The 52,522-nt window shown below is 64.7% G+C and carries 64 protein-coding genes and 3 pseudogenes (2 of these 67 cut by a window edge); 37 read left to right on the top strand and 30 right to left on the bottom strand.

Annotated features, from left to right (window positions below; all coding sequences use genetic code 11):
* On the bottom strand, window positions 1-199 hold the 5' end (the start) of the coding sequence (locus tag EN869_RS28905; RefSeq protein ID WP_127230755.1) for an XRE family transcriptional regulator. It extends 434 nt beyond the left edge of the window; the window shows 199 of its 633 coding nt (coding positions 1-199); it begins with the start codon at window positions 197-199; the stop codon falls past the left edge of the window.
* Between the two features lie 169 nt (window positions 200-368).
* On the opposite strand from EN869_RS28905, the gene EN869_RS28900 reads away from it, so the two are divergent.
* From EN869_RS28900 to EN869_RS28855, 8 genes are all read left to right on the top strand, one after another.
* Window positions 369-608, top strand: a complete 240-nt coding sequence (locus EN869_RS28900; protein ID WP_245489606.1) for a hypothetical protein — start codon at window positions 369-371, stop codon at window positions 606-608.
* Window positions 605-910, top strand: a complete 306-nt coding sequence (locus tag EN869_RS28895; RefSeq protein ID WP_127230756.1) for a hypothetical protein — start codon at window positions 605-607, stop codon at window positions 908-910. The genes EN869_RS28900 and EN869_RS28895 overlap by 4 nt, the downstream gene beginning before the upstream one ends.
* Before the next feature lie 109 nt (window positions 911-1,019).
* Window positions 1,020-1,820 carry a GcrA cell cycle regulator gene (locus EN869_RS28890; protein WP_127230757.1) on the top strand — a complete coding sequence of 267 codons (801 nt, stop codon included), beginning with the start codon at window positions 1,020-1,022 and terminating at the stop codon, window positions 1,818-1,820.
* A gap of 238 nt (window positions 1,821-2,058) precedes the next feature.
* Window positions 2,059-2,739: a hypothetical protein gene (locus EN869_RS28880; RefSeq protein WP_127230758.1), complete on the top strand. Its 681-nt coding sequence runs from the start codon at window positions 2,059-2,061 to the stop codon at window positions 2,737-2,739.
* Window positions 2,660-2,965, top strand: a complete 306-nt coding sequence (locus EN869_RS28875; RefSeq protein ID WP_127230759.1) for a hypothetical protein — start codon at window positions 2,660-2,662, stop codon at window positions 2,963-2,965. The genes EN869_RS28880 and EN869_RS28875 overlap by 80 nt, the downstream gene beginning before the upstream one ends.
* 241 nt (window positions 2,966-3,206) lie before the next feature.
* Window positions 3,207-3,803: a DUF6456 domain-containing protein gene (locus EN869_RS28865; RefSeq protein ID WP_127230760.1), complete on the top strand. Its 597-nt coding sequence runs from the start codon at window positions 3,207-3,209 to the stop codon at window positions 3,801-3,803.
* An 84-nt stretch (window positions 3,804-3,887) separates the two neighbouring features.
* On the top strand, window positions 3,888-4,760 hold the full coding sequence (locus EN869_RS28860; RefSeq protein WP_127230761.1) for an NmrA family NAD(P)-binding protein: 873 nt from the start codon (window positions 3,888-3,890) through the stop codon (window positions 4,758-4,760).
* A gap of 342 nt (window positions 4,761-5,102) precedes the next feature.
* A complete protein-coding gene (locus EN869_RS28855; protein WP_127230762.1) occupies window positions 5,103-5,591 on the top strand; it encodes a hypothetical protein in 489 nt (162 codons plus the stop codon).
* A gap of 305 nt (window positions 5,592-5,896) precedes the next feature.
* Here EN869_RS28855 and EN869_RS28850 read toward each other — a convergent pair whose 3' ends face one another.
* The 4 genes from EN869_RS28850 to EN869_RS28835 form a co-directional block, all read right to left on the bottom strand.
* The gene (locus EN869_RS28850) at window positions 5,897-7,180 is read right to left on the bottom strand and encodes a DUF763 domain-containing protein (RefSeq protein ID WP_127230763.1); all 1,284 of its coding nucleotides are present in this window, start codon (window positions 7,178-7,180) and stop codon (window positions 5,897-5,899) included.
* A gap of 117 nt (window positions 7,181-7,297) precedes the next feature.
* Window positions 7,298-7,630, bottom strand: a complete 333-nt coding sequence (locus EN869_RS28845; protein ID WP_127230764.1) for a hypothetical protein — start codon at window positions 7,628-7,630, stop codon at window positions 7,298-7,300.
* Window positions 7,631-8,028: 398 nt separating this feature from the next.
* Complete coding sequence (locus EN869_RS28840) at window positions 8,029-8,208, bottom strand: hypothetical protein (protein WP_127230765.1); 180 nt, start codon at window positions 8,206-8,208, stop codon at window positions 8,029-8,031.
* A 170-nt stretch (window positions 8,209-8,378) separates the two neighbouring features.
* Entirely contained in the window at window positions 8,379-8,705 is a 327-nt protein-coding gene (locus EN869_RS28835) for a hypothetical protein (RefSeq protein ID WP_127230766.1), read from the bottom strand.
* A 245-nt stretch (window positions 8,706-8,950) separates the two neighbouring features.
* Here EN869_RS28835 and EN869_RS28830 point away from each other — a divergent pair, with 245 nt between their 5' ends.
* A complete protein-coding gene (locus EN869_RS28830; RefSeq protein WP_127230767.1) occupies window positions 8,951-10,972 on the top strand; it encodes an AI-2E family transporter in 2,022 nt (673 codons plus the stop codon).
* 399 nt (window positions 10,973-11,371) lie between these two features.
* Here EN869_RS28830 and EN869_RS34650 read toward each other — a convergent pair whose 3' ends face one another.
* Window positions 11,372-11,566: a hypothetical protein gene (locus tag EN869_RS34650; RefSeq protein WP_167507112.1), complete on the bottom strand. Its 195-nt coding sequence runs from the start codon at window positions 11,564-11,566 to the stop codon at window positions 11,372-11,374.
* A gap of 47 nt (window positions 11,567-11,613) precedes the next feature.
* On the opposite strand from EN869_RS34650, the gene EN869_RS28825 reads away from it, so the two are divergent.
* The 4 genes and pseudogenes from EN869_RS28825 to EN869_RS28810 all read left to right on the top strand — a co-directional run bounded on the left by EN869_RS28825 (window position 11,614) and on the right by EN869_RS28810 (window position 14,351).
* A complete protein-coding gene (locus EN869_RS28825; RefSeq protein WP_127230768.1) occupies window positions 11,614-11,967 on the top strand; it encodes a cupin domain-containing protein in 354 nt (117 codons plus the stop codon).
* A 357-nt stretch (window positions 11,968-12,324) separates the two neighbouring features.
* Window positions 12,325-13,533, top strand: coding sequence for an amidohydrolase family protein (locus EN869_RS28820; protein WP_127230769.1), 1,209 nt, complete (start codon window positions 12,325-12,327; stop codon window positions 13,531-13,533).
* Window positions 13,534-13,662: 129 nt separating this feature from the next.
* Window positions 13,663-13,905, top strand: a pseudogene (locus EN869_RS28815) (mechanosensitive ion channel family protein); the annotation flags it as partial.
* A 287-nt stretch (window positions 13,906-14,192) separates the two neighbouring features.
* A complete protein-coding gene (locus EN869_RS28810; RefSeq protein ID WP_245489607.1) occupies window positions 14,193-14,351 on the top strand; it encodes a hypothetical protein in 159 nt (52 codons plus the stop codon).
* Window positions 14,352-14,360: 9 nt separating this feature from the next.
* Here the strand turns inward: EN869_RS28810 and EN869_RS28805 are convergent, their stop codons facing one another.
* The 3 genes from EN869_RS28805 to EN869_RS28795 form a co-directional block, all read right to left on the bottom strand.
* A complete protein-coding gene (locus EN869_RS28805) occupies window positions 14,361-15,584 on the bottom strand; it encodes an alpha/beta fold hydrolase (protein ID WP_127230770.1) in 1,224 nt (407 codons plus the stop codon).
* 164 nt (window positions 15,585-15,748) lie between these two features.
* Entirely contained in the window at window positions 15,749-16,045 is a 297-nt protein-coding gene (locus tag EN869_RS28800; RefSeq protein WP_127230771.1) for an antibiotic biosynthesis monooxygenase, read from the bottom strand.
* A 23-nt stretch (window positions 16,046-16,068) separates the two neighbouring features.
* The gene (locus tag EN869_RS28795) at window positions 16,069-16,383 is read right to left on the bottom strand and encodes a GYD domain-containing protein (RefSeq protein WP_127230772.1); all 315 of its coding nucleotides are present in this window, start codon (window positions 16,381-16,383) and stop codon (window positions 16,069-16,071) included.
* A 355-nt stretch (window positions 16,384-16,738) separates the two neighbouring features.
* On the opposite strand from EN869_RS28795, the gene EN869_RS28790 reads away from it, so the two are divergent.
* Window positions 16,739-17,908: a PLP-dependent aminotransferase family protein gene (locus EN869_RS28790; protein WP_189341271.1), complete on the top strand. Its 1,170-nt coding sequence runs from the start codon at window positions 16,739-16,741 to the stop codon at window positions 17,906-17,908.
* A gap of 254 nt (window positions 17,909-18,162) precedes the next feature.
* Here EN869_RS28790 and EN869_RS34645 read toward each other — a convergent pair whose 3' ends face one another.
* Window positions 18,163-18,711 carry a hypothetical protein gene (locus EN869_RS34645; RefSeq protein WP_167498638.1) on the bottom strand — a complete coding sequence of 183 codons (549 nt, stop codon included), beginning with the start codon at window positions 18,709-18,711 and terminating at the stop codon, window positions 18,163-18,165.
* 261 nt (window positions 18,712-18,972) lie between these two features.
* Between EN869_RS34645 and EN869_RS28780 the strand changes: the two genes are divergently transcribed.
* The gene (locus EN869_RS28780) at window positions 18,973-19,518 is read left to right on the top strand and encodes a YbhB/YbcL family Raf kinase inhibitor-like protein (protein ID WP_127230775.1); all 546 of its coding nucleotides are present in this window, start codon (window positions 18,973-18,975) and stop codon (window positions 19,516-19,518) included.
* A gap of 207 nt (window positions 19,519-19,725) precedes the next feature.
* Here the strand turns inward: EN869_RS28780 and yghU are convergent, their stop codons facing one another.
* The gene (yghU, locus tag EN869_RS28775; RefSeq protein ID WP_127230776.1) at window positions 19,726-20,595 is read right to left on the bottom strand and encodes a glutathione-dependent disulfide-bond oxidoreductase; all 870 of its coding nucleotides are present in this window, start codon (window positions 20,593-20,595) and stop codon (window positions 19,726-19,728) included.
* Window positions 20,596-20,794: 199 nt separating this feature from the next.
* On the opposite strand from yghU, the gene EN869_RS28770 reads away from it, so the two are divergent.
* The gene (locus EN869_RS28770; RefSeq protein ID WP_127230777.1) at window positions 20,795-21,697 is read left to right on the top strand and encodes a S1C family serine protease; all 903 of its coding nucleotides are present in this window, start codon (window positions 20,795-20,797) and stop codon (window positions 21,695-21,697) included.
* Between the two features lie 13 nt (window positions 21,698-21,710).
* A complete protein-coding gene (locus EN869_RS28765; protein WP_127230778.1) occupies window positions 21,711-22,649 on the top strand; it encodes a LysR family transcriptional regulator in 939 nt (312 codons plus the stop codon).
* 27 nt (window positions 22,650-22,676) lie between these two features.
* On the opposite strand, the gene EN869_RS28760 is transcribed toward EN869_RS28765, so the two are convergent.
* From EN869_RS28760 to EN869_RS35690, 3 genes are all read right to left on the bottom strand, one after another.
* Entirely contained in the window at window positions 22,677-23,414 is a 738-nt protein-coding gene (locus EN869_RS28760) for an SDR family oxidoreductase (RefSeq protein ID WP_127230779.1), read from the bottom strand.
* 106 nt (window positions 23,415-23,520) lie between these two features.
* Complete coding sequence (locus EN869_RS28755) at window positions 23,521-23,955, bottom strand: type II toxin-antitoxin system HicB family antitoxin (RefSeq protein ID WP_127230780.1); 435 nt, start codon at window positions 23,953-23,955, stop codon at window positions 23,521-23,523.
* Between the two features lie 12 nt (window positions 23,956-23,967).
* The gene (locus EN869_RS35690) at window positions 23,968-24,342 is read right to left on the bottom strand and encodes a type II toxin-antitoxin system HicA family toxin (protein WP_348630871.1); all 375 of its coding nucleotides are present in this window, start codon (window positions 24,340-24,342) and stop codon (window positions 23,968-23,970) included.
* A gap of 29 nt (window positions 24,343-24,371) precedes the next feature.
* On the opposite strand from EN869_RS35690, the gene EN869_RS28745 reads away from it, so the two are divergent.
* Window positions 24,372-24,971 carry a YdeI/OmpD-associated family protein gene (locus tag EN869_RS28745; RefSeq protein WP_127230781.1) on the top strand — a complete coding sequence of 200 codons (600 nt, stop codon included), beginning with the start codon at window positions 24,372-24,374 and terminating at the stop codon, window positions 24,969-24,971.
* Window positions 24,972-25,110: 139 nt separating this feature from the next.
* On the opposite strand, the gene EN869_RS28740 is transcribed toward EN869_RS28745, so the two are convergent.
* Window positions 25,111-25,425, bottom strand: coding sequence for a hypothetical protein (locus EN869_RS28740; protein ID WP_127230782.1), 315 nt, complete (start codon window positions 25,423-25,425; stop codon window positions 25,111-25,113).
* 352 nt (window positions 25,426-25,777) lie between these two features.
* Here EN869_RS28740 and EN869_RS28735 point away from each other — a divergent pair, with 352 nt between their 5' ends.
* The 8 genes and pseudogenes from EN869_RS28735 (at window position 25,778) to EN869_RS28700 (ending at window position 34,172) form a co-directional block, all read left to right on the top strand.
* Window positions 25,778-27,151 (top strand): adenylate/guanylate cyclase domain-containing protein, encoded by a 1,374-nt coding sequence (locus EN869_RS28735; protein WP_127230783.1) that lies wholly within the window; start codon window positions 25,778-25,780, stop codon window positions 27,149-27,151.
* Window positions 27,152-27,404: 253 nt separating this feature from the next.
* Complete coding sequence (locus EN869_RS28730; protein ID WP_127230784.1) at window positions 27,405-28,112, top strand: SDR family NAD(P)-dependent oxidoreductase; 708 nt, start codon at window positions 27,405-27,407, stop codon at window positions 28,110-28,112.
* A gap of 170 nt (window positions 28,113-28,282) precedes the next feature.
* The gene (locus tag EN869_RS28725) at window positions 28,283-29,341 is read left to right on the top strand and encodes a nucleotidyltransferase domain-containing protein (protein ID WP_167507117.1); all 1,059 of its coding nucleotides are present in this window, start codon (window positions 28,283-28,285) and stop codon (window positions 29,339-29,341) included.
* Window positions 29,342-29,617: 276 nt separating this feature from the next.
* Window positions 29,618-30,777 (top strand): annotated as a pseudogene (locus EN869_RS28720) (ABC transporter substrate-binding protein).
* Complete coding sequence (locus EN869_RS28715) at window positions 30,774-31,604, top strand: ABC transporter ATP-binding protein (RefSeq protein ID WP_245489608.1); 831 nt, start codon at window positions 30,774-30,776, stop codon at window positions 31,602-31,604. Before EN869_RS28720 ends, EN869_RS28715 begins: the two are co-directional and overlap by 4 nt.
* The gene (locus tag EN869_RS28710; RefSeq protein ID WP_127230516.1) at window positions 31,597-32,301 is read left to right on the top strand and encodes an ABC transporter ATP-binding protein; all 705 of its coding nucleotides are present in this window, start codon (window positions 31,597-31,599) and stop codon (window positions 32,299-32,301) included. The genes EN869_RS28715 and EN869_RS28710 overlap by 8 nt, the downstream gene beginning before the upstream one ends.
* A gap of 7 nt (window positions 32,302-32,308) precedes the next feature.
* Window positions 32,309-33,196, top strand: coding sequence for a branched-chain amino acid ABC transporter permease (locus tag EN869_RS28705; protein WP_127230517.1), 888 nt, complete (start codon window positions 32,309-32,311; stop codon window positions 33,194-33,196).
* Complete coding sequence (locus tag EN869_RS28700) at window positions 33,189-34,172, top strand: branched-chain amino acid ABC transporter permease (protein ID WP_167507116.1); 984 nt, start codon at window positions 33,189-33,191, stop codon at window positions 34,170-34,172. Before EN869_RS28705 ends, EN869_RS28700 begins: the two co-directional genes overlap by 8 nt.
* A 99-nt stretch (window positions 34,173-34,271) precedes the next feature.
* Here EN869_RS28700 and EN869_RS28695 read toward each other — a convergent pair whose 3' ends face one another.
* The 3 genes from EN869_RS28695 to EN869_RS28685 all read right to left on the bottom strand — a co-directional run bounded on the left by EN869_RS28695 (window position 34,272) and on the right by EN869_RS28685 (window position 35,462).
* Entirely contained in the window at window positions 34,272-34,571 is a 300-nt protein-coding gene (locus EN869_RS28695) for a HigA family addiction module antitoxin (protein WP_127230519.1), read from the bottom strand.
* Between the two features lie 45 nt (window positions 34,572-34,616).
* The gene (locus EN869_RS28690; RefSeq protein WP_127230520.1) at window positions 34,617-34,898 is read right to left on the bottom strand and encodes a type II toxin-antitoxin system RelE/ParE family toxin; all 282 of its coding nucleotides are present in this window, start codon (window positions 34,896-34,898) and stop codon (window positions 34,617-34,619) included.
* An 81-nt stretch (window positions 34,899-34,979) separates the two neighbouring features.
* Window positions 34,980-35,462 carry an Lrp/AsnC family transcriptional regulator gene (locus tag EN869_RS28685; RefSeq protein ID WP_127230521.1) on the bottom strand — a complete coding sequence of 161 codons (483 nt, stop codon included), beginning with the start codon at window positions 35,460-35,462 and terminating at the stop codon, window positions 34,980-34,982.
* 107 nt (window positions 35,463-35,569) lie between these two features.
* Here EN869_RS28685 and EN869_RS28680 point away from each other — a divergent pair, with 107 nt between their 5' ends.
* The 7 genes from EN869_RS28680 (at window position 35,570) to EN869_RS28650 (ending at window position 44,308) form a co-directional block, all read left to right on the top strand.
* On the top strand, window positions 35,570-36,772 hold the full coding sequence (locus tag EN869_RS28680) for a diaminopropionate ammonia-lyase (protein WP_127230522.1): 1,203 nt from the start codon (window positions 35,570-35,572) through the stop codon (window positions 36,770-36,772).
* Entirely contained in the window at window positions 36,769-38,004 is a 1,236-nt protein-coding gene (locus EN869_RS28675) for a Zn-dependent hydrolase (protein WP_127230523.1), read from the top strand. The genes EN869_RS28680 and EN869_RS28675 overlap by 4 nt, the downstream gene beginning before the upstream one ends.
* A 208-nt stretch (window positions 38,005-38,212) precedes the next feature.
* Window positions 38,213-39,409, top strand: coding sequence for a diaminopropionate ammonia-lyase (locus tag EN869_RS28670; RefSeq protein ID WP_127230524.1), 1,197 nt, complete (start codon window positions 38,213-38,215; stop codon window positions 39,407-39,409).
* A 67-nt stretch (window positions 39,410-39,476) separates the two neighbouring features.
* Entirely contained in the window at window positions 39,477-40,637 is a 1,161-nt protein-coding gene (locus tag EN869_RS28665; protein ID WP_127230525.1) for a M20 aminoacylase family protein, read from the top strand.
* 255 nt (window positions 40,638-40,892) lie between these two features.
* The gene (locus tag EN869_RS28660) at window positions 40,893-43,013 is read left to right on the top strand and encodes an EAL domain-containing protein (protein WP_127230526.1); all 2,121 of its coding nucleotides are present in this window, start codon (window positions 40,893-40,895) and stop codon (window positions 43,011-43,013) included.
* 89 nt (window positions 43,014-43,102) lie between these two features.
* Window positions 43,103-43,492 (top strand): hypothetical protein, encoded by a 390-nt coding sequence (locus tag EN869_RS28655; RefSeq protein ID WP_127230527.1) that lies wholly within the window; start codon window positions 43,103-43,105, stop codon window positions 43,490-43,492.
* Window positions 43,493-43,810: 318 nt separating this feature from the next.
* Window positions 43,811-44,308 carry a hypothetical protein gene (locus EN869_RS28650; RefSeq protein ID WP_127230528.1) on the top strand — a complete coding sequence of 166 codons (498 nt, stop codon included), beginning with the start codon at window positions 43,811-43,813 and terminating at the stop codon, window positions 44,306-44,308.
* A 4-nt stretch (window positions 44,309-44,312) separates the two neighbouring features.
* Here the strand turns inward: EN869_RS28650 and EN869_RS28645 are convergent, their stop codons facing one another.
* Both EN869_RS28645 and EN869_RS28640 read right to left on the bottom strand, forming a co-directional pair.
* Window positions 44,313-44,612 carry an AzlD family protein gene (locus EN869_RS28645; protein ID WP_127230529.1) on the bottom strand — a complete coding sequence of 100 codons (300 nt, stop codon included), beginning with the start codon at window positions 44,610-44,612 and terminating at the stop codon, window positions 44,313-44,315.
* Entirely contained in the window at window positions 44,609-45,352 is a 744-nt protein-coding gene (locus tag EN869_RS28640; protein WP_127230530.1) for an AzlC family ABC transporter permease, read from the bottom strand. The genes EN869_RS28645 and EN869_RS28640 overlap by 4 nt, the downstream gene beginning before the upstream one ends.
* Before the next feature lie 168 nt (window positions 45,353-45,520).
* On the opposite strand from EN869_RS28640, the gene EN869_RS28635 reads away from it, so the two are divergent.
* A complete protein-coding gene (locus EN869_RS28635; protein ID WP_127230531.1) occupies window positions 45,521-45,979 on the top strand; it encodes an Lrp/AsnC family transcriptional regulator in 459 nt (152 codons plus the stop codon).
* A 200-nt stretch (window positions 45,980-46,179) separates the two neighbouring features.
* On the opposite strand, the gene EN869_RS28630 is transcribed toward EN869_RS28635, so the two are convergent.
* The 6 genes and pseudogenes from EN869_RS28630 to EN869_RS28605 all read right to left on the bottom strand — a co-directional run.
* Window positions 46,180-46,497 carry a plasmid stabilization protein gene (locus tag EN869_RS28630; RefSeq protein ID WP_127230532.1) on the bottom strand — a complete coding sequence of 106 codons (318 nt, stop codon included), beginning with the start codon at window positions 46,495-46,497 and terminating at the stop codon, window positions 46,180-46,182.
* A gap of 37 nt (window positions 46,498-46,534) precedes the next feature.
* The gene (locus tag EN869_RS28625) at window positions 46,535-46,732 is read right to left on the bottom strand and encodes a hypothetical protein (RefSeq protein WP_127230533.1); all 198 of its coding nucleotides are present in this window, start codon (window positions 46,730-46,732) and stop codon (window positions 46,535-46,537) included.
* A 25-nt stretch (window positions 46,733-46,757) separates the two neighbouring features.
* A complete protein-coding gene (locus tag EN869_RS28620; RefSeq protein WP_127230534.1) occupies window positions 46,758-46,964 on the bottom strand; it encodes a hypothetical protein in 207 nt (68 codons plus the stop codon).
* Between the two features lie 69 nt (window positions 46,965-47,033).
* Window positions 47,034-47,522: a hypothetical protein gene (locus tag EN869_RS28615; RefSeq protein WP_127230535.1), complete on the bottom strand. Its 489-nt coding sequence runs from the start codon at window positions 47,520-47,522 to the stop codon at window positions 47,034-47,036.
* Window positions 47,523-47,682: 160 nt separating this feature from the next.
* A complete protein-coding gene (locus tag EN869_RS28610; protein ID WP_127230536.1) occupies window positions 47,683-48,126 on the bottom strand; it encodes a GFA family protein in 444 nt (147 codons plus the stop codon).
* 69 nt (window positions 48,127-48,195) lie between these two features.
* Window positions 48,196-48,291: pseudogene (locus EN869_RS28605) on the bottom strand (KGG domain-containing protein); the annotation flags it as partial.
* A 267-nt stretch (window positions 48,292-48,558) separates the two neighbouring features.
* Here EN869_RS28605 and EN869_RS28600 point away from each other — a divergent pair.
* Complete coding sequence (locus EN869_RS28600) at window positions 48,559-48,963, top strand: hypothetical protein (RefSeq protein WP_127230537.1); 405 nt, start codon at window positions 48,559-48,561, stop codon at window positions 48,961-48,963.
* 201 nt (window positions 48,964-49,164) lie between these two features.
* On the opposite strand, the gene EN869_RS28595 is transcribed toward EN869_RS28600, so the two are convergent.
* Together EN869_RS28595 and EN869_RS28590 are read right to left on the bottom strand one after the other, a co-directional pair.
* The gene (locus tag EN869_RS28595; protein WP_127230538.1) at window positions 49,165-50,058 is read right to left on the bottom strand and encodes an alpha/beta hydrolase; all 894 of its coding nucleotides are present in this window, start codon (window positions 50,056-50,058) and stop codon (window positions 49,165-49,167) included.
* A gap of 30 nt (window positions 50,059-50,088) precedes the next feature.
* Entirely contained in the window at window positions 50,089-50,349 is a 261-nt protein-coding gene (locus EN869_RS28590) for a hypothetical protein (RefSeq protein WP_245489609.1), read from the bottom strand.
* A 138-nt stretch (window positions 50,350-50,487) separates the two neighbouring features.
* On the opposite strand from EN869_RS28590, the gene EN869_RS28585 reads away from it, so the two are divergent.
* Window positions 50,488-51,207: a Crp/Fnr family transcriptional regulator gene (locus EN869_RS28585; protein ID WP_127230539.1), complete on the top strand. Its 720-nt coding sequence runs from the start codon at window positions 50,488-50,490 to the stop codon at window positions 51,205-51,207.
* Between the two features lie 30 nt (window positions 51,208-51,237).
* Here EN869_RS28585 and EN869_RS28580 read toward each other — a convergent pair whose 3' ends face one another.
* Both EN869_RS28580 and EN869_RS34640 read right to left on the bottom strand, forming a co-directional pair.
* Window positions 51,238-51,534: a DUF982 domain-containing protein gene (locus tag EN869_RS28580; RefSeq protein WP_127230540.1), complete on the bottom strand. Its 297-nt coding sequence runs from the start codon at window positions 51,532-51,534 to the stop codon at window positions 51,238-51,240.
* Between the two features lie 224 nt (window positions 51,535-51,758).
* The gene (locus tag EN869_RS34640) at window positions 51,759-51,935 is read right to left on the bottom strand and encodes a hypothetical protein (protein ID WP_167507115.1); all 177 of its coding nucleotides are present in this window, start codon (window positions 51,933-51,935) and stop codon (window positions 51,759-51,761) included.
* A 174-nt stretch (window positions 51,936-52,109) separates the two neighbouring features.
* Between EN869_RS34640 and EN869_RS28575 the strand changes: the two genes are divergently transcribed.
* Window positions 52,110-52,522, top strand: the start of a protein-coding gene (locus EN869_RS28575; protein ID WP_127230541.1) for an SDR family oxidoreductase. 610 nt of this gene lie beyond the right edge of the window; only the first 413 of its 1,023 coding nucleotides appear in the window; its start codon is at window positions 52,110-52,112; its stop codon lies off the right edge, out of view.

Genomic DNA, 52,522 nt, shown 5'->3' with positions numbered 1-52,522 from the left:
TGAACAGCAGCCAGCCGGGGTCGACGCCGAACAGCCGACCGTATTTCTCGGCGGCTTTTCGCGACAGCGGCCGGTTGCCGTTCTCATGGCTGATCAGCGTGTTCTTGTTGATCTCGCGCAGCGCTCGCGCGGCATCGCTGGGCGAGGCATAGCCGGCCTGGGCGCGCGCCTGCTGCAATCTGTGCCGGGAATCCATCATCGTACAAAATGCCTGAAAATTTCGTCCAAAGTGTACGATTTCGCTTGCGCGTCATTCGTACATAACGTACGCTTAGCGCATGAATGAGCATCCCGCAAGCATTTCCGCACTGCCAGTGATTCCGCCGCAGCCTATGCCGGGGCTGCCCACGAGTATCTTGGGGCTGCCCATGAGTATCTCAGGGCTTATCGACCGCTGGGGCAGCATCGGCGCTTTCGCCACCGATGTCGGTTGCGGCTACGAGGCGGCGCGCCAGATGCGCCGGCGCGGCCGCATCGCGCCGCAGCACTGGCCGCTCGTGGTGGCGGCAAGCCGCAGGCTGGGCATTGCCGGCGTCAGCTACGAATGGCTGGCCGGCCGCGCTGCCGCCACGCAACGGGCGGGCGCCATGCAAGGGGAGGCGGCATGAACGCGCTCCCGTCACATCTCGAACTCCAATCGTCCGGACTGTCCTCCTCCCCGGTCCGGGCGCATCCCGGGGCGCTTGCCCCGGATCCGGTCGAACCGCCCGCACCCCGGTTCACCGGAACGGCCGGAGCCGCTCCTCCCCCGGCTCCGGCCGCCAATTCGGCCACAAGCTGCATTCGCACCGAGGACGGCACCGTCATCCTGTTCGACCGCGCATCGGGCCGGGCGGTGTCGGGCCAGACGCGGGCCGCCGCCGAGGCGGCGCTTGATCGACTGAACGGCGCCGCGCCCGGCGCCGCCTGAACCCACCACTTTCCCCACCTGACCTGACCGACGGCCGCGCGGCCGAACCATGGCGCCTGGCCGAAGCCTGGCCCTTCGCACACCCCTTGGCAATCAACGGAACGAGAAGATGGCAGCCGCCTATACTGAAAAGGAAATCGACGAGATCGCCGCCTGGCTGAAGGAGGGGCTTTCGGCCTCGCGCATCGCCGGCCGCTTCAGCGCGCTGCGCGGCAGCCCGGTCACGCGCAACGCCATCATCGGCATCGTCCACCGCAATGCCGGCTTGAGAGCCATCGGCTTCGCCAACCCCAAGGGCGGCCGCGCCGGCGGCCGGCCGAGGAAGCAGGCGCGGCCGGATCGTCCGGGCCGGCGAGGCAGGACGGTGGTTGGAGGGATGGCGCTCTCCGAGCCGGCCGCGCTTTCCAGATATGCCGAGCTGGTGGAAGGCGCCGGCGGCGCAACCGCCGATCTCCCCCCTTGCGGGGGAGATGTCCGGCAGGACAGAGGGGGGTGCTGTCCCGCCGACGTATCGGTCGTAGGCAACCCCACGCAGGCGCAAACCACCGCCCGCACCTCCAAGTCGAAAAGACCCAAACCCCGCAAGCCGGCGCGCACTTTGCCGCCGGCCTGGCTTGCGCCTGGCGAGCGCCAGAAATCCGAAGCGCAGCTCTACAAGCTCCCCGCGCCGCCGCCTGCGGTAAACCCCGGCCGCCAGCCGCATGTCGCGGCCATGCGCTTCCTCGACTGCCTGTTCGGCCGCTGCCGCGCCCCGCTCGACCTCGCGCTGCGCGAAGAGCCGGAGACCGACCCGCTGGGCGCGCGTCCCGGGCCCGACATGCTGTGCTGCGGTTTGCCGACATCCGCCACGCGGTCCTACTGCGCGCACCATCACGCAAGGTTCCACGGCCATCGCGGGAGGGGGATGTGAGGGTGAAGCTGCTGATCTCCCCCCAGGTGGGGGAGATGCCCGGCAGGGCAGAGGGGGGCGCGAAGGAACGCGACGTCTCAGAACTGTCTTTCGCTTCAGTCTGTTGTGACTGGGTAGGGATTCCAAACACTGATATGCTGGCGGGACAGCGCCCCCCTCTGTCCTGCCGGCCATCTCCCCCTCAAGGGGGGAGATTAGACAATCGCCGCTGCCCCGCCGCTCACCCGGACTCCTCCCCATGAGCGGAACGATCTGGTCGAAATTCTTCTGGTCGGACTGGGAGTCCGATCCGAACCTGCGCCTGTGCTCGCTGGCAGCGCAGGGCCTATGGATGCGCATGCTGTGCATTGCCGCGGCGCACGAGCCCATCGGCTATGTCGCCATCGCCGGCAAGGGGCTGGACGAGGCGGCGCTCGCGCGCCTTTCCGGCTGTCCGGAGGCGGAGCTTGGCGCGCTGCTTGCCGAACTGGAGCAGAACCGTGTCTTCTCGCGCGACCGCCGCGGCCGCGTCTATTCCCGGCGCATGATCGCGGATGCCCGCAAGGCGCGCGTGGCGCGCCGCAACGGCTTGAAGGGCGGCAACCCAAGCCTTTCGAGGGAAAGCGCTTTTTCGGCGTCGGATAAGCGGCGGGCAAGGGCAGGGGATAAACCCCAGAGTCCAGACTCCCAGAATCCACAAGCCATCGATCCATCGGGAGAAAAAGCCCCGGCTTTTTCTCCCCCGACTGTCACTTCGCGGGACAGACATGGGAAAGCGGTTTCGGATCGCCCAGCCGGACAAAAATGGCATCGCCGCAACACCCATGTCGATGCCGCCAACAAGATCATCGAGGAGATCAATGACCGCAGCCGAATTGCAGCAGGCGGCGAAAGCGCTGGCCGCGATGTTTTCTTGCTTCCCGCAATCCGCGCTCGCTGACGCCGAGATGCAGCTGCGCGGCTATCTCGCCGCCGTGCAGGATGCCGAACTTCAAGACGTCGAGGCCGCCATCCGGCGCTTCATCCGCGGCGAGGCCAAGGCCGGCAACGCCCAGTTCTGCCCGTCGAGCGCGCAGCTTTCGATCGAGGTGCGGGAGCGGCGGCTGATGCGGGAGCTGACGGCGAAGCGGAGAGGGGATTTACCTGTGAAGCTGGTGAAAACATAGGCGCCAGCCAATCTCGAGATTGTCGGTGCCAGGCACCCCCCCTCTGGCCTGCCGGCCATCTCCCCCGCAAGGGGGGAGATCAGCTCTCATCACGGCTTTCGCCAATCGCCAGCGTTGCAGGAAGGGCGCCTGCGCCAGAGCTGCCAATCTCCCCCCTTGCGGGGGAGATGTCCGGCAGGACAGAGGGGGGTGCTGTCCCGCCAACCTCTCCAGTTTCCACCACCCACAAAGGACCGCACCCATGCCCCGCAAAGCTGCCAAAAAACCGCAACCCCCAAAACTCCCCAAGGGCGAGGCCGAGCAGGTGCGCATCCGCCGCGAGGTCGGCCACGATTTCGCGCTGAAGCAGGACGCCTTCGGCCGCCAGCGCCTCACCGCCGGCACGGCCGAGGCGCGGCGCGTCTACGAAGTCTCGAACGGCGGCTACACCTCCACCGGCGGCATCGTGCGCCTGCGCAATGTCGATCCGCTTGTCGGGATCACCTCGCTGATGCGCCAACAGCGCGAGGCCGGCCAGCGGTTTCGCGACGATTTCGAACGCAGCCAGCGCGATGGCCTGCAGCCGCAATCCTGGAGCGAGCGCGTCGACGGTGGCCGCGTCGGCGGCGGCGTCCCCGACCGCGTCCTCTCAGCCGGCCGGGCGCATGCCCACGCCACGGCGGCCCTCGCCCACTGGGAGGTGGCGGAGGTGGTGCGCAAGACCTGCCTCGAAGGCCAGTCGGTGAAGGCTATCGCCGAACGCAGCGGCGAGGGACGGGATGTGGTGGTGAAGCTGCTGAAGGTCGGGCTGGATCTGTTGGCGGTGCACTATGGGATGATGGGGAGGCGGGCGGGGTGAGCGGCAGTACCTGTCAGTATCGGTTGAACCCATCGCTCGCTCGCCCATTGACCGGGCATGCAACGATCAAGGAAGGACAAAGCCATGCACATCATCCTGGGTGGCACCGGCCATGTCGGTTCGGGCGCGGCGGCGGCGCTGTTGCGGCGCGGCGAGGCGGTCACGGTGGTGACGCGCGATAAGGCCAATGCGGCACATTTGGCCGAGCAGGGCGCTGAGGTCGCGGAGGCGGATGTTCGCGACCCCGAGGCGCTGCGCAAGGTGTTGCGACAAGGCCGCCGCGCCTTTCTTCTCAACCCGCCTGCCGATCCGGCGACCGATACCGACGCCGAAGAGCAGAAGACAGTTGCCGCCATCGTCACAGCGCTTGCAGGCTCAGGTCTTGAAAAGGTGGTGGCGGAATCGACCTATGGCGCGCAGCCGGGCGAAGGCATCGGCGATCTTTCCGTGCTCTACGGCTTCGAGCAGAAGCTGAAGGCGCAGACCATTCCGGCCAGTATTATCCGCGCCGCCTACTACATGAGCAATTGGGATCAGGCACTGGAGACGGCGCGGCGTGACGGTATCATCAATTCCTTCTTCCCGGCCGATTTCAGACTGCCGATGGTGGCGCCGCAGGATCTCGGCGAGGCCGCCGCGCGGCTTTTGCTGGAGCCTGTAGCCCAAACACGCGTGCATTATGTCGAAGGGCCAAAGCGCTATTCGCCGGCCGATGTCGCGCGCGCCTTTGCCGAGGCACTGGGCAAGGAGGTGCGAGTGGTGACCACGCCGCAAGAGCTCTGGCTGGAGACCTATCAGCAACTCGGCTTTTCAAAAGCGGCAGCGCGATCCTATGCGCGCATGACGGCTGCTACGCTCGATGGTCCCATGCAGCCGGAGGATCCGGAGCGCGGCAAGATCACCCTGGAAAACTACGTCGCTGCGCTGGTCGAGAAGAAAGGCGCACTTGCGATGTGAATCAGGCAGTTGGCGGGTTACGACGAATCAAAATGTTAGGTGCATTGTCGGCATGGACTTACGCCACGGCCTGCAGCCGCAATCCTGGAGCGAGCGCGTCGGCGACCGCCGCGTCGGCGGCGGCCTCCGACCGCGTGCTCTCAGCCGGCCGCGCGCACGCCCACGCCGCGGCCGTGCTTGGCGGTGCACTATGGGACGATGATGGGGAGCGGGGTGGGGTGAATATAAAACGCTGGTTGATCGCGGAATAACCATGAGTTGAAATCGCTCAGGTCAAATCGGCGCAGCCGATGTATTCGTCTGATGGTCTGGAATTTTAAACGAAGTGATATTGAGTCATCAATGAAATATCCCGATGGAACCCTTGCTAGGATTGGCGACAAGATCGTTGTCTGGGAGGGCAATGAAGGCGTCGTGGTCTGCTCCATGGATACCGACGAATATTCCGAGGAATACCCGAAGAAAAACTTCGGCTATCTCGGGCGAGGGATCATGGTTCTGTCTGAAAAAGCAGGGCTGATCCATTATGTGACGCCTGAGGAGGAGATGCGGCTCTTGGAGAGAAGGGCCGGTGAACGTCAGGCCGTTTGGCATCTGGAATGGTACGATCGCCAGACCGAACGTCTTGCGGGCGACGAGGAGCTTCGGGGCCTCGCTGACGCGAATGTCAGGCGCGTTCTTGACAGGCCGACTTCGGACGATCTGGCCGGAATGTTTGAATTGAACGCCGGCCTTTCAGAAAGGCTCATCGGCGTCGTTGAAATCAAAACCAGCTTCGACTTCGATCGCTATGACTATTTCCTAGGTAAGGTGTCGAAGGTGTTGCCATGAGCAGGCAGTCCTTGGCCTATCTTACTGTTGTCCTTGTATCGGTCGTCATCGTGCTGCTCGCCTTCTTACAGGCGATCATGCTTGCCTGGCTGTCTCAGTCCCGGAGCGGCAGCCGGAACTCGCATCGCCGCAATTCCGCTTTTGGCTGTTCTTTTCGGTGGGGCTGATCGCGCTAGTGGTTGGGATCGCGGCTGTTGTGCGTTGGGTTCGCCAGCAGAATCGTGAGTATCGCTGAGCCGGGCAACTGTCGCCAGATCACAGACGCCTGGCGGCGCTGACCTTCGATGTTATTATCGGAGAGCGCCTCAAGTGCCCTTCTTTCTAGACGTCGGACCTTCATTGCTGTGAGGAGCTGGCTCCCACCCGAACACGCTCCTTCCCCCCAGCAAATGCGACTGGTCCATCTCGCCGGCCACGATCTCCTTCAGACTCGGCCCCGTCACATAGCGCTCCATCCGGCGTGACTCCCCGTCCAGTCGCCTCAGCGCCTCCAGCTCCTCGCTCCGCCCGAGCTTCGCCTTTCCCACCGCCGATTTCAGCACGGTGATCGTCTCGTCATAGACCTTCAGCGGCACGGGGAAGGGGTGGCGGTCCTTGCCGCCGTGGGCGAGCGAGAAGCGGGCCGGGTCGGAGAAGCGATAGGGCGCGCCATGCACCACCTCCGAGACCATGGCCAAGGCCCGCACCGTGCGCGGGCCGACGCCGGGGACGAGCAGCAGCTCCGGAAAATCCTTGGGGCCGCTTTCGATGGCCGACGCGATGTTGCCGTGCAGGCGGCGCATGACGATGTCGCTTTCGCGCACGTCGTGGTGCGCGGGCATGATGAGGTTGGGGAGCAGCGGCTGCGCGGCCGGTTCCGGCTCGGCCCTCACGATTTCCGGGGGCTCCAGCACGGCAAGCTCGGTCAGGATCTTTTCCGGGCTCATGGTCTTGAGCAGTTCGACCTGGCCGCCGCGCGCTTTCTCGGCGCGATGGTCGGTGAGATTGACGATCTCGCCCTGGCGCTCGCCCTCGATCGCCGCATGCGGCTGGTCGACGAAGCTGGTCAAGCCCTCCGAGAGCCAGTGATAGCGGCGCGCCTGGCGGGCGTCACCGTTCATGCCTTGCTGCACCACCACCCAGCGCCCGTCATCGGTGACGAAGAAGGCGTGCAGATAGAGGTCGTAGCCGTCCTGCACGGCGGCGCTGTCCACCTTGGCCACCAGCCGGCTGGCGGTGGCCAACGCATCGCCGTCGAGCCCGACGCGCTCGCCGATGGCGATCAGCTCGCCCGGCGTCTTGCGCGAATGCGCGCCGCGGCCGCCGCAGACATGGATGCCGAGCTCGCCGGCCATCGGGTTCAGTCCGCGCTTCAGTGCGCCGATGACCGAGGTGGTGATGCCGGAAGAATGCCAGTCCATGCCCATCACGGCGCCGAAGGACTGGAACCAGAAGGGATGCGCCAGGCGTCGCAAGAGCTCGTCGCGGCCGTAATGGTGGATGATCGCCTCGCACAGCACCGCGCCGAGCCTGGTCATGCGCTCGCCCAGCCATTTCGGGACCCGCCCGCCATGCAGCGGCAGGTCGGCGCTGCCGCCTCGCTGCGTCACGTCGATTTCTCCGCGGATGCCGGTGAGTTAGATGGCATTTTAGCGGAGATTTGCAAGGCGCAGAAACTGCGATCTCCCCCCACAAGCGGGAGGAGATCAGCTATTCGCCGGCGTCACCTAGTACCTGTAATAGTGCCGGTGGTGGTGGTGTCTATGGTGGTACCACCAGTAGTGGTGATGGTGGTGCCGGTGGTGATAGACGTAATAGTACCTGTGGTGCCGGTAGTACCGATAGTGCGGATAGCGGACCACATAGCTCGGGTAGTAACCGCCGTAATAGTCGCGGTAGCCGTAGTACGGGCGGTAGTATGGGCGGTAGAATGGCCCCGGCCCGTAGTCGTAATAGGAAGGGCCTATGCCGAAGCCGAAGAACACGCGCGCATCCGCCGGCGCGACCGTGGCGGCCGCCGACGCGACGGCGATCACCGAGGCAAGTAGAAGCTTTTTCATGGCAACCTCCTCCTGAAGGTTCGCATTGACAACGCTTTACAAGCCGAAAAGCTGCCAGTGGGCTCTGGGCTTTGTGCGAAAATCACCGGATTTGAAGCCGTGCCTGGTTCCTGGCGGCGAATAAGCTAATGCATGTCGCCCAGAAGTGCGCAGCGGTTCTGGGACAACGACATGCATCAAAACAAAGACTTAAAGCGCGTCGCCTGAATCCGGTTCAGCGCGACGCGCTTTAGCCGCAGACGCGCACCTGCCGCGTGAACCGGTGCTCACCGCTGCGGGTTCTCACCATTTCGATCCGGCAATGGCGGCCGCGGCTTACGACATGATGGCGGGACGGCGCGGCGACATAGCCGCCGTCATAGTCGTTGCCGTAGGTTGGGCCGTAGCCGGGCCCGTCATCAAGATAGGAGCCGCCCCAATAGGAAGACCGGAGCGTGGTTGTAATTGTCGTAAAAATCGCCGAAGGGGCCGTAGTCGAAATAGCTGCCGCCGAGGAATACATTGCCTGCATACGCAGGCGCGACGATGGCAACCGCGGCGGCGAGGCCGATCATTGAGGCAAACAGGAGCTCTTTCATGGCAACCTCCTCCTGAAGGTTCACCCATGACAACGTCCGGCGCGCCGAAAAATTGCCCCGCCACGGTCAATCAGCAACATTTGAAGGCTTCGTGACCGCTCGAAGCGGTCAACACCGGACGATAGCGCGGAGCGGGCGAAAGCCGTTCCGCGCTATCCAACCCGGGCAACTTAGTAGTCGTTGTAGCCGTTGCCGTAGCCGTTACCGCAAACTCGCACTTCTTCCACCACGCGGTGGTGGTGACGCCAGTGGCTCACCAGTTCGGTGCGACAGTTATGGCGGTGATGATAGCGGATCACGTAACGCTCGCGATAGGGCGTGTAGTAATCGTCATCATACACGTGCCGGTAGTAGCGGTGCGGGTAGTAGCCACCGTAATAGTCGTCATTATAGCCCGGACCGACGCCGATACCGAGCTGCACGCTGGCCGCACTGGCCGGCGCGATCGCGAACGCCGAGGCGATGGCGATCATCGAAGCAAGCAGAAGCTTTTTCATCGCTGCCTCCTGTGTTTCGAGGATGCCCCTTCGACGAGATAACGGTTTGGCGCGGTTCATGTTCCCGGGAAGCCCTTTAGGCAAGACACGGGCCGGGGGCGCCGGGGCCTCATCCGGCGCATTGCTTCCGCCCCGCAAGGTCATGTCCGCAGGTATTTATTAGCGTATTTGCAACCGACCGGGCTCCGGCGCGTTGCACGCCGGCGAAATATCTCGGATCATTGCCCAGGCAGCAGGGAGTCTCGATGGTGGCGGCCAATCGTCGTAATGGGGTGCCGGAGCCGCGGCTGGAAAGCCTGCTTGCCGCCTCCAGGGGCCACCCGCGCACGGTGCTGCCGACCGTGGCGAGCGTCGTTGTCACGGTCGCCGCGCTCTATTTCGGGCGCGAGGTGTTCCTGCCTATCGCGGTCGCATTGCTTTTGACCTTCGCCATTGCGCCGGTCGTGTCCTGGCTGAAGCGCGCCGGCGTCCCGCGCATCGCGGCCGTCATCGCCAGCGTCGCCGGCGCCTTCGCGGCACTTTCGCTGTTCTCCTTCGTCGTCGCCACCCAGGTCAGCGACCTCGCGCAGAACATCCCCGTCTACCAGATCAACATCCTGACCAAGGTCCGCGCGCTTAAGGAAAACGGCCTTGGCGGCGGCATTGTCTCGCGCCTCAGCGGCGTCATCGAACGGGTCGGCCAGGAGATCGACCGCCAGGAGCCGCAACTGCCCTCGGCCGCCCAGGCGCCGAAGCGCGAGCCGATCCCGGTCGAGGTCGTCTCGCATGAAAAGCCGCTCGAGGTGCTGCAGAATCTGATCGGTCCGCTGCTCAGCCCGCTGGGCTCGGCCGGCCTCGTCATCATCGTCGTCATCTTCATGCTGATGGAGCGCGAGGACCTGCGCGACCGCTTCATCCGGCTTGTCGGCTATGGCGACCTCCATCGCACCACGCAGGCGCTCCAGGATGCCGGCAAGCGCGTCGGCCAGTATCTGCTGATGCAATTGGTGGTCAACATCATCTACGCCGTGCCCATCACCATCGGGCTCTGGGTGCTAGGCATTCCAAACGCGCTGCTTTGGGGCCTGCTGGCGCTGGCGCTGCGCTTCGTGCCCTATATCGGGCCGATCGTCGGCGCGCTGCTGCCGCTGTTCCTGGCGCTGGCGGTGGCGCCGGGCTGGTCGCTGCTGTTGTGGACCGTCGCGCTGTTCGTCGTCGTCGAGCTCGTCATCGGCAATGTCATAGAACCCTGGCTCTACGGCTCGCACACCGGACTCTCGCCTTTGGCCATCATCGTCGCGGCGATCTTCTGGACCTGGCTGTGGGGGCCGATCGGCCTTGTGCTGTCGACGCCGCTCACCGTCTGCCTCGTCGTTCTCGGCCGGCATGTGCCGCAATTCGAGTTCCTCGACGTCCTGTTCGGCAATGAGCCGGTGCTGGAGCCGCATGCCAGGCTCTACCAGCGCCTGTTGGCCGGCGATCCGGACGAGGCGACCGACCATGCCGAGGAGATTCTGGAGGAAAAATACCTGTTCCAGTTCTACGACCAGGTCGCGATCCCCGCGCTGCTGCTCGGCGAGCAGGACCGCGGGCGCGGCGTCATGGATGACGAGCAGCGCCGGCAGGTCGCCGACAGCGCCATGACGCTGGTGGCCAATCTCGACGACAGCGCCCAGCAGGAGGCCGAGGAGGAAGAGGCCGAGCAGACCGCCGAGGCGGAGGAAAAGGCGGCCGACAAGAAGGGATCCGAAAAGAAGGCTGACGATGGCAAGCCGGCTGAGCAGGGCGCCGACGAGGAAGAGGTCGACCTGCCCGACGGCTCCGGCATCACCGTACTCTGCGCCGGCGGGCGCGGCGAGCTCGACGATGCGGCCGCCGCCATGCTGGCACAAGTGCTGGAAGTGCAGGGCGCGGAGGCGACGCGCGCGAGTTTCGCCGACCTCGAACCGTCAGCCGTCCGCCGCCTCGAGCTGGAAGCGGCCGACGCCGTCGTCATCGGCTTCCTCAACCGCCAGTCCACCCAGCACGCGCGCTTCATGGTGCGGCGGCTGAAGCGCATCAAGGCCAAGCTGCGCGTCGGCATCGTCTTCTGGTCGGAGGTCGGCAATGGCGATGGCGAAGCGGCGGCCGAACTGGCCGGCACCCTCAATGCCGACTTCGTCGCCTTCGGCATGGTCGATGCGGTGACCGGCGCGCTTTCCAACAAGCCCGCCGTCATGCTGAAGCCCGCCCACCGCCGCCGTCGCCAGCCGGCGCGCAGGAAGCAATTGCAGGCGGCGGCAGAGTGAAGGCGAGGACGGTCGCTGTCGGCTTGGCAGTTGAGGAAAAACTCGCCGGGCCTAACCCTATTACCCAAGCCCAGAGGCCCGGCGAGAACCAAAACCTGATCCCCCGATCAGGAACCGGCGGGAGGACGCCGGCAATCTCTTATGTGCAAGACAGATGCCAGCACTCGGTCCCGAAACGAGACAATCATGCTCCATGCCGGCGCCTTCGTCACCTCAAAGCCGACAAACGACAGGCTCGATGGGGCCAACCAGTCATTAACTGTTGCTAATGTGCTACAGCCTGTGGGCTCCGGCAGCTATAAGGTTCCACAAGCGGACCCACGAATCCTTGAAAGGGGGGTACTTTGAAGAAGACCTATGAGAAGCCTGTTCTGGCCAGGCGCGAAAAGCTGAGCGTCATCACCGCAAGGCCGCCATCTTCCATTCTGACCTGATCTGGCCGGAAACTGAAAAAGCCCGCCATCCGGCGGGCTTTTTGATTCCAACGCGGCGGATGTGAACCCGCTCGATCTTCAGCCGCCCGGCTATGGCCGCGAGCATCCATCGCCACATCGCCTCCCGCTGTCGCATCGCCGCGTGCAGCGCATGCCGCAATCGGCTATGCCGTCACCAGCCAATTCCGGCGAAACCAGGAGCATCCGATGACCAGACCCACCATCCTCAAATTCGGCGCCATCGAGCATGCGGAAGCGGGCGACCTGCCGGGCTGGATCGTCGTCGAGGGCAGGCCGACCATGCAGACCGCCGTGCAGCACACCACCGAGGACGGCAAGGTGATGTCCGGCACCTGGCGCGCCTCGCCCGGCACCTACCACGCCACCTACACCGACTATGAATTCGTCCACATGATCGCCGGCCGCATCATCATCACGCCGGACGGCGGCGAGCCGGTCGAGGTCGGCCCCGGCGACGCCTTCGTGGTTGAAGCGGACTTCAAGGGCACGTGGAAGATCCTCGAACCGGTGATCAAGCATTTTGTCGTCGTAACTGGGTAAGGCTGCCGATCTTCCTTAAGGAGTGATCCGCGTAGCGGTTGCAAAAGCGGACCGATCGAAAAAAACGGCGACCTGGGGCAGGCCGCCGCTGGCAATTCCGTCAATGGTCGACGCGTCCGTTGGGGGCGCATTGTTGGGGATGTGCTTGGGCGTCCGCGTCGACCACGGCGGCCTCATACCGCAGACTTCACAATGCCACATTTGCGGCCCGCTGAAACTTCCGCGAAAGCGGAATATGAACTGCATGAACTTGCCTCGTCCCACCAAGGAGAAGACGGCAAGCGCGAAACAGTTTCTATCCCTGGCCGCATTGACCTTGGCCCGCCAAGCGACGACCACTGATGCCGTTCACTTTCAATGGATTGCATCTTGAACCAGACTCATTTTCTCAACGCCAGGCTGGCCGACGGCACGCTTGCCGACCTCACCGTCGCCGGCGGCCGCTTCAGCGCCATCGCGGCGGCCACGAATGCGACCACGCCGCCGGCCGGCGCCATCGACCTCGCCGGCCGGCTCGTGCTCCCGGCTTTCGTCGAGGGCCATATCCATCTCGACACGTCCTTTTATGGCGATGCCTGGCGTCCGTACATTCCGTGCACCAACGGTTTCGACGTGCGCGAGCGGGTGGCCTTCCAGATGCGCAACCTCGAGCAGGCCGCGCCGATGGCGGAGCGCGCGAAGAACCAGCTCGAACTCTGTGTCGGCCATGGCAGCCTCGCCATGCGCAGCCACGTCATGGTCGATGCCGCGGTCGGGCTGAAGCATGTCGAGACGATTCTTGGCGTGCGGGAGAAATACCGTGACTTGATCGACATCCAGCTCGTCGCCTTCCCGCAGAGCGGCATCCTGTCCTCGCCCGGCACGGCGGAACTGCTCGACGAGGCGCTGAAGCTCGGCTGCGACCTGGTCGGCGGGCTCGACCCGGCAAGCTTCGACCGCGACGTGAAGGGCCATCTCGATGTGGTTTTCGGCCTTGCCGAAGAACGCGGCGCCGGTGTCGACATCCATCTGCATGACCGCGGCACGCTCGGCCTGTTCGAGATCGAGGAGATATGCGCACGGACCACGGCATCGGGCATGCAGGGAAAGGTCGCCGTCAGCCACGCCTATGCGCTGGGCGACATTTCCGCCGACGCGCTGGCCGGCGCCGGCGAGCGGATCGCCGCTGCCGGCGTCGCCATCATGACCAACGCGCCCGGCGACCACGCTTTCCCGCCGGTGGCGGCGCTGCGCAAGGCGGGTGCGACGGTCTTCGCCGGCTCCGATAACATCCGCGATTCCTGGTGGCCCTATGGCGATGGCGACATGCTGAACCGCGCCAACATGATCGGCTACCGCTCCGGCTTCTACGAGGATTGGGAGCTGGAAGCCGCCTATGACGTGGTGAGCCAGGCCGGCGCGAACGCGCTGGGGCTGGAGGGTTACGGCGTTGCCGTCGGCGCCAAAGCCGACTTTGTCGCGCTGAAGGCCGAACATGTCCCGGAAGCGGTGGTGGCGGTGCCGAAGGAGCGCACGGTCTATCGCGCGGGCGGGGCGATCGCCAAGGATGGCGCAATGATCGGCTGAAGGCGGCGCGAAAACCGGCCGCGCGTCGTTCCGGCATGGATCGTTTCGCCGTCACCGACGTTCGCCCGATGGATCGAGATCGGGAGGTACCGATGGCAGATGAGACCAGAGAAGAGCGCATCCGCATGCGTCGAAGCCGACCTCCGGCCGGTCTGCTGGCTGACAGGGTTCGGTGAGTCCTCGCTCAACTTCGTCCTGCGCTTCTGGATCCACGATCCGCAGCAGGGCCTGACCAATGTGCGCGGCAAGGTGCTGCTGGCGCTGTGGGACACGTTCAAACAGAACGGCATAGGCATCCCCTATCCGCACCGCGAGGTCATAGTGAGGGAGGCCGGGCCGACCAGGCTGAAAGGCAATTGGGCGGCGCGTTGAGGCGGCGAGGGGATCGCCGCAACTCCATTAAGTCAAAGCATGTCTCCCGAAAGTGGGAACCGGTTTCGGGATAAAGACATGCGTAAAATCAAAGACCTAAAGCGCATGGAGCGAATCCGAAGGATCCCGACGCGCTTTAGTTTGCATGCATATGTTTCAGGCCGCTCCGGCTTCGTGAAGCATTTCACCGTTTCCGCGCAATCGGCTGGTTACAGACGCATCGCAAAAGCGGCGCCGGGTGAATGGGGCGGCATCGGTTTTGCGCCGCTGATTTATGGGAGCTGTCCATGTTCAAAAGTCTCAACCGGATCCGCGCCGCCTTCGCACAGGCCAGCAAGCGCCGCCGCACGACGCGCGAGCTGAACGAGCTGCCGGCGGAAATCAAGAAGGATATCGGCTGGCCGCATCAGTCCGACCAAGCGGACGAAATCCGTCTGCCCTTTTAGCGGGGATTCCTATCGGGCGCAGTTCGGCGTCGCGGGGGCGCCGTTGAACCTGTCCCGCGTCCAGGCGATCAAGGCGGCCTCGAGCGGCGAGCCGCCGGCCACCAGCGAAAGATGGTCGCGGCCATCGAACTGCCTGTAGTCGATCTTCTGTCCCGCCGAGCATCGCTGCGCGACATATGCCCGCTGGATGCGGGCGGGCACCAGGTCGTCTTCGGCACCCTGCGCAATCAGGACCGGAGCATTGATCTGGGCGTTTGGCATATTCTCGTCGAGCCTGGCGCCCAACGGACCCGAAGCCGGGTCCCGGCGGAAGATGCCGCCCGGCAGCAGCGAGGCCTCGGCGATCGAGAACAGGGTGGCCCTGCCGCCGACGCATCGCCCCGCCATGTCGCGGGCGAGCACCGTCGACACAGCACCGAGATAGCCGCCGGACCGGACGTCGGGGTAGGCCTTGGCATAGGCCTCGGCAAGATAGGCAGACACGATCTTGCCGAACATGGTGCGCCGCACGGCTGCGAAGAGGGCGCGCAGGTCGGTTGCCGGCGCAAGCGCCGCCACCCCGGCCACGTTGACGTCCGGCGCATAGCCCATTGCGCGAATGCCAGCCCACAGCGCGCTGTTGCCGCCCTGCGAATGCCCCCAGACCACAATCTTGCCGTCGGCGTTCAGGCCAGGCATCTGGCGCACGGCGCGCGCCGAGTCGAGCACGGCGCGCGCCGCATCCTCGCCGATCAGATAGGCGTGGCCACCCGAAGTGCCGAGGCCGACATAGTCGGTCGCGACGTAGACCCAGCCCTGCTTGAGCAGGGCCCCGAGCGCCGGCACGTTATCGAATGGGTGTTTCAGCAAAGATGGCGCGCAGCCTGGCTCTATCCCGGTCGTGCCATGCGCCCACAAGACCACAGGCCTGCCCGCGGCGCTCGCACCCGTTGCGGCCATGACAATCGCGCTCGCCACCGCCGGCGTCTCGTCGCCGCGTGTTGTGGCATAGAGCACCCGCCACGCCCGGGCGCCTTCCGGAACGTCACGCGTGAACGGCTCGCCGCCTATCAGAGTTCCAGGCGGTGGAACCGTTTCGTGACGGCTGGTGTAGAAGCCATCCGGCACTGCCGGCCGTGCCAGATGCCACAGCACGCCAAGCAGCGCTGAGCCTGCCAGAACGATTGCCGCTACAAAACGGCCAAGCGACGCCAGCAGGCCACGTTTCTTTTTCGAACGCACGCTCTTGCTCATCGCCGGTGTCTCGGCCCCCTTGGCCTATTGTGCCACGAGGCCTCCACCAGCCAAAGAGCGTGAGCCGGTCGGCCAGCCGGCGCTTGCAGCCGGCCAACCAGTCGACATCCTCGACGCGATTGGCCAGCCGCATCTCGCTGGCCGGCCATCATCCAACGGCTTCGTCAGCCTATTTCCGCAACGACTGTGCCGGACACCGGATCCGTCACGCCGAGATCGCCGCCCAGGTCTTCGAGCATGTCGCGGAACGTGTCGAGTATGCCGATCATCATCGGGCGCGCCGCGGCGAGGCTCTCCATGTTGTTCCATTCGCCGACCATGCAGAAGGTGCGATCCCCGGTCTTGATCAGGGCGCCCTTGCGAAAGCCCTTGGCGTTCAGAGCAACCTTCTGATGCGCGTCGACGAAGGCCTTCTCCTTGCCCGGCTTGGTGCGAAAGCGAACCACATTGTAGGCGGTCATGGTTTCCTCCCTTCGGTTTGGCGTCAGCCGGCCGGCTTGTAGGCGCCGGCGGCCTTGTTGGCGGCCGCGATCACCGCCTTCATGTCGAGCTCTTCGAGGACGACGAGATCGCGCACCGAACCACTTGCCCGCACGGCAAGCGTCATGCCCATCCCGGCAATCTGGTCGGGCACCTCGCCATTGACGATGACGTCGTAGATGCCGCGCGTGAACATCAGGCTGTTCATCCGCCCGCCAACGCTTTCAAACAGCGCCGCGATGGCAACCTCCCGGTTCGATCCTTGCATCAGCCCCTTGGCGGCGTGGGGTTCATAACTCGCCAATATGGTAACTTTCATGGGATTCTCCTCCAGATATCGTGCCTCGGGCTGCACAATCCTGCAGGCAGCACCGACCTCTTTTTTCGACATTTGACGTGGTCCGTGGACCGCCTGGGCAACAGGGCAAACGGGCGGTTCGACCGGAGCAAGGCTTCGGCTTCCAATAATATGCGCCTATTCTAATATGACGACAATCCCGACCTGCGCAGCGGGCCGGTGCGGCCGGGATTGGCCTGCGCCCGATGCGCGGCTGGGCTATTCAACTCGGCGGAAAAGCCTGATAATAGGTCAGCTAAGTTGACCTAAATAGAACACGCCCCGTGGGAGGTGCGCCTTGACCCTGTTGAACCTTCTGGCCTCGCGCTCCACGCGCATGAAGGCTTCGGAAATCCGCGAGCTGCTGAAGCTGCTCGACCAGCCGGACATCATCTCCTTTGCCGGCGGCATCCCCGACCCGTCGCTGTTTCCCGCCCAGGCCATCGGCGATGCCTATCAGGCGGTGCTCGGCGGCGCCGAAGCCGGCACGGCGCTGCAATACCAGGTCAGCGAAGGATTTCTGCCGCTGCGCAAATGGCTGGCCGGCCAGATGGGCAAGCTCGGCGTTCAATGCGACGAGGGCAACATCTTCATTACCTCCGGTTCGCAGCAGGCCCTCGATTATCTCGGCAAGCTGTTCCTGTCGCCAGGCGACACGGCCCTGGTCACCTGGCCGACCTATCTCGGCGCGCTGCAGGCCTTCAACGCCTATGAGCCGCGCTACGACCGGCTGAACACCGCCGGCGGCAATATGACGCCGGAAGCCTACCGAGCCGCCGCGGCGGCGAATGGCGGCAAGGTGAAGTTTGCCTATCTGGTGCCCGACTTCGCCAACCCGACCGGCAACACGCTGGATGCCAGGCAGCGCGAGGCGGTGCTCGACCTTGCCGGCGAGCTCGACATCGCCGTCATCGAGGATGCCGCTTATCGGGCGCTGCGCTATGACGGGGAGGGCGTGCCGCCGATCCTGGCGCTCGACTGCGCCCGCTCGGGCAGTATCGACAAGGCCCGCACCCTCTATTGCGGCTCCTTCTCGAAAATCCTGTCGCCCGGCATGCGGGTCGGCTGGGTCTGCGCGCCGCGCCATGTCGTGGAGAAGCTGGTGCTGATGAAGCAGGCCTCCGACCTGCACAGCCCCTCGATCAACCAGATGGTCATGCACCGCGTCGCCGAAACCATTTTCGACGCCCAGGTCGAAAAGCTGATCGGCGCCTATCGCAAGCGCCGCGACGCGCTGCTTGGCGCGCTCGAAGCCAACATGCCCGACGGCATTTCCTGGAGCCGTCCGGACGGCGGCATGTTCGTCTGGCTGACGTTGCCGGAAGGCGTCGACGCGACCGAATTGCTGGCGCGTTCGGTCAAGGAGGCGCGCGTCGCCTTCGTGCCCGGCAACGCCTTCCATGCCGACGGCACCGGCCGCAACACGCTGCGCATGTCGTTCACGCTTGCCGACGACCGCGCTGTAGGCGAGGGCGTGCCGAGGCTGGCGAAACTGCTGCGGGGATAATCCCTCTCGAGGTGGAAGATCAACAGCCTTCTATCACCCTGTTCTCGCGCAGGCGTGATTGGTAGTGCGCAGGCGTGATTGTCGGCGCGGCCCATTCCTCGGCTAGGGTCGCGGCCGATCCAACACCCCCTGGATCGACCCGACCGTGGGGTCCCACCTCCATGGTCCGTACGAAAGAGCCCCGACGGCCTCCACCGGCGGGGCTTTTTTCCTTGGCTCCGCGCCGGGAAGCCGACGCGGAGATAGAGCGGCACCTACTTGTTGCAGTTCTGCATATCGGAGGTGATCACGCCGCTGGGAGTGTTGTTGTCGGTGTCGTTACCGACGACGTCCTTGCAGCGGTCCTCCATGCCGTTTGTCGGCGCCTGGATCGTTGAGCCTGTGGTAGTGGTATCCGTTGTGCCCGACGTGGTGCCGGTCACCGTTCCACCACCCGAGGCACTCCCGGCAGCTCCGCCCGAACCCGTGGCGCTGCCTGTCGCGCCGCTCGTGGCACTCCCGCCGCCCGTGGCGCTGCCTGTCGCGTCGCCAGAGGCACTGCCTGTCCCGCCGCCCGTGGCGCTGCCTGTCGCACCACCCGAAGCGCTACCAGCCGCGCTACCTGTCGCGCTGCCCGTGACGCCGCCTGTCGCTCCACCTGAAACGCTGCCTGTGGCACCGCCGGATACACCGCCAGTGCCGACGGAGGCACCGCCGGATACGCTGCCCCCGGCAGTCGCGCCGCCGCCGACGGATTGCGCCATCGCGCCCGATGCGGCGAGCGCGATGGTCAGCATGGAGGCTGCGAAGATTTTCTTCATCATGGCGAATTCTCCTTTGGTTCAATCATTGATTAATTTTCCAACGGAGGGTCGCAGGGGATGTTCCGGCTGAAAGAATTCGTGAAAGGGGGCGCATGGCCCTGCCTTTCGACGGTTGTCGGGTACGTGCCGCAGAGGGCCTGATGGCGCCGCCCCTGGGGAAGCGCAACGCGGCGGAGGCACTGGCCGTCACACAAAGTTGCGCGAATACCACCGGACGCTAGCTATACTCTTGCACACCTTGGCCAGAAGGGGAGAAGTGCCATGACCTTGCGTCTGGGGTTCACCATGCTTGCCCTCGTCGCCTTCGCCGCGCAGGTGCAGGCGTTTGAAATCTCCAGCCCGTCGGTCTCCGACGGCAAATGGAATGCGAAATATCTCGGCGACAAGGCCGGCTGCGGCGGAACGAGCGTCTCGATCGCGCTTGCCTGGAAGGATCCGCCGGCCGGCACCAAAAGCTATGCGCTGACCATGTTCGACCCCGATGCCAATGGCGGCAAGGGTTTCTGGCACTGGCTGGCCTGGAACATCCCGGCCAGCGCCAAGGGGTTGGGTGAAGGCGCCGGCGCCGAGGGTGGCAAGCGCATGCCGAAGGGCTCGGTGCTGGGCAAGGGCGGCGTCGGCCGCGCCGGCTATTTCGGCCCATGCCCGCCGCCCGGCAGCGGCGAGCATCACTATGTCTTCACGCTCTATGCGTTGGGCGAAAAGACGCTGCGCATACCGGAGAACCCGTTGCCGGAGATGGTCTCGGTCGCCGCCAAGAGCTCCGCGCTGGGCGAGGCGACGGTGACGTATACTTACGGGAGATAGCAGGGCGCCGGTGACAGCCAATCTCACCCCTTGTGGGGGAGATGCCCGGCAGGGCAGAGGGGGGCGCTGTCCCGCCAGCCTTTCCAGCGCTAGAGTCAGCTCGACAGTGCTTGGCCGATGCAAACACAGAGGCCCCGATCCTTCGCGCCCCCCTCTGGCCTGCCGGCCATCTCCCCCACGAAGGGGGAGATCAGCAGCTTCAACGCCTCACTCCGCCGCTTCGAGCTTGTCCTGCGTCTTCGTCTCGAAGTCGCTGGCGTCGTGGCGTTCGCGAAGTTGGAAGGCCGGATCGCCGGACATGCGGTTGACCATGCGGCCGCGCTTCACCGCCGGCCGCGCGTCGATCGCGTCGGCCCAGCGCTGCACGTTCTTGTATTCATGCACCGAGAGGAACTGATGGGCGTCGTTGTAGCTGCGGCCCTTGGCGAGCCCGCCATACCAGGGCCACACCGCGATGTCGGCGATCGTGTAGTCGGGGCCCGCGAGATATTCGCTCTCCCCCAGCCTGCGGTCGAGCACGTCCATCTGCCGCTTGGTCTCCATGGCGAAGCGGTCGATGGCGTATTCGATCTTCTCCGGCGCGTAGGCGTAGAAATGGCCGAAGCCGCCGCCGAGATAGGGTGCCGAGCCCATCTGCCAGAACAGCCAGGAGAAGGTTTCGGCGCGGGCCGCGCGCTCGGTCGGCAGGAATTCGCCGAATTTTTCGGCGAGATAGGTGAGGATCGAGCCAGACTCGAACACCCGCACCGGCTTTGGCTCGCTGTGGTCCATCAGCGCCGGGATCTTCGAATTCGGGTTGACCTTGACGAAACCCGAGCCGAACTGGTCTCCATTGCCGATCTTGATCAGCCAGGCATCGTATTCCGCGCCCTTGTGGCCGAGCGCCAGAAGCTCTTCCAGCATGATCGTCACCTTCTGGCCATTGGGCGTGGCCAGCGAATAGAGCTGCAGCGGGTGCTTGCCGACCGGCAGCTCCTTCTCATGCGTCGGGCCGGCGATCGGCCGGTTGATCGAGGCGAACTCGCCGCCATTCGGCTTGTTCCAGGTCCAGACTTTCGGCGGGATATATTGGTTCATGTGCAGGGCCTTGCGGGTTTGGGAGGACAGCGCGTCCGCTGATGGCGATAAATTTAGGTGCGGGTTTGCCGGCGTCAAAGAAAAAAGTTCAATCTTCGTTGAACTAGCGCTTGTGCCAGCCCGGCAAGGGGAAGATCGCCCTTGCACCGCGGCCCTTTGGCCATACTTATAGAAAAAACCCGCAATGCAGGATGGATCGATGACCATCGAAAAAATTTCGCGCTCCGTCGTTGCCGTGCGCGCCACGGTTCCGGACGACGCTTTCACCGCCAATGCGCTGGGCACGCGCCGCGAGGGCAGCGGCGTGGTGATCCGCAACAATGGCCTGGTGCTCACGATAGGCTACCTCATCACCGAGGCCGAGGAAGTGTGGCTGACCGACCAGGACGGCCGCGTGGTCGCCGCGCACGCGCTGGCCTATGACCAGGAGACCGGCTTCGGCCTCGTGCAGGCGCTGTCGCCGCTCAATCTGCCGGCTGTCCAGTTCGGCAACGCCAGGAAGGCCAATATCGGCGATGCCGTCACGCTCGCCGACGGCATCGGCCAGCAGGTCGACGCCCACATCGTCACCAAGCAGGAGTTCGCCGGCTACTGGGAATATCTGATCGACGAAGCGATCTTCATCACGCCCGCGCATCCGTCCTGGGGCGGGGCGGCGCTGTTCGACCGCGACGGCAAGCTGCTCGGCATCGGCTCGCTGCGCCTGCAGATGAGCCGCGCCGGCGAGGTGGCCGACATCAACATGGTCGTGCCCATCGACCTCTTGACGCCGATCCTCGACGATCTCATCAAGCGCGGCCAGGCGGCCAAGGCGCCGCGCCCGTGGCTCGGCGCCTTCTCGGCCGAGTCGAACAGCATGGTGGTGGTGATGAGCGTGGCCGAAGGCGGCCCGGCCGCAAAGGCGGGCCTGCGCCAGGGCGACATCATCTCCGACGTGCGCGACGGCGAGGTCGACGGTCTGGCCGACTTCTACAGAAAACTCTGGCAGAACCCGGCCGGCGCGGAAATTCCGCTGCGCGTCGTGCGCGACGGCCGCGAGACCTGGCTGCGCGTCAAATCCGCGGACCGCAATTCCTTCCTGAAGAAGCCGCAACTGCAGTAGCGCCGCCCGCCAGATGCATCCAAGGCTGCTGAAGACCTTTCTCGCGGTCGCGCGCACGCGCAACGTCACGCGCGCGGCGCAGGAGGTCAATCTCGCCCAGTCGAGCGTCAGCGACCAGATCCAGGCGCTGGAAACCGAACTCGGCACCAGCCTCTTCACCCGCTCGCGGCAGGGGCTCGACCTGACGCCGGCGGGCGAGGCGCTGAAACCCTACGCCGAGGACCTGCTGGCGCTCGCCGACGACGCGCGCGCCGCCATCGATGCCACCAGGGCAGGGACGGCCGGCAGCCTGTCGATCGGCGCTCTGGAGACAATCGCCTCGGCAAGGCTGGCTCCATGGCTCGCCAGTTTCCGCGCGGATCACGCCGGCATCGACATCAAGCTCAGGATCGCCGGCAGCGGCGACTTGCTGCGCCGGCTGGGCGAGGGCGAGATCGACGTCGCCTTCTGCTTCGAGCGGCCCACTCAGCTTGATGGCAATACCGACGCGCCGGACCAGCGCTTTGCCAGGCGTGTCGTGGCGCACGAGCCGCTGGCGCTGATCGCGCCGCCCGGCGACAACCGTGCGGATGTCGATCTGACGGCGCTGGCGGAAAAGCACTTCGTCGCCACCGAGACCGGCTGCGTCTATCGCGCCATGGTCGACAAGGCGTTCGCCGAGGCAGGGCTAGGCAAGCCCAGCCTCGCCGCCGAAGCCGGCAGCATCGACGCCATCGCCGGACTGGTGGCGGCCGGCGCCGGCTTTGGCCTGGTGCCGCGGCTGGCGGTCGCCGCCGCGATCGATCGCGCGGAGGTGGCCGAGCTCGCCTGGCCGGGACCGGTCCGCTCGACCGACATCGTGATGATCTGGCGTCGCCGCCGCGTCCTGCCGCCGGCGCTGAAGGCGCTGCTGGAGCAATTTCAGGAAAAGTGTGCAACGGTTTTCCGTCCGGAATTGCGGAAAAACAAATAGCCGCTGCAGGGGAAGGCTTTGCGCCGGTCACACCAGCCGGTGCCCGCCCTCGACATGCAGCGTCGTCCCCGTCGTAAAGCCGTTGCCGATCAGGAAGCGGATCGCGTCGGCGATGTCCTCGGGCCGTCCGACGCGTCCCGCCGGCAGGCGCTTCGCCATCGCGGCCAACGTCTCGTCCTTTTTGTCGCCGGCGACGAACTCCCAGATCGGCGTGTCGACCCAGCCGGGCGACACGGCATTGACACGGATCGGCGCCAACTCGACCGCCAAGGCCCGCACCAGCCCCTCAAGTCCTGCGTTGACCGCGGCGACCACCGCGCCGCGCGCCGCCGGCCGGTAGGCGGCAATGCCGGAGACGAATGTCAGCGAGCCGCTCGGCGGCAGTTTCGGCGCGCCATGCTTGGCAAGCAGAAGCGGCCCGTAGAGCTTGCTCTCCACCACAAGCTGCGCGGCTGAGAGTTCGATGTCGGGCAACAGCCGGTAGGCGCCTTCGATCGCCGCGGCCGTGCTGACGATATGGTCGAGCCGGCCGATGCGCGCGAACAGCGTCGCGACCTCATCCTCGCGGCTGATGTCGACCACCGCCGTTTCGAGCGTTCCCGGCCGGCCGAGCCTATCCCGCGCCGCGCTGAGCTTCGCTTCGCCACGCCCAGCGATGATGACACCGGCGCCTTCCTCGAGACAGCGCCTGGCAAGCGCCAGGCCCATGCCCGAACTGCCGCCGACGATCAGGATCTTTTCCATGTCCATGCCTTTCCTTTGCATGGACGGTCATGTGGCACCCGGCGCGCGAAGTGGAAACGGAAGAAACCGATAGTGGTATCGGAAGGTCCGATGAGACCGGGCGGCTGCCCTAGCTTTCGCCGGGAAGTCAGGCGGCCTTGTGGAAGTCCATGTCAAAGCGCAGCGGATGGCCGAGCGCTTTGAACGCCTCCTCGAGCGAGTCGAGCCGTGAATTGTGGTCGAGCCGGAACAGCCGATCGACATGCTCTCGTTGGCATTTCAGCTCGCGCATCAGATCAGCCCGACTCCAGCCCTTTTCCCTCAGGGCCATGTAGAGAGCCGATTTCAGGAAGACTAGCGCCGGGACTTCCACAAACCATCCCTTGCCCTTGGTTTCCTTGAGCGGGAAGGGGATATCATCCCCGTGCGCAATTCGGGCGGCGATGGCTTCCTCGATGGCATTTCGCCCATTGCGGCAGGCTTCCTCTTTTGTGCCGCCATACGAAACCACCTCGTCGAATTGAGGTGCCATAACCAGCCAGGTGTCGTTGTCGTCGGGCGTGAGAGCGAGTTCATACCACATACACAGTCTCCTCTATTTCAGGCCCAGATCCTTCTTGATCTTCTCGACCAGACGCGTTCCAAGCTCCTTACCACCGCCATGCATCGGCAGTTGCGAGACCTTGTCTTTGAGACGGACAGTCAGGTGACCGCTCCCACCGCGGTGGGTTTCAAAGGTACATCCCTGCTTGGCGAGCCAGCGCCGGAATTCGCTTGCGTTCATAAAAGATAGCGTATTCCACACATCTGTGGAAGTCAACAGAAGTGTGGAGTTCTTTAAGTCATTGAAAAAGAGAAGTTTTTCTTGGCGCTGCAATTCGTAAATCAGGAATCCATCGGGCCAGGCTATCTCACGCTTTGCTGACAAACTGGCACCAGCTCTCGCTACAATCGCCGAGGAATCGTCCACACTGCTTGCGGACGAAAAGGGAGGTGATGATGGCCCCGGTCAAGGTCGATCCTGACAAGGTTCGGGAATTCCCCGATGCCGACAGTTTTTATGCCTGGCTGGCCGACAACCACGCCTCCGAAAGCGAGGTCTGGATCAAGATCCACAAGGTCGGCTCGGGGCTCGCCTCGATCACGCCGAAGCAGGCGATCGACGTCGCGCTCTGCTTCGGCTGGATCGACGCGGTGCGCAAGTCGCTCGACGACAAGAGCTTCCTGCAGCGCTACACGCCGCGCGGCAGGAAGAGCCTCTGGAGCAAGATCAACATCGACAATGTCGCGCGCCTGGTCGAGGAGGGCCGCATGACCGAGCATGGCCTGCGCGAGGCCGAGGCAGCCAAGGCCGACGGCCGCTGGGACCGCGCCTATGCCGGCTCGAAGGAGATGACCATCCCGCCCGATCTGCAGGCCGCGATCGATGCCGAGCCGAAGGCGAAGAAGATGCTGGAAACGCTTTCCGCCCAGAACCGTTTCGCGCTCGCCTTCCGCACCCACAACATGAAGACCGAGGCGGGGCGCAAGAAGAAGATCGCCGATCTGGTGGCGATGCTGAAGCGTGGCGAGACGATCCACCCGCAGAAGAAAAAGTAAGCCGGCCTTGAAGCGAAAACGCCGTCCCTTGCAGGACGGCGTTTCCGGGAAGCGATGATCCCGAACCCGTTGAAGCGGCGCGGGATCATCCGGTCATGAAGTCTTGCAATGGCTTAAAAAAATCCGGCGGGAGGGGGTCTTACGCGGCCTGCTTCTTGGCGTGCTTCTTGTGGGCGTACTTGCGCGCGCGCTTCACGTAATGCTTGCGCACATGATGCCTGTGATGCTTGCGCAGGTGATGCTTGCGGGCGTGATGACGGCGGTGATGCTTCTTGTGCTTCTTGTGATGCGCGACCTTGGCGGTCTCGGCGGCTGCCGGAGCCGCGGTCGTCGTGGCCGGAGCCGTGGTCGTCGTCGCCGGAGCGGTCGTCGTCGTGGTCTGGGCGTTGGCCGCCGGCACCGCGAAAGCGAGCGCGACGGCCAGGCCGAGCGCGGAAAGAAGGGTCTTTTTCATATCGGCATTCCTTTTCGAAGATCGATATCGGGTTGTCGCTCGCCGCGATCGTCGGCGGCTCCGGGTGCCATTATGGCAGCCGGTCGTTTCGCGAGTTTTTCCAAACTGTTGAATCTGGTTTCTGGATTGTGTCCGGCATTTCCCCCACCGGTGGAATGGGTCTGCCTGGTGGGTCAAAACCCGAAGCGGATCGCGCCTTTCGACCGACCCAGGCGAACTATCGGACTCCAGGATGGCATCCGGGTCGTTGCTGGGCTAATGTCGCCGCAACGAGGCCAAAACGGTGTCCGGCTGACAGACCTGTTGTTAACACCAGCGTCTGGCGCCACTTCGTACTGGAAGATCAGTTCCGATGCCTACGTTGCTATCGCTGCCCGACGACATATCGATCAAATCGGCGCCCGGGGAATCTGTCCTTGAAGCAGCTCGCCGGGCAGATGTCCCGATCGCCTGCGCTTGCGGCGGCAAGGCCAAGTGCTCGACCTGCCGGATTTGGATTCTCGACGGTGCGGACCGCTGCCCGGAGCGCACCACGCCGGAGCGCGCGCTCGTGGAGCGGTTGGGGCTTGGCAACAACGTACGCCTGGCATGCCAGCTCAGGCCTGACTCCGACATCACCTTCCGCAGGCTCGTACTCGACGAGACCGACCTGCGAATGACCAGTCAGTTGCTGCCGCACAGGTCCACCAGTGCGGGCGAGCTGAAGTCGGTCGTCATTTTCTTCAGCGACGTGGCCGGGTTCACCCACTTCTCCGAAACGTTGACGCCCTACGATGTCATGTACCTGCTCAATCGGTATTTCACTCAGGTCGCCGAAGTCATCGAGCTCAACGACGGCTACATCGACAAGTTCGTCGGCGACGGGCTTATGGCGATATTTGGCGTGCAGGGCCAGGACGATGCACCGGTGCGCGCGGTCAATGCGGCCCTGCAGACCCTCGCCACGGTCGATCGGCTGAAGCCCTTTTTTGCCTCCATGTACGGCATCGACTTCGATATTCGCGTCGGTTTGCATCTGGGAGAAGCGGTGATCGGCTCGGTCGGATCACCCGGCAACGAGCGCCTGACGGCTATCGGCGACGCGGTCAATGTGGCGAGCCGGGTCGAGGCAGCCAACAAGGAGGCCGGAACCCGCCTCCTGATTACCGAGACGCTCTATGAACAGGTCAAGGGTGAGGTTGAAATTTCCGATTTCATTCGAGTGCGTCTGCGCGGTACCTCCGACCGAATTACGCTCTATGAGATAAAGAAGCTGAAGCTTGAAGCCGAGCGCCGCCTGAACGAAAAAGGCGCGCGGGAGACTATGCAGCTTGGCGGCAAGACGTGGCACCGGACGGTCGCCACGAGCGAACTGAAGGACGGCGACCACAAAGTCATCGAGTTCCCAACGCTCTATGCCGTGATTTTGCGCAGGGGCGGGCGCGTCTATGCCTTTAACAATGCCTGCCCGCATCTGAAGTTGCCATTCTTCGAGACTGCCTCGCGGGCCAACGGCCACGCAGGACGGACGAGCACTTTCGGCGAGGACGGCACGCTGGTGTGTCGCTGGCATCACAGCGGATTCGATCTGGATACAGGCGAAATCGTAAGGTGGTGCGAGGCGCTCAACGAGGACGGAACTTCGGCCGGCATGGAAATGCTCGGCGATATTTCGAAGAACCGGGCTCCGCTGCGTCTCATTCCGTGCCGCGAGGAGGATGGCTACATCTGGGTAGGTCTCGAGTGAGCGTACCGGCCAGATCGTCCAAAACGCTGGCGATTCGACAAGCGGAGTCCTCCACCAGAGTTAGGACCATTCGGCCCTAGAGCAAATTCCAGGAAAAGTGCGTAGCGGTTTTCCCTCCGGAATTGCGCGGAAACAAAGACCGCGCCCATTTATGAGCTGCATTGCGCAATGAGTGCCAATTCGGCGCTCTAATCGGCCGGCGTGATCGATGCCATCTTTGCTGTCGACAAGAGGAATTGAAGGAACAGGCGCAATGACCAACACCAAGAACCACTCCGGCAAGGTGGCGCTCGTCACCGGCGGCAATCGCGGCATCGGCCTGGAAACGGCAAGGCAGCTGGCCGAACTCGGCTTCACCGTCCTCATCGGCGTGCGCGATCTCGCCAAGGGCGAGGCGGCGGCCAGGAAGCTCGGCGGCACGGTCGAGGCGATCGCGCTCGATGTCGCCGCCTCCGATGCGGCGGCGCACGCCGCGGCCGAGGTCGAGCGCCGTTTCGGCCGACTCGACGTTCTGGTCAACAACGCCGCGATCCACTACGACCCCTCGGCCCGGGCGCTGAAGCCCGACTGGACAGTGATCCGCGAGGCCTTCGAGACCAATGTCTTCGGCGCCTGGCGCGTCGCCGCCGCCTTCGCGCCGCTGCTGAGCGCTTCCGGGCATGGCCGGCTGGTCAATGTCTCGTCGGAAGGCGGCTCGCTTGCCTCGATGGGTGCAGGCGCGCCGGCCTATTCGACCAGCAAGGCGACGCTCAACGCGCTGACCCGCATCCTTGCGGCCGAATTGCGCGGGGCGGGCGTGCTGGTCAATTCGATCTGCCCCGGCTGGGTCGCGACCGATATGGGCGGCCCCGGCGGACGCTCCGTCGCGCAGGGTGCCGCCGGTATCGTCTGGGCCGCGACCTTGCCGGACGACGGCCCGACGGGTGGCTTCTTCCGCGATGGCAAGACGCTGCCCTGGTGAAACGGAACCTCGCGGAGATTGGGTCAGTACCAATTTAAACCGTTGTTTTTACATACTTTTCCACTATCTCGATAAAAGTCGAGCATGGTAGTGGAAAATAATATATAAGATATTGTTATTTAACAGTTTTCCACTATGTAATGTAAATGAGTCAGGAGAGTGGAAAATTGATGCTGAGGGAACTGACGAGCGACCAGCGCCGTCAACTCATAGACACCCAGCAGGTCTATGAAAGCTGGCGCAGCGCCGATGACGAGCACCAAAGACGGTTCGTGGGCAGCATGCGCTGGGCCAAGCGCAACGGTGTCGAATACCTGCTGCGAAAAGTCGGGCAGACCGAGAACTCGCTTGGCCCCAAAAGCGAGGCGACAGAAAAATCATTCGCGGCTTTCTTCGAGGGCAGGGAGCGGAACAGGGATCTGCTTTCTGGCCTGTCAGACCGCCTGAACGGCCTCGCCAGGATCAATGTCGCAATGGGCCTGGGACGGGTGCCGGCCATCGCCGCCCGGATATTGCGGCGCTGCGCCGAAACGGATCTGCTCGGCAAGCAATTGCTGGTCGTCGGCACGAACGCGCTGTTCGCCTATGAGGCTCTGGCCGGCGTTCAGGTGACGAGCGGCCTCACGGCAACCGGCGATATAGATCTGCTCTTCGATTCACGCCGTCGCATCAGCTTCGTGACGGCCGAGAAGATAACCCAGTCGGGTTTGATAGGCGTGCTGCGAAAGGTGGACAGATCCTTCAAGCCACTGCAGCCCAGGTCCTTCAGGGCAACGAACCGTGATGGCTATCTAGTCGACCTTATCCGCCCGCAGGCAAGGAACGTCCTCAAGGACAACGCTCCTACCTCGATTACGCCGCTTGCCGATGACCTCGATAGCGCGCCCATGGACGGGCTGCAGTGGCTTATCAACGCACCAAAGATGGAGGCCGTGGCGATCGACGAGCGAGGCTATCCCGTAAGCATCCCGACGATCGACCCGCGGATATTCGCGCTGCACAAGGCCTGGCTGGCCAGACGGCCTGACCGGTCTGCGGTCAAGGCGGCTCGGGATCGCGAGCAGGCAGAGGTGGCCGCGCGCATTGCCACCGGCTATCTCAACCTTCCGCTGGACGGCGAACATCTCAAGCGGCTTCCGACGGCGCTGCGGGAAGCAGCGGCCAAGACGCTCTCGCAGGCCAGATCGCAAGGTTTTTCCGAAGACACCCCAATCGAGCCCGACTGGTAGCGGCTGCGCAATCGCGCCTGCGCAATACTACGAAAATAGCATTCTCGCCCCGCGAAGTGAGATGCTACGGTCGCGACACATGCACCCAAGGCACGCAGCGGCATGATCCCGCAGAGGAGGACTGGCGAGCGGGACGCAGGCCCGACCTTTTCACGATATCGGACGGAACTGTTGAACCATTGCGAGGCAGCCGCGTTTCCCGTGGTTGGCCACAGGGAGGAACCATCAGTGAAAGCATCCTATCTCGTCTCGGCCGCGCTCGTCGCGGCATCTGCGATGCCGGCCGCGGCCGGTGAAATCTCCGACGGCAAGGTCAAGATCGGCATCCTCAACGACCAGTCGGGCGTCTATGCCGATTTCGGCGGCAAATGGTCGGTCGAGGCGGCCAAGATGGCGGTCGAGGATTTCGGCGGCAAGGTGCAAGGGGCGCCGATCGAGATCGTCAGCGCCGACCATCAGAACAAGGCGGACATCGCCTCCAACATCGCGCGCCAATGGTACGACACCGAGCAGGTCGACGCGATCATGGAGCTCACCACCTCGTCGGTGGCGCTCGCCGTGCAAGCATTTCCAAGGAAAAGAAGAAGATCGACATCGTCACCGGCGCGGCTTCCACCGATCTGACCGGCAAGCAATGCTCGCCCTATGGTTTCCACTGGGCCTACGACACGCACTCCCAGGCGGTCGGCACCGGCGGCGAGCTGGTCAAGCAGGGCGGCGACAGCTGGTATTTCATCACCGTCGACTACGCCTTCGGCTATTCGCTGAAGGACCAGACCGCCAAGCTGGTCGAAGCAAGCGGCGGCAAGGTGCTGGGCGAGGTGCGCTATCCGCTTGGCGCCACCGACTATTCCTCCTTCCTTTTGCAGGCGCAGTCCTCCGGCGCCAAGATCGTCGGCCTTGCCAATGCCGGGCTCGACACCTCGAACTCGATCAAGCAAGCGGCCGAGTTCGGCATCGTCGCCGGCGGCCAGAGGCTGGCGGCGCTCCTCTTCACGCTCGCCGAAGTGCACGGACTCGGCCTGCAGGCGGCGCAGGGCGTGGTGCTGACCGAAGGCTATTACTGGGACCGCGACGACAAGAGCCGCGACTTCGCCCAAAAATTCTTCAAGCGCACCAACCGCATGCCCAACATGATCCAGGCCGGCACCTATTCGGCGGTGACGCAATATTTGAAGGCCATCGACAAGGCCGGTACCGACGAGACCGAGGCGGTGGCCAAGCAGCTGCATGAAATGCCGGTCAACGACGTCTTCACCGCCAACGGCAAAGTCCAGGCCGACGGCTCGATGGTGCACGACATGTATCTCTATCAGGTCAAGAAGCCGGAAGAGTCGAAGAAGGACTGGGATTACTACAACTACCTGGCGACGATTCCGGGCGACAAGGCCTTCATGAAAGCCGAAGACAGCGGCTGCCCGCTCGTCACCAAGTGACGCTCGACACCGCCACCGCCGTCCGTCCCGGCGGCATCGAACAGACGTCGCGGGTGGTGCTTTCCGCCCGCGGCCTCAGGCGCGACTTCGCCGGCTTCGTCGCGGTGAAGGATGTCGACCTCGACGTCCATCACGCGAAAATCCACGCGCTGATCGGCCCGAACGGCGCCGGCAAGACCACGATCTTCAATCTGCTCACAAAGTTCCTGCAGCCGACCGGCGGCAGGATCGAGCTGCTCGGCACCGACATCACCCAAACGCCGCCGGCGCGTGTGGCGCGCATGGGGCTGGTGCGCTCGTTCCAGATCTCGGCGATCTTTCCGCATCTGTCGGTGCTCGACAATGTGCGCGTCGCGCTGCAGCGTCCAGGCGGGCTGGGCTACCAGTTCTGGCGCCCGGTCTCGGCGCTCAACGCGTTGACGCCAAGGGCGCGCGAGCTGCTCGCCATCGTCGGGCTGGAAGATGCAGCGCATCGTCTGGCCGGCGATCTTTCCTATGGCCGCAAGCGCGTGCTGGAGATCGCCACCACATTGGCGCTCGACCCGAAGGTGCTTCTGCTCGACGAGCCGATGGCCGGCATGGGGCACGAGGATGTCGGCATGATCTCCGGCATCATCCGTTCGCTGGCAAAAGACCGCGCCGTGCTGATGGTCGAGCACAATCTCACTGTCGTTGCTGATCTCTGCGACTGGATCACCGTCATGCAGCGCGGCCAGGTGCTCGCGGCCGGCGACTACGCCACCGTCAGCCAGGACGAGCGTGTCCGCGTCGCCTATATGGGGACCGAGCACGAAGAGGGCCGGCATGAGAGGGCCGGGCATGAGTGAGCCGCTGCTTGCCGTGCGCGACCTCCAAGCCTGGTATGGTGAAGGCCACGCCTTGCATGGCGTCAACCTCGATGTCATGCGCGGCGAGACCGTCACCCTGCTTGGCCGCAACGGCGTCGGCAAGACCACGACCTTGCGCGCCATCATGGGGCTGATCCGCAAGCGCTCTGGTAGCGTCACCTTCAACGGCAAGGATCTTCTGCGCCTGCCGCTGCACCGCGTCGCGCATCAGGGCATCGGCTTCGTGCCGGAGGAGCGCGGCATTTTTGCGACGCTCACCGTCGACGAGAACCTGATCCTGCCGCCGGTCGTGGCCAAGGGCGGCATGAGCGTCGAGGAGATTTTCGAGCTCTTCCCCAATTTGAAGGAGCGCCGCAACAGCCAGGGCACGAAACTGTCCGGCGGCGAGCAGCAGATGCTGGCCATCGCCCGCATACTGCGCACCGGCGTCGAGATGCTCTTGCTCGACGAGCCGACGGAAGGGCTGGCGCCGGTCATCGTCCAGCGGATCGGCGAATTGCTGGCGGCGCTGAAGAAACGCGGCATGACCATCCTGCTCGTCGAGCAGAATTTCCGCTTCGCCGCCCGCATCGCCGACCGTTTTTATCTGATGGATCACGGCAGGGTGGTGGAGGGGTTTGCCGTCAGTCAGCTTTCCGCGCACACCGAGAAATTGCACGAGGTGCTGGGGGTATGATGGCCAAATGACCATGATCTTCGGCATCCCCATCCAGGCCTTGCTCGGCCAACTCCTCGTCGGCCTGATCAACGGCTCGTTCTACGCCATGCTGAGCCTTGGGCTGGCCGTCATCTTCGGCCTGCTGCGTATCATCAACTTCGCCCACGGCGCGCTTTATATGCTGGGCGCCTTCATCAGCTACCTGCTGCTCATGCATCTCGGCATCGGCTACTGGCCGGCGCTGGTGCTGGTGCCTTTGCTTGTCGGCCTGTTCGGCATGCTGGTCGAGCGTCTCGCTCTGTCGCGGCTCTACCGCCTCGACCCGCTCTACGGACTGCTCTTCACCTTCGGCCTCGCCTTGGTCATCGAAGGTGTGTTCCGCTACTATTACGGCGTCTCCGGCAATCCCTATGCCGTGCCGGCGCTGCTTGCCGGCGGCACCAATCTCGGCTTCATGTTCCTGCCCAACTATCGCGGCTGGGTGGTGTTGGCTTCCCTCATCGTCTGCCTCGGCACCTGGCTCCTGATCGAGAAGACCAGGCTCGGCTCGTATTTGCGCGCCGCCACCGAAAACCCGGAGCTCGTCCAGGCCTTCGGCGTCAACGTGCCTCTGCTCTTGACGCTCACCTACGGGCTGGGCGCGGCGCTTGCGGGGCTCGCCGGCATTCTGGCGGCACCGGTCTATCAGGTCAGCCCGCTGATGGGCTCGGACTTGATCATCGTCGTCTTCGCCGTCGTCGTTGTCGGCGGCATGGGCTCGATCCTGGGCGCCATCGTCACCGGCTACATGCTCGGCCTCGCCGAGGGCCTGACCAAGGTCTTTTACCCGGAAGCCTCGAACCTCGTCGTCTTCGTCATCATGGCGATCGTGCTTCTGCTGCGTCCAGCCGGCCTGTTCGGAAGGGATGCCTGAGATGAGCGAGGCGGCCCTTCACGCCGAACGCGCCGCCGCCTCGCTCAGGCTGGAACGGGCGCTGGTGGCGCTGGGCATTCTGGCACTGATCGCGGCGCCCTTCGTCATCTACCCGATCTTCGTCATGAAGATGCTGTGCTTCGCGCTCTTCGCCTGCGCCTTCAACCTGCTGCTCGGCTATACCGGCCTGCTTTCCTTCGGCCATGCCGCCTTCTTCGGCGGCGCCGCCTATTTCTGCGCCTACGCCGTGAAAGCCTGGGGCTGGCCGCCGGAGGCCGGCATCCTGCTCGGCACCGCGGGCGCGGCGCTGATGGGCCTCGTGGTGGGCTTCCTCGCCATCCGCCGGCAGGGCATCTATTTCTCGATGATCACGCTGGCGCTGGCGCAGATGTTCTACTTCTTCTGCGTCCAGGCGCCCTTCACCGCGGGCGAGGACGGCATCCAGGGGGTGCCGCGCGGCCATCTCTTCGGCGTCGTCGATCTCGGCGTCACCATGAACATGTATTTCTTCGTGCTCGCCGTCTTCCTGTTCGGCGTCTTTGCCATCTGGCGCATCGTCAACTCGCCCTTCGGCATGATCCTGCGCTCCATCCGCGAGAACGAGAACCGCGCCATCTCGCTCGGCTATTCCGTCGGCCGCTACAAGCTCGCCGCTTTCGTCATGTCCGCGGCCCTTGCCGGCCTTGCCGGCGCCACCAAGGCCATCGTCTTCCAGTTCGCCACGCTGACCGATGTCACCTGGCAGATGTCGGGCGAGGTGATCCTGATGACGCTGCTCGGCGGCATCGGCACCATGGTCGGCCCGGTGGTCGGCGCGGGGCTGGTAGTGGGGCTGGAGAACACTTTAGCCACCTCCGGCTTCCCGGTGACCATCGCCACCGGGCTCATCTTCATGGTCTGCGTGCTGATTTTTAGACGCGGGATCGTCGGGGAGATTTATGCGCGATGGCTGGGATGGGGAGGCAAGAGCTCCTAATGCATGTCGCCCAAAGTGCGCAGCGGTTCTGGGACAACGACATGCATAAAAACAACAACCTAAAGCGCGTCGCATGAGGCTGTTCAGCCGCGACGCGCTTTAGGCGGCCGCCTCGAACCGCTCGATCTCCTTAAGCTCTTCCTGAAGCGACGCGCCTTGGACAGCCAGGTCGTAGCTGGCCTGCATGTTCATCCAGAACTGCGGTGTGGTTCCAAAGAACTTTGCGAGACGCAAAGCCGTGTCCGGTGTAACAGGCGTGGTCTCGTTGGCCAGGCGCTCGATACGCGTGCGTGGGACATGAAGCTTCTTCGCCAGAGTGTAGGGTTTCAAATCGAGCGGCTCAAGAAATTCCGTCCTCAGTATCTCGCCTGGGTGAATAGGAACATCGAGTTTGATCATTTTCTCACTCCCAATCGGGAAAGCGTGTTGGCTTGGCCGGTTCGCTTAGTGATAGTCAGTGATTTCCACATCCTCGGCTCCGCCATCCACCCAACGAAAGCATACTCGGATCTGGTCATTGATCCGGATCGAATGCTGGCCGGTCCGATCCCTTTTTAGGGCTTCAAGCCGGTTCCCCGGCGGCACCTTGAGGTCGGTCAGTTCGGTCGCGTTGTCGAGCATGAACAGTTTCCGCTGAGCGACACGAACGAGGTCTGCCGGAAACCCCTTCGGCGCTTTGCCTGTCGAAACCGCCTCGGTTGTTTTGTCCTTGAACGACCGGATCATCTGATTTCCGCGATACGTATCTTGTCATGATACGTTGTGGATGTCAACAAAAAGTATCACGATATGATACGAAACGTCGTCTTATGCTGGCCCGCCCACCGGCACCTCCAGCCCGACCTTCACCCGGTCCATCGCCACGAAGGTCCGAAACCGCTTCACATTGTTGTTGGCGAAGAACAGCCGCCTGGTCAGCGTCTCGTAGTCGGCCATCGTGGCCACGGTGACGACCAGGATGAAATCGGCCTCGCCGGTGACGTAGTAGCATTGCTGCACCTGCGGCACTTCGGCAAAGCCGCGCTTGGCGGCGTCGATCAGTTCGGCGCGCTCGCTCTCGACCTCGACCTCGACGAAGATGGTGATCGCCTGGCCTACCTTGGCCGGATCGACCAGCGCGACATTGGCGCGGATGACGCCTTGCTCCTCCATGCGCTTGATGCGCCGCTGCACGGCCGGCGCCGACAGGTTCACCCTCTCGCCGATCACGCGCTGCGGCGTGGCGTTGTCCTGCTGCAGAATGGCGAGGATCGCGCGGTCATAGGCGTCGAGCTCGGGCGAAACAGACATGGCGGCGTTCCAGACGAAACAAACTTGCATTTCAAGTGGCAAAACAGAGCGCCTTTCTCGCTTGCCTTGCAATAAATTTCAGCCTTCAAGGACGGAGAACCCCACCCATGTTCCTGCTCAATCGCCACCCGGAGTATGGCCAGCCGCTGGCGGAGGAAGACGCCGCGACGCTTGGGCTCGCGGGCGCCGAGGAGGCCGAGCGCTTCCTTGCCGCGCGCGACAACCACGCCGAGACGCCGCTGCATGCCTTGCCGGCGCTGGCCGGCGAACTGGGCGTCGGCACGCTCCACGTCAAGGACGAGGGCAAGCGCCTCGGCCTCGGCAGCTTCAAGGCGCTCGGCGGCGCCTATGCCGTCATGCATCTGGTGCTGGAGGAGGCTGGAAGGCGGTTGGGTCGCGCTGTCGATGTCGCGGAACTGCACCGGCCCGACGTCAAGGCGGTCGCCGCCGGCATGACCTTCGCCTGCGCGACCGACGGCAATCACGGGCGCTCGGTGGCGCAGGGCGCCGGCCTGGTCGGCGCGCACTCCGTCATCTTCGTCCATTCGGGCGTCAGCGACGAACGCGTGGCGGCCATCGCCCGCTTCGGCGCCGAGATGGTGCGCATCGCCGGCGACTACGACCAGTCGGTCAGGGAGGCCGCCCGCGTCGCCGCCGAGCGCTGCTGGACCGTCGTCTCCGACACGTCCTGGCCGGGCTATGAGCGCATTCCGGGACTGGTGATGCAGGGCTACACGGTAATCGTGCGCGAAGCGCTGAAGCATCTGCCTGAGCCGCCCACCCACGTCTTCCTGCAGGCCGGCGTCGGCGGCTTCGCCGCCGCGGTGGCCGGCCATCTCGCCGTCATGCTCGGCGCGGATCGTCCGACGGCAATCGTGGTCGAGCCCGCGCGGGCGGCGTGCATCTACGCCACCGCGAAGGCCGGACATCCTGTCGCGATCGCGCACAGCAAGCCCACGGTGATGGCGATGCTCGAATGCTATGAGCCGTCCTTGGTCGCCTGGCGCGTGCTGTCGCGCCTCGGCGATGCCTTCATGACCGTGGACGAGAAAGACGCCGTTTCGGTGATGAACCGCCTGGCGCGGCCTTCGGGCGATGATCCGGCGATCGTCTCCGGTGAGAGCGGCGGGGCAGGACTTGCCGGGCTGATCCGCGCTGCTAGCGACAAGAAGACGCGAGCGGCGCTCGGCCTTGACGCCCATTCGCGCGTGCTGATCATCAACTCCGAAGGCGCGACCGATCCTCGCCGCTATGCGGAGCTGGTCGGCATGGCGCCGGACGAGGTCGCAAACGCAAGGCTGCCGGCATGAGCAATCTGACGATCAACACCGACCGGCTTCTCGGCCGCATCCAGGAGCTCGGCGGAATCGGCCGCGACGCGCAGGGCCGCCTGGTCCGCGTCGCCGCCTCCGACATGGACAAGTTGGGCCGCGACCGCCTCGTCGGCTGGCTGGAGGAGGCGGGACTTGAGGTCGCCGTCGACCGCATCGGCAACATCTTCGGCATCTGGAAGACCGGCGCCAATGAAGGCCAGGCGCCGGTCATGCTCGGCTCGCATATCGACACGGTGATCGATGCCGGCATCTATGACGGCTGCTACGGCGTGCTCGCCGCCCTTGAGGCGATCGAGAGCCTCAAGGAGGCCGGCTTCGCGCCGTCCCGCCCGCTCGTCGTCGCCGCCTTCACCAACGAGGAGGGCGTGCGCTTTTCGCCCGATATGATGGGTTCGCTGGTCTTTGCCGGCGGCCGCGACCTGGCGGAGGCGCTGGCCTCGGTCGGCACCGACGGCGCGGTGCTGGGCAAGGAATTGGAACGGATCGGCTATGCCGGCAAATACGAGCCAGGTTTCCTCGAGCCGCATGCCTATGTCGAATTGCATGTCGAGCAGGGCCCGGTGCTGGAGCGCGAGGCCATCGCCATCGGCGCGGTCGAAAACCTGCAGGGCATTTCCTGGCAGCGCATCACCATCGACGGCGAGGCCAACCATGCCGGCACCACGCCAATGTCGATGCGCCGCGATGCCGGAGTCGCCGCCGCGCGGGTGATCGGCTTCCTCGCGGATCGCGCCGGCGCCTCGCCGACGCGGACGGTCGCGACTGTCGGCACCATCGCCTTCGAGCCCAACGCCATCAACGTCATCCCGTCGCGGGCGACCTTCACCATCGATCTTCGCGATCCGAACGAAATGCATCTTCGCGAAGAGGAAGCGGCGCTCGCCGCCTTCCTGGAACAACTTGCGGCAAGCGCCGGCGTCACCGTCCACGCTGAAAGCCTGGCGCGCTTCGAGCCGGTGACCTTCGATGCCGGGATCGTCTCGCTGATCGAGGATGGCGCCAGGGCCGCCGGCCTTTCCTGCCGGCGCATGACCTCGGGCGCCGGCCATGATGCCCAGATGATCGCGCGCATCGCGCCGTCCGCGATGATCTTCGTGCCCAGCCGGGGCGGCATCAGCCACAACCCGGCCGAGTTCACCGCCCCAGGCGAACTGGTTGCCGGCGCCAACATCCTGCTGGGCGTCGCCGCCCGGCTGGCGGCCGAATGATCGCGGGATGGGCGAATATGGGCATCGGCGGCGCGCCGCAAGGCCAAATACCACCAAAAATAGTCAAGTTTGCTGTATCGAGTCGCTGCGAAGCGAACATTCGGCGACATCCAATCGAAACAAACTTCAATCACTTAGCCAATTAAAGCGCCGGAATCGCGCCCGATTCGCGCCCGCCAGAGTTTCAGTGCCTTGCAGGAAGACTAGCATGCTGCTGCTCAACCAACGTCCAGAACACAACCAGCCGTTGGTTGCCGCGGATGCCGAGTCCCTCGGCATGGCTGGCGGCGCGCGGGCCGAGCATTATCTCGAGGCGCGCGACGACCATGCCGAAACACCGCTGCTCGCCTTGCGGGCGCTGGCCGGTGAGCTCGGCATTGCCTCGCTTCACGTCAAGGATGAGGGCCAGCGTCTTGGCCTAGGCTCCTTCAAGGCGCTGGGCGGCGCCTATGCCGTCATGCGGCTGGTGCTGGAGGAGGCCGGCAAGCGCCTTGGTCGCGAAGTCGATATCAGCGAGATCGGCGCGCCAAGGGTGCGCGAGATCGCATCCAGCATGATCTTCGTCTGCGCCACCGACGGCAACCATGGCCGCTCGGTCGCGCAGGGCGCCGGCCTTGTCGGCGCGCGTTCGGTGATCTTCGTCCATGCCGGCGTCAGTGCCGAGCGTGTCGCGGCGATCGCCCGCTTCGGCGCCGAGATCGTCGAGGTCGAGGGCGGCTATGACCATGCGGTGCGCGAAGTCGCCCGCGTCGGCGCCGAGCGCGGCTGGAAGATCGTCTCCAACACCTCCTGGCTCGGCTATGAGCGCGTTCCCGGCCTGGTCATGCAAGGCTATACGGTGATCGTGCGCGAGACGCTGCGGCGCTTGCCCGAGCCGCCCACGCATGTCTTCCTGCAGGCCGGCGTCGGCGGTTTCGCCGCGGCGATCGCCGGCCACATGGCGGTTATGCTGGGCGAGCGGCGGCCGAAGGCCGTGGTGGTCGAGCCGCGGCGGTCGGCCTGCGTCTACGCCTCGGCCGAGGCCGGCCGTCCGGTGACGATCGCCCATCAGCAGCCGACCGTCATGACGATGCTCGAATGCGCCGAGCCTTCCCTCGTCGCCTGGCGCGTGCTGGCCCGTGTCGGTGATGCCTTCATGACGGTGGAGGAAGACGATGCGGTGGCGGTGATGAAGCGGCTGGCGCGGCCCCTCGGCAACGACCCAGCCATCATCTCCGGCGAGAGCGGCGGGGCAGGGCTCGCCGGGCTGGTCCGCGCCGTGGGCGACAGGCGCATGCGCACGGCGCTCGGCCTCGACAAGCATTCGCGCGTGCTCGTCATCAACTCGGAGGGCGCGACCGACCATGGCCGCTTTGCCGAGCTGGTCGGGATGGCGCCGGAAGAGGTATTCTTGCAGACTGCCTAAGAGCAATTCCAGGAAAGGTGCGAAGCGGCTTTCCGTCCGGGATTGCCTCAAAAGCTTGAGGCTGACGATGGCTGAACTCGACCAGCAGGCGCTGCATCGCGAAATGACGGCGTGGCGGCACGACCTCCACGCCCATCCCGAATTCGGTTTCGAGGAAAAGCGCACCGCCGCTTTCGTCGCGCGAAAGCTGCGCGACTTCGGACTGGACGTCGCCGAAGGCATCGGCGGCACCGGCGTCGTCGGCACGCTGACCAGGGGCAGCGGCAACCGCGCCATCGCGCTGCGCGCCGACATGGACGCGCTGCGCATCGCCGAGCAGGGCACGCAAGCCTGGCGGTCACAGGCGCCCGGCACCATGCATGCCTGCGGCCATGACGGCCACACCTCGATGCTGCTTGGCGCCGCCAGGCTGCTCGCCAGCGAAGGCGGTTTCGACGGCACGGTGCGCTTCATCTTCCAGCCGGCCGAGGAATGGGGCAAAGGCGCGCTGGCGATGCTCGACGACGGCCTGCTCGAGCGCTTCCCCTTCGAGGAGATCTTCGGCCTGCACAACATGCCGGGCCTCCCCATCGGCCATTTCGAGACGCGGAGCGGTCCGGTGATGTCGGCCGAGGACAATTTCGAAATCGTGCTCAAAGGCCTCGGCGGCCACGCCGCGCGGCCGCATGCGGGGCAGGAGACGCTGGTCGCGGCCTGCGCGCTGGTGGTCAATCTGCAGACCATCGTCTCGCGTCGCCTGAGCCCGGCCGATATCGGCGTCGTCTCGGTGACCGAGCTCATCACCGACGGCACGCGCAACGCGCTGCCGGGCATGGCGCGCATCCTCGGCGACTGCCGCAGCTTCCGGCCTGAGGTGAGCGCCGCGATCGAGAACGAGATGCGCCGCATCGCCGAGGGCACCGCGCAGGCCTATAATGTCAGAGCGCAAGTCACTTACACGCGCGAGTTCGTGCCTTTGATCAATGACGCGACGCTTGTCGACGAGGCACTTGCGGCGGCCCGAGCCGTATTCGGCGATGGCGCCGTCAAGGCCGCGGCTGAGCCGATGACCGCCTCGGAGGACTTCGCCCGTTTCCTCGCCCATGTGCCTGGATGCTTCGTCTTCATGGGCAATGGCGGCACCCCGCCGCTGCACAACCCCGCCTACGACTTCAACGACGAAGGCCTGCTGCATGGCGCGCGGTATCACGCCGCTGTGGTGAGACGCAGGCTGGCGGTGGGCGATTAGCAATCTCCCCCCTTGTGGGGGAGTGCCCGGCAGGGCAGAGGGGGGCGCTGTCCCGCTGGCCTTTCAGCTCGTCGCGGTACCCGGCGATACGGCCAAATAGGTCGTCTCAAATCCAGCCAACGCCGCGTTTCCTTCGCGCCCCCCTCTGGCCTGCCGGCCATCTCCCCCACAGGGGGGAGATTAGCTGTACCCCGGTAACTCTTTCTTCTCTGCTTTCGTGCAGTATTGCCGGGGACGGGACGGCAAGAACAAAGAATGGCGGACGACAATAGACGCAACGGCAATTTCTGGGCGCTGGCGCTTGAGCGCGCTCATCTCGGCCTCTGGGACTGGAACCTGTCGACCGGCGATTGCTACTATTCGCCGACCTGGTCGAAGATGCTGGGCTATGAGGAGGGCGAGCTCGCCAACACCTCCGACCTCTGGCTGAAGCTCACCCATCCCGACGACCGCCAGCGCGCGCAGGAAAGCGGCGACAGCCACATCGCGGGCCTTGTCGATTCCATCGAGACCGAGCTTCGCCTGCGCCACAAGGACGGCCGCTGGGTCTGGGTGCTCGATCGCGGCGGCATTGTCGAATGGGACGCCGACGGCAAGCCGCTCAGGCTGATGGGCGTACAGACCGACGTCACCCGGCAGAAAGAGGCCGAGGCGGCGCTCGAGCAGGTCAACATCCGCTTCCGCCTGGCGCTCGCCGCCAGCGGCACCGGCATCTGGCATCACGACATCGGCACCAGGAAGAGTTATTGGGACGCGCGCAGCCGCGAGATATTCGGCCTCGTCGCCGACAAGGACGAGGTGTCGGCCGAGCTATGGCACACCTATCTTCATCCCGACGACAAGGAAGCCACCGAGCGCGCCCATCAGATCGCGCCGGGCTCCAACGATGTCGTGGCCTCGCAATACCGCATCATCCGGCGTGACGGCGAGGTCCGCCATCTCGAGTCGCTGGTGCGCTTCGTCGCCGATGTCGGCTCGGCCGGCCAGGTGCTGGGCACCGTGCGCGACATCACCGAGGAGAAGACGCGCGCCGAGGGACTTGCCTTCGCCGCGCGCCACGACGCCCTGACCGGGCTGCTAAACCGCGCGGCCTTCGACCGGCTGCTCGCCGAAAACATCGCCCTGGCCGAGCGCCTGCCGCTTGCGGTGTTTTATGTCGACCTCGACTACTTCAAGGCGCTCAACGACTATGCCGGCCATGCCGCCGGCGACCTAGCGCTGAAGAGCGTCGCGGCCGGCATCCTTGCCAGCCTGCCGGCCTCGGCGCATGCGGCGCGCCTCGGCGGCGACGAATTCGCGCTGATGGTGCCGAATTGCAAAGACGCCTGTGCCGAGCGCATTGCCCGCGCCGTGCTCGCCGCGGTGCGCGATGCCGATCTCGGCTCGGCGGTCGGCTCGCGCCGGCTTGCCGCCAGCATCGGCATCGCCTTCGTGCGCGACCCCAACATGGCGGTCGCCGACGCGCTCGCCTGCGCCGACGACGCCTGCTACGCCGCCAAGGCCGGCGGCCGCGACCGCTTTGCCGTGTTCTCGCCGGAATCGGCCGCCGGCTCCGGCGGCCTGAACGCCGCGCGGCTCGCCGCCGACCTGGTCGATGCGATGGAGGACGGCCGGCTGAAACTTTACGGCCAGGAAATCCACCAGCTCGGCCTGCCATGGGAAGACAGCCGCCATGTCGAGGTGCTGGCCAGGCTCGAAGGCCGCAACGGCAAGATGATCCCGCCGGTCGATTTCGTGCCGGTGGCCGAACGCTTCGGCCTTGCCGCCCGGCTCGACCGCTGGATCATCCACACGGCGATGCTGCGCCATGGCGAGGCGATGCGCGCCGGCGCCGTCTCGCTCGACTTCAACCTGTCGGCGCAGACGCTTTCGGATCCGCAGCTCTGGAGCTTCGTCGACCAGGCCATCGCCGAAAGCGGCGCGCCGCCATCGGCCATCGGCTTCGAGATCACCGAGACCGCCGCCGTCACCAATTTCGACGCGGCCGAGGCATTCGTGCGTCGCGCGCGCGAGCGCCATTGCCGCGTCAGCCTCGACGATTTCGGCGCCGGCATGAGCTCCTTCGAATATCTCAGGCGCTTCCCCATCGACGCCATCAAGATCGACGGCTCCTTCGTCCAGCATATCGCCAACAGCCGCTTCGACCGCGAAATCGTCTCCGCGATCACCGGCATCGCCCGCTCGATGGGCGCGGCCGTGGTGGCCGAGAAGATCGAGGAAAGGAACGGGCTGGAAATCCTCATCGGCATGGGCGTCGCCTATGGCCAGGGCTATTTGCTGCACCGGCCCGAGCCGCTGGAGGCGATCGTGGCAAGAGCCGTCAGCGGCGCGATCTTGTCGGAACGGCCGCATGCCAGGCTGGGTGCTGTAAAATAAGCGGTTGCTAAAATTGCAATCACCCGTTTAAGGGCGCCGTAATCCGGCTCGGCAAAGATGCGACCCGATAAACGGATCGGAGCGCCTGAATGAAAACCCTTCCCTTGCTTGCGGCAACCGCAATCGGCCTGCTCGGCATCTTCGCCACCCAGCCATCCCATGCGGGCTCGGATAATGGCGGCGGGGTGACGGCGACATCCACGGCCGACGATGATGAGGACCAGGTCAACACGTCCAGCGTCGGCGACGACCACGAGGCCGCCGAGAATGACGAGGCCGGGCATAGCGGGGACAGCGCCGCCTCCGGCTCGCATGAAGGCGACCAGGACGGCGACGATCAGGGCGAGAATCACGAGGGCGACCACGAAGACGGGGACGGTGGCAGCCATGATGGCGGCGGAGACAGCGGCAGCCACGACGGCGGCGGCGACAGCGGCAGCCATGACGGCGGCGGCGACAGCGGCGGCGGCGACGACTGAGCGTCCGGATTGAATGCCGCAATCCCGGCTGGCGGATTTCCGGCAAGCAGGGGCGAGTCCCGCTTGCCGGCGGCGCGCAGAGCGATTCCAGGAAGGACCGACAGGCTCGGCGACCCCCGCCGTGGCCCCTGGGCCGGAATTGAGCCAAAACAAGCGGATAGCGCGGGTCATCGTTAAAAGACGAACCATCGTTCTATCGAACTTTTAGGACAGTCGGGGCTACTGCCTTTGAACCGACCCGTGCTGCTCGGGACATGACGTCTTGGCTCGACTGTCCGGCGTCCGATCCATGACGGACTGGCGCTTGCGAGACCTCTCATGTCTTCGACGCTCAACACTACGCTTGTGATCCTGCAGCCGCAGCGCCTGCCGCCAAGGCCGCAGGCGGACGGCCTCGTCGCGAACGCCACCGCCACCGCGGCTTTGCCGCTCACGCAGGCGGAGCCCGCGGACTCGGCACCCAAGTTCAGCGTCGACAGCCTCAACATCACGGCGACGAAGGTCCGGCTGATGCAGCGCGCCGGCAAGGAGTTCGCAGTCGACCAGGCAGACTACGATTCCGTGTCTTCCTACGGTTCGGCGATCAAGAACGCCGTCGAAGCGTTGAAACGGCAATCTCCGTCGGCGATCCCCAAGATCGAAAGGCAGCTTGGCCTGGACCAGCTTGGCGTTTCGCTGGATACGCTCGTCAACGCCATCGTCCGTCCGCAAGGCGGCGACAACGACAGGCTGGATGACGCGTTGAGGCAGCATGCGGGCGGACAGGGCGAGGCCGCTTCAGGCCGGCCGGACGATCTCGGGCTTTACAGCCTCTGACGCGTCATCCCAACAGCCACCGCAACACGCCCGCCGACCCCACCCCGATCACCACTGTCGGCAGCATCGACAGCCGCGTCGCGGCAAGCAGCGTGATGGCCAGAGCCGCGAGGTCGGCCGGGTTCTTCGAGACGAAATCCGGCGCGATCACCGAGATCAGCACGCAGCCGGGCGCGGCTTCCATCACCGCCGTGGCGCGCGGGCTGAGCGTACGGTTCTTAAGCATCACATAGCCGCCGATGCGGGTGAGATACGTCACGCCGGCCATCGCCAGGATGGCGAGCACGGTCATCGGGTCGATCATTTGTCACCTGCCAGGAACCACGCGGCTACCAGGCCGGACAGCGCGCCGGCCGCCACATACCAGGCGCCGGGCACGACGAGATAGGTGAGCGCCGCGACCACAAGGCTGACCAGCCATGGCCGCGCTGCGGCAAAGCCCTTCCACATGCCCCGCAGCAGCACCAGGAAGACTGCCGGGAAGGCCATCGCGAAACCATATTTTTCGACGTCGCCGAGCACCGGCCCGAGCGCCGCGCCGCAAGTCGTGAACGCCACCCAGGCGAGGTAGACGGACAAGCCGGCGCCCAGATAGAAAGGCAGGCTGAAGGCCGGCCGCATGCCGGCGGCGGCGCGCCGCTGCGCATCCGCCAGGCCTACCGCCCAGCTCTCGTCGCACATCAAGAACAGCGCCGGAAGAACCTTACGCCTCGGCAGATGCCTGATGAATGGCGCAAGTGCGGCGCCCATCAGGAAATGCCGGCTGTTGACCAAAAGCGTGATGGCGGCGATCAGAAGGACATGCGGCGGCGAGGTCCAGAGCTGGATCGCGGCGAATTCGGAACCGCCGGCGAAGTTGAGGCCGGTCATCAGCGGCACCTCGACGACGGAAAGCCCCTTCTGCGCGGCTTGCGCGCCAAGCACCAGCGCATAGGGGATGATGCCGAGCAGCATCGGCGTCGAGGCGGCAAGCCCGCGCCGGAACTCGGCGTTACACCCGCTGGTGGCCTGGCCCTCGGCGAGGGCGATCTCGGAAACGCTCATGGCTCTGCCTTCGGCCGGCCTCGCGGCCGCCGTTCTCCTGCTCAGTTGTCGGTCATCGGTGTGCCACCATAGCCGAAATACCCGGCAATCGGGTTGCGAAGATGCGCCGCTTCTGCCACGATTTGGCATTGGATGGCGAATTCAAGAAAAAGATTGGAATTTGAAGCTATGAAGCTGGATGAGATCGACAGACGCATCCTGCGCGCCCTGCAGCGCGACGGCCGCATGGCCAACAACGATCTGGCGAAGGAGGTCGGCCTGTCGCCATCGCCTTGCCTGCGCCGCGTGAAACTGCTGGAGGAGGCCGGCGTCATCGACCGCTATGTCGCGGTGCTCAACCCGGCCAAGATCGGCCGCGGCCAGACCTTCTTCACCCGCATCTGGCTGAAACAGCAGGACGAGGACACGATCGAGCATTTCGCCGCCGAGGTGGCGAAATTCCCCGAAGTGATGGAGTGCCATCTGATGCTCGGCGACTGCGACGCCCTGGTGCGCATCGTGGCGGCCGGCATCGACGACTACCGCCGCTTTCAGTCGGAGCATCTGAGCCGCATCAAGGGCGTGCAGAACGTCAAGACGGACGTGCCCAGCCAGACGATCAAGCAGACTTCGGAGATGCCGTTGTGAAGGGCTTCCCTTCTCCCCTTGTGGGAGAAGGTGGATCGGCGCGCAGCGCCGAGACGGATGAGGGGTGTTGGAAGGATCGCTACGATGAAGAAATGGGCGCTTGAAGCATCCTATTCTTCAGCGCCTCGTTTCTTCCAGCACCCCTCATCCGGCCGCTTCGCGGCCACCTTCTCCCACAAGGGGAGAAGGGAAGCCTTCGCTCAATGATGCGCGTGGTTCTCGTTCCGCTTGCGTGTCGCCGCCGCCTTCTTGGCCGAAGCCGAACGCTCGGCCGCGGAACGCTCGCCGGAGGCCTTGCCGCCCATGCGGCCGCCCTTGTGCGCGGCCGGATTGCCGGTGTGCTTGCCTCGGCCGGACCCGCCTTCCTTCTTGCCGCCGGCATCGTCCTTGTTGACGGTCGCCCAGGCGCGACGCTCGGCCTCTTTCTCGGAGACGCCCCGCTTCTCATAGCCTTCGGCGATATGGTCGGCCTTGCGTTCCTGCTTGTCGGTGTATTTCGATTTGTCGCCACGTGGCATTTTTCTTCTCCTTGTTGCGCTGAGTGAATTCCAACCCTCAGGAACGCTTCTTCTTGGCGACGTCGCCAAGGTCGGAGCGTTCCGGATCCTTGTTGTTCTCGCCGGCGGCGTCGCGGTTCTCGTCCGGATCGTCCTTGGCCGGCAGGTAGCCGCGCGGCCTGTTGGCCTTCGGGCCTTCCCAGCGCGGCCATTGATCCGACGTTCCAGCCGGTCCTTTCTTCGGTGAATTGCTCATCCGTGCCTCGCTTTCCGGAGGGCGTTCAGCCTTCCGCCTTCATGGTTCGTGCGATCTTCAAAAGCTTGTCGCGGTCGTGTCCGTGCTCGCGGATCAACTCGCGCGCCTGCTTCGGCGAGAGGTCGGTGTTCTCCGCCAGGAACCACACGTCGGGATCGTCGCCTTCCTTGGTTGGCGGGTTGCCGGGAGCGTGTGCCGCACCGGGGCGATGGGGTAGTTCGCTTTTCCGCATGATTTGTCCTTCCAATGCTCAACCAACCCTTCTCGGAAGGACAGGTTCCCTCCTGGTGAGGGCCGTGTTTCAGCTTTCCTGCTTTTCCTGACGGCGCGCGGACGCTTCCTTCTTGCGGCGCAGCACCTCGTCGGTGCCGACGATGTCCTTCGAGCCGCCGGTGATCGCGGTCGAGACCACGGCCGGCGGGTCGCTTGCCGGAAAACTATCCTCGAGCCCCGACTGCAATTGCTCCTCGAGCGTGTCCGGGTCTTCCGAGCGGCCTTCGGCGCGGCGGCCCTCGATCTCCTCCAGGTCCTGCTTGGCGTCGGGGTGCTCGCGGACATTGCGCAGCGTCGATACGATGAGCTCGATGGCGAATTCCTTCATCACTTCCGACTCCGGCGCGGCGACATTCATTTCCTCGACCAGCCGGATCAGCGAGGTCTCGAGCCTGTCCAGTTCCTTCATGCCCTGATGGCGGGCGAGCTTCTGGGCGAGCGAATTGATGAGGACCGGCGCGAAAACCGAATAGGCTTGCATGCGGGTTTCGTCGGCGCGTTCGGGATGCAAGGACATCGGTGCCTCCATAAGAATACCGGGCGCCGCCTTCCGTTTCGTCGTGGCGGCATCTAAGCAACCGGAAGGAGCCGAACTGGTTCCATGCGGCACCGAGGGACCGTCGGAGGCCGCGTGAGGCCGAATTGCAAGATCGAGCAGCTCTGGCTGTTCGGCGTCTTCATTCGCGTTGGCGCTCGGCGGGCGTTCCAAACGCCGGATCCCGGTCACGCGAATAGCCGCCAACGCGCGGCAGCCCATCGTCCATGATGACAAATGGCAGCCGCATGTCCCAGTAGGCGTGCGCCTCCGGAAGAAAGCGCTTGGGCCGATCCATGAAGCCGATGGAGAGATAGAATTCGTCCGGCAGGCCTTTGTCGGCATAGCCGATCGAAGTGCCGCAGTCCCCGCAGAAGGAGCGCACGACACCTCGCGTGCGGGAAAAGGTTTTTGGCATTGCCGCCAGCCATTCGACCTGCGCCGGCCGGTAACCGACCCAGATGGTCAGAGGACTGCCGATGGCCCTGCGGCAATCATCGTCGTGATCGAAGCAGATCCAGAACGGCTCGCCGTCCATCCGCGCGCTCACCGCCCCGCAAAAACAGTGGCCTTGTTCGATAGCCATGGTCCCTCCGCGATTGTCCCGAAAGAAATGGCGTCCGTGCAGGACACGAACGCCATTTTGAACTCAGCGCTGGCCGCCCTTGCGGCCGGCTTCGGAAGCACGCTGGCGGTCCTCGGCGAAGTTGCCGCTGCCGCCCCTGTGCTGGCCGGCGCTCCGCTGACCCATGTTGCGGTCCTCGGCCTGCTGCTGCCCGCTGCCGCGATGCTGGTCCTCGCGGTTCTTGTGGCTCTGCTGGCCGGCTCTGACGTGCTGTTCGTGGGTTCCGCCTTGATTGGGCATATCGAATTCTCCGTTGATTCGGATTTCTTCTTAGGGTGAATTCAAGGGCACGTTCGGCACCCTTGAGTAAGGGGAACAGGTGCCGGCAACCGATGTTCCGGCCGAAACATTTCGTGACTCGGGGTCGGACTGAAGTCCGACCGGGACAGCGCATTGGGCTGGCTTGTGCAACCAATGTGCTTTCTGCGAATTGGTGAGCGGCCGTCGACGAAGCCCCCCTCCATCGCCGGCCGTTCTGGTGCCCGCCGATCGCCCCCCGCGCAATTGCGGCGGGCACCGATATCCACGAACAAGAAGGCCGCGAAGCCGGCTTCGGAGCGAGACGACGTTTTGACCTATATCATCTCTGCAAAGCCCGCCCGGCAGGACGCCGAAAGCCTGCCTGCCAACGACAACAACCGTGCCACCCTTGCCGATCTTTCCTTCCTTGATGTCATCAACGACGAGGCCAAGGTCGCCGAAATCGCCAGACGCGCGGAGCGTCTCGGCCACGTCACACTGATCGTCATGGCGATCGGGCTGACGGCCCTGCCGCTGCTTTGCTTAATGCTCCGCTGATTCGGGCCTGGCCGCGCCGGCACGCGCTATGGTTGAGTTCTAATGCATGTCGCCCACAAGTGCAGCGGTTTTGGGACAACGACATGCATAAAACCAATAAATGCATGTCGCCCACAAGTGCGCAGCGGTTTTGGGACAACGACATGCATAAAAACAACAACCTAAAGCCCGTCGCATGAGGCCATTCAGACGCGACGCGCTTTAGCGTCCGGAAAAGAAGGCGTCGAGCGTGGCCGCCGTCTCGATCGGCGACTCCTCCGGAAAGAAATGGCCGCCGGGCAGGGCGCCGCTGCTGACGTCGTCTGCCCATTCCCGCCACAGCCCCAATGGCCCGCCTTCTTTGACATACCATTCCGCCAGCGCGCCATGCTCGCTCCACAGCGCCAGCACTGGGCAGGCGATGCGCCGGCCGGCCTCCCGGTCGGCACGGTCGTGCTCGCGATCGAGCGAAGCCGCGGCGCGATATTCCTCGCAGATGGCGTGGACATGCGCGGGATCGCGCAGCGCGTCGACATAGGCCTGCCGCACCCCGGGCGGGAAGGCGACGGGCGCGGACCCCCAGCCGGAAAGCGCGTTGTCGACGATGGCCGCGGCGGCGGCTGCCAGGATCGTCTCCGGCAGCGGTTCGGGTTGCGCCAGCAGCGACCACGGCCAGTAGCCCAGCGCCAGCCTTGCGTCGGCGCGGTCCCAGGCATCTGCGGTCGGGATGATGTCGAGCACAGCCAGCTTATCGACGCGGTTCGGATGGTCGAGCGCCAGCCGGTAGGCGACGCGCCCGCCGCGATCATGGCCGGCGACCATGAAGCGCTTGAAGCCGAGCGTCTCCATCAGCGCCACCAGGTCGGTGGCCATGGCGCGTTTGGCGTAGGGCGCGTGGTCGGCCGCCGATGGCGGGCAGGAGCTTTGCCCGTAGCCGCGCAGATCGGCGCAGACGACGGTGAAATCGCGCGCCAGGCCTGGCGCCACGTCGCGCCACATCAGATGCGTTTGCGGAAAGCCGTGCAGCAGGAGCAGGCCGGGCCCGCTGCCGGCGCGGCGGGCAAAGATCCTTGCCGGGCCGGTGTCGATTTCCAACGCCTCGAAATCCGCGAACATGGTTGCCTCCGGAAAATGGCGTGCCGGGCCTCAGCTCCAGGCCGAGTCCAGCGTCAGCGAAGCCTCGAAGATCTGCTCGTTCTCGGCGTTGCGCAGCTTCACGGTGATCTTCAGCCGCTTGGCTCCCGGTGCCTCGTCGCGGGCAATGTCGTGCAGGATGCGCAACGCTTCCAGGCCGGCGCGCTCGGGGGTGGCAAAAAGCTGCCCCTGGTCGTCGACCTGGCAATACTCGGAATTATAGAGGTCGAAATAATAGCGTTCCATCGATGCGGCGTCCCAGGCGGTTCGCAAGGTTCAATCCCTGGCCGCGATCATGGTTCCAAGCATTTGATCCTGACGGGAAATCGGTGGCGCGCCGGCCTTTGCGGCGCCATCGCCTGCAACCAGCCCCGGTCTGCCGCGTTAGCTGTTGCGAATGGAGGACGCCGGATGCTGGAATCGCTTTATCTCAACCTTGGCCAGCACGACGCCTTGTCGGAGGAAGAGAAAGCACTGCTCGCCGGCGCGATGTCGCTCGAAAAATATGTCGCCGCCGGCGAGGATATCGTTTCGGAGGGAACGCGGCCGATCCACAGCACGCTCATCATTGACGGGCTCGCGGCCCGCTACAAGGTGCTGGAGGATGGCGGGCGCCAGTTCACCTCGCTGCAGGTCGCCGGCGATTTCGTCGACCTGCATGCCTTCCTGCTGAAGACGATGGACCACGGCATCGTCGCGCTCTCGCCCTGCCATGTGCTGTCCGCCGAGCACGCCAAGCTGCGCGCGATCACCGAACAGGCGCCGCATCTCACCCGGCTTTTGTGGCTGGACACGCTGGTCGACGGCGCCATCCACCGCGAATGGATCGTGGCCATGGGCCGCCGCTCGAAAATCTCGCATCTCGCGCATCTGATATGCGAGCTGTTCGTCAGGTTGCAGGTGGTGAAGAGGACCCACGAGTCGAGTTTCCATCTGCCGCTGTCACAGGCCGAACTCGCCGACGTGCTCGGCCTTTCGGTCGTCCATATGAACCGGGTGATCGGCACGCTGCGCCGCATGAACGTCATCAACTGGACGGGCCATAGGATCGTCATCCTCGACTGGGAGCGACTGGTCGCCATTGCCGAGTTCGATCCGACCTATCTCAGCATGGTGCACGAGCCCAGATAGGGCGGCGTTTCCGTGAAACGGTGAAACGCACTAGCGGGGTGGCTTGGAGCGTAACGAGAGATCGTCCAGCATGGTGAGCGCAGCACTTGGCTGGGAAGGCTTCAACAGGCCCTGCTGCATGGCGACCTTTTTGAAGGCGGCAAAGGCGATCGCCGGTCGGCAGATACCCGCGATCGCGTCGTCCACCAGGCGGACCGCTTCGAGGTAGTCCGGCGCTTCCTTGTTCTTCCAGCTTCCGGCAAGCGCGGTCCTGGCCTCGGCGACCGTGGTGACCACCATCGAGCCGCCGCCGACGAAGCGGATGGTGAGCGGCAAGAAACGGCTCATCTTTCTTTCACCACCCCAGTTTCTTTCACCAACCCAGCCATTCGCGCGTACGCCAGGCCAGGCCGACAAAGGGCACGGCCGTGATCATGACGGCGGCAAGGACGAAAAGCGGGCTGTTCAAACGCAATGATTTCATGATGCACCATAAGAATGGGGTTCGCCGTAAACGATGACTCCGCCGGTCGGTTGCATCCGGCAGGCAAGTCCGGGCTAAATTCCGAAGCTTACATGTTGCTCGCGGGCCGGATCGGCGGCGCCGGCCTATGCGGTGGCCTGGGCCGTGGCCTGAGCGGCACCTCGGCCAGCGAAGCGCGGATCACCCGGACCGGGATCGGCGGCATGGTGGCAGGCCGGCGCAGCAAGGCGGTCGACAGACCGCCTATAAAAGTTCGAACGTCCATGGGACTCCTCCTGAAGAGTCCCCCCAACGACGAGGGGTTAGCATCGCGGGACGGCGGCTGCATTTAACTTTGATGTATGTCCTGGCGCCGTGCCGCGGTGCGACAAAACCTCGGCCAAGCTTTGCCGGCCCAACCTTTTCGCAGGACAAGCGTTGTCCTCGAAAGGAGATCACCATGCCGACCACCAGCCACACGAAGTCCAGCGCAGCCCGAAAATCAGCCCCGGCCAAGAAGAAGACGGACACGGCCGAGACCGCGCGACGGCAGCGCGGCGTGCAGCGCAAGGTTGACGCCACCGACCGCAGCAAGCCGAAGCCGAAGGCGACGGGCGCCATGCAGGCCGGCGCGCGCAGATACCCCACGCCGCCTTTCCCCAAACAGCATCATCCCAAGCCCGGCGAGGAATGGGCGCTCGAACCGGCGCCGCTCTACGACGCGCCGTTCTGGCAAGGGTCGGGCAAGCTCAAGGACAAGGTCGCGCTGGTCACCGGCGGCGATTCCGGCATCGGCCGCGCGGTGGCGGTGCTCTTCGCGCGCGAAGGCGCCGATGTCGCCATCGTCTATCTCAATGAGGACCGCGACGCGAA

The organism is Mesorhizobium sp. M2D.F.Ca.ET.226.01.1.1, from assembly GCF_004022705.2.
Taxonomy (GTDB): domain Bacteria; phylum Pseudomonadota; class Alphaproteobacteria; order Rhizobiales; family Rhizobiaceae; genus Mesorhizobium.
This window is presented reverse-complemented; position numbering and strand designations above follow the sequence as displayed.

Bases quoted from the DNA above. Each gene is read 5' to 3' on its own strand.
- EN869_RS28900 (WP_245489606.1), top strand. From the start codon at position 369: ATGAGTATCTCAGGGCTTATCGACCGCTGGGGCAGCATCGGCGCTTTC.
- EN869_RS28895 (WP_127230756.1), top strand. From the start codon at position 605: ATGAACGCGCTCCCGTCACATCTCGAACTCCAATCGTCCGGACTGTCC.
- EN869_RS28890 (WP_127230757.1), top strand. From the start codon at position 1,020: ATGGCAGCCGCCTATACTGAAAAGGAAATCGACGAGATCGCCGCCTGG.
- EN869_RS28880 (WP_127230758.1), top strand. From the start codon at position 2,059: ATGAGCGGAACGATCTGGTCGAAATTCTTCTGGTCGGACTGGGAGTCC.
- EN869_RS28875 (WP_127230759.1), top strand. From the start codon at position 2,660: ATGACCGCAGCCGAATTGCAGCAGGCGGCGAAAGCGCTGGCCGCGATG.
- EN869_RS28865 (WP_127230760.1), top strand. From the start codon at position 3,207: ATGCCCCGCAAAGCTGCCAAAAAACCGCAACCCCCAAAACTCCCCAAG.
- EN869_RS28860 (WP_127230761.1), top strand. From the start codon at position 3,888: ATGCACATCATCCTGGGTGGCACCGGCCATGTCGGTTCGGGCGCGGCG.
- EN869_RS28855 (WP_127230762.1), top strand. From the start codon at position 5,103: ATGAAATATCCCGATGGAACCCTTGCTAGGATTGGCGACAAGATCGTT.
- EN869_RS28845 (WP_127230764.1), bottom strand. From the start codon at position 7,630: ATGAAAAAGCTTCTACTTGCCTCGGTGATCGCCGTCGCGTCGGCGGCC.
- EN869_RS28840 (WP_127230765.1), bottom strand. From the start codon at position 8,208: ATGAAAGAGCTCCTGTTTGCCTCAATGATCGGCCTCGCCGCCGCGGTT.
- EN869_RS28835 (WP_127230766.1), bottom strand. From the start codon at position 8,705: ATGAAAAAGCTTCTGCTTGCTTCGATGATCGCCATCGCCTCGGCGTTC.
- EN869_RS28830 (WP_127230767.1), top strand. From the start codon at position 8,951: ATGGTGGCGGCCAATCGTCGTAATGGGGTGCCGGAGCCGCGGCTGGAA.
- EN869_RS28825 (WP_127230768.1), top strand. From the start codon at position 11,614: ATGACCAGACCCACCATCCTCAAATTCGGCGCCATCGAGCATGCGGAA.
- EN869_RS28820 (WP_127230769.1), top strand. From the start codon at position 12,325: ATGGATTGCATCTTGAACCAGACTCATTTTCTCAACGCCAGGCTGGCC.
- EN869_RS28810 (WP_245489607.1), top strand. From the start codon at position 14,193: ATGTTCAAAAGTCTCAACCGGATCCGCGCCGCCTTCGCACAGGCCAGC.
- EN869_RS28805 (WP_127230770.1), bottom strand. From the start codon at position 15,584: ATGAGCAAGAGCGTGCGTTCGAAAAAGAAACGTGGCCTGCTGGCGTCG.
- EN869_RS28800 (WP_127230771.1), bottom strand. From the start codon at position 16,045: ATGACCGCCTACAATGTGGTTCGCTTTCGCACCAAGCCGGGCAAGGAG.
- EN869_RS28795 (WP_127230772.1), bottom strand. From the start codon at position 16,383: ATGAAAGTTACCATATTGGCGAGTTATGAACCCCACGCCGCCAAGGGG.
- EN869_RS28790 (WP_189341271.1), top strand. From the start codon at position 16,739: ATGAAGGCTTCGGAAATCCGCGAGCTGCTGAAGCTGCTCGACCAGCCG.
- EN869_RS34645 (WP_167498638.1), bottom strand. From the start codon at position 18,711: ATGATGAAGAAAATCTTCGCAGCCTCCATGCTGACCATCGCGCTCGCC.
- EN869_RS28780 (WP_127230775.1), top strand. From the start codon at position 18,973: ATGACCTTGCGTCTGGGGTTCACCATGCTTGCCCTCGTCGCCTTCGCC.
- yghU (WP_127230776.1), bottom strand. From the start codon at position 20,595: ATGAACCAATATATCCCGCCGAAAGTCTGGACCTGGAACAAGCCGAAT.
- EN869_RS28770 (WP_127230777.1), top strand. From the start codon at position 20,795: ATGACCATCGAAAAAATTTCGCGCTCCGTCGTTGCCGTGCGCGCCACG.
- EN869_RS28765 (WP_127230778.1), top strand. From the start codon at position 21,711: ATGCATCCAAGGCTGCTGAAGACCTTTCTCGCGGTCGCGCGCACGCGC.
- EN869_RS28760 (WP_127230779.1), bottom strand. From the start codon at position 23,414: ATGCAAAGGAAAGGCATGGACATGGAAAAGATCCTGATCGTCGGCGGC.
- EN869_RS28755 (WP_127230780.1), bottom strand. From the start codon at position 23,955: ATGTGGTATGAACTCGCTCTCACGCCCGACGACAACGACACCTGGCTG.
- EN869_RS28745 (WP_127230781.1), top strand. From the start codon at position 24,372: ATGGCCCCGGTCAAGGTCGATCCTGACAAGGTTCGGGAATTCCCCGAT.
- EN869_RS28740 (WP_127230782.1), bottom strand. From the start codon at position 25,425: ATGAAAAAGACCCTTCTTTCCGCGCTCGGCCTGGCCGTCGCGCTCGCT.
- EN869_RS28735 (WP_127230783.1), top strand. From the start codon at position 25,778: ATGCCTACGTTGCTATCGCTGCCCGACGACATATCGATCAAATCGGCG.
- EN869_RS28730 (WP_127230784.1), top strand. From the start codon at position 27,405: ATGACCAACACCAAGAACCACTCCGGCAAGGTGGCGCTCGTCACCGGC.
- EN869_RS28725 (WP_167507117.1), top strand. From the start codon at position 28,283: ATGCTGAGGGAACTGACGAGCGACCAGCGCCGTCAACTCATAGACACC.
- EN869_RS28710 (WP_127230516.1), top strand. From the start codon at position 31,597: ATGAGTGAGCCGCTGCTTGCCGTGCGCGACCTCCAAGCCTGGTATGGT.
- EN869_RS28705 (WP_127230517.1), top strand. From the start codon at position 32,309: ATGACCATGATCTTCGGCATCCCCATCCAGGCCTTGCTCGGCCAACTC.
- EN869_RS28700 (WP_167507116.1), top strand. From the start codon at position 33,189: ATGCCTGAGATGAGCGAGGCGGCCCTTCACGCCGAACGCGCCGCCGCC.
- EN869_RS28695 (WP_127230519.1), bottom strand. From the start codon at position 34,571: ATGATCAAACTCGATGTTCCTATTCACCCAGGCGAGATACTGAGGACG.
- EN869_RS28690 (WP_127230520.1), bottom strand. From the start codon at position 34,898: ATGATCCGGTCGTTCAAGGACAAAACAACCGAGGCGGTTTCGACAGGC.
- EN869_RS28685 (WP_127230521.1), bottom strand. From the start codon at position 35,462: ATGTCTGTTTCGCCCGAGCTCGACGCCTATGACCGCGCGATCCTCGCC.
- EN869_RS28680 (WP_127230522.1), top strand. From the start codon at position 35,570: ATGTTCCTGCTCAATCGCCACCCGGAGTATGGCCAGCCGCTGGCGGAG.
- EN869_RS28675 (WP_127230523.1), top strand. From the start codon at position 36,769: ATGAGCAATCTGACGATCAACACCGACCGGCTTCTCGGCCGCATCCAG.
- EN869_RS28670 (WP_127230524.1), top strand. From the start codon at position 38,213: ATGCTGCTGCTCAACCAACGTCCAGAACACAACCAGCCGTTGGTTGCC.
- EN869_RS28665 (WP_127230525.1), top strand. From the start codon at position 39,477: ATGGCTGAACTCGACCAGCAGGCGCTGCATCGCGAAATGACGGCGTGG.
- EN869_RS28660 (WP_127230526.1), top strand. From the start codon at position 40,893: ATGGCGGACGACAATAGACGCAACGGCAATTTCTGGGCGCTGGCGCTT.
- EN869_RS28655 (WP_127230527.1), top strand. From the start codon at position 43,103: ATGAAAACCCTTCCCTTGCTTGCGGCAACCGCAATCGGCCTGCTCGGC.
- EN869_RS28650 (WP_127230528.1), top strand. From the start codon at position 43,811: ATGTCTTCGACGCTCAACACTACGCTTGTGATCCTGCAGCCGCAGCGC.
- EN869_RS28645 (WP_127230529.1), bottom strand. From the start codon at position 44,612: ATGATCGACCCGATGACCGTGCTCGCCATCCTGGCGATGGCCGGCGTG.
- EN869_RS28640 (WP_127230530.1), bottom strand. From the start codon at position 45,352: ATGAGCGTTTCCGAGATCGCCCTCGCCGAGGGCCAGGCCACCAGCGGG.
- EN869_RS28635 (WP_127230531.1), top strand. From the start codon at position 45,521: ATGAAGCTGGATGAGATCGACAGACGCATCCTGCGCGCCCTGCAGCGC.
- EN869_RS28630 (WP_127230532.1), bottom strand. From the start codon at position 46,497: ATGCCACGTGGCGACAAATCGAAATACACCGACAAGCAGGAACGCAAG.
- EN869_RS28625 (WP_127230533.1), bottom strand. From the start codon at position 46,732: ATGAGCAATTCACCGAAGAAAGGACCGGCTGGAACGTCGGATCAATGG.
- EN869_RS28620 (WP_127230534.1), bottom strand. From the start codon at position 46,964: ATGCGGAAAAGCGAACTACCCCATCGCCCCGGTGCGGCACACGCTCCC.
- EN869_RS28615 (WP_127230535.1), bottom strand. From the start codon at position 47,522: ATGTCCTTGCATCCCGAACGCGCCGACGAAACCCGCATGCAAGCCTAT.
- EN869_RS28610 (WP_127230536.1), bottom strand. From the start codon at position 48,126: ATGGCTATCGAACAAGGCCACTGTTTTTGCGGGGCGGTGAGCGCGCGG.
- EN869_RS28595 (WP_127230538.1), bottom strand. From the start codon at position 50,058: ATGTTCGCGGATTTCGAGGCGTTGGAAATCGACACCGGCCCGGCAAGG.
- EN869_RS28585 (WP_127230539.1), top strand. From the start codon at position 50,488: ATGCTGGAATCGCTTTATCTCAACCTTGGCCAGCACGACGCCTTGTCG.
- EN869_RS28580 (WP_127230540.1), bottom strand. From the start codon at position 51,534: ATGAGCCGTTTCTTGCCGCTCACCATCCGCTTCGTCGGCGGCGGCTCG.
- EN869_RS34640 (WP_167507115.1), bottom strand. From the start codon at position 51,935: ATGGACGTTCGAACTTTTATAGGCGGTCTGTCGACCGCCTTGCTGCGC.